Origin of the sequence: Xanthomonas cissicola, assembly GCF_008801575.1 — a bacterium.
In the GTDB taxonomy this organism is placed as follows: domain Bacteria; phylum Pseudomonadota; class Gammaproteobacteria; order Xanthomonadales; family Xanthomonadaceae; genus Xanthomonas; species Xanthomonas cissicola.
On record NZ_VZPL01000010.1, the window covers coordinates 1 to 55404 of the forward strand.

58 protein-coding genes, 1 other RNA gene and 3 pseudogenes (1 of these 62 only partly in view) are annotated in these 55404 nt (G+C 63.1%); 49 read left to right on the plus strand and 13 right to left on the minus strand.

Annotation, left to right across the window (positions count from 1 at the left end):
- The 29 genes from F7R02_RS06205 to F7R02_RS06345 form a co-directional block, all read left to right on the plus strand.
- A partial coding sequence (locus F7R02_RS06205; protein WP_484573170.1) for an EF-Tu C-terminal domain-related protein occupies positions 1-127 on the plus strand: 127 nt, incomplete at its 5' end.
- Between the two features lie 467 nt (positions 128-594).
- Positions 595-906, plus strand: coding sequence for a 30S ribosomal protein S10 (gene rpsJ, locus F7R02_RS06210; protein WP_003486723.1), 312 nt, complete (start codon positions 595-597; stop codon positions 904-906).
- 11 nt (positions 907-917) lie between these two features.
- Positions 918-1568: a 50S ribosomal protein L3 gene (gene rplC / locus F7R02_RS06215; protein ID WP_005917121.1), complete on the plus strand. Its 651-nt coding sequence runs from the start codon at positions 918-920 to the stop codon at positions 1566-1568.
- 12 nt (positions 1569-1580) lie between these two features.
- Positions 1581-2186: a 50S ribosomal protein L4 gene (rplD, locus tag F7R02_RS06220; protein WP_078591297.1), complete on the plus strand. Its 606-nt coding sequence runs from the start codon at positions 1581-1583 to the stop codon at positions 2184-2186.
- Complete coding sequence (rplW, locus tag F7R02_RS06225; RefSeq protein WP_003486717.1) at positions 2183-2482, plus strand: 50S ribosomal protein L23; 300 nt, start codon at positions 2183-2185, stop codon at positions 2480-2482. The genes rplD and rplW overlap by 4 nt, the downstream gene beginning before the upstream one ends.
- Positions 2483-2492: 10 nt before the next feature.
- Complete coding sequence (rplB, locus tag F7R02_RS06230) at positions 2493-3320, plus strand: 50S ribosomal protein L2 (protein WP_003486715.1); 828 nt, start codon at positions 2493-2495, stop codon at positions 3318-3320.
- Between the two features lie 6 nt (positions 3321-3326).
- Positions 3327-3596, plus strand: coding sequence for a 30S ribosomal protein S19 (gene rpsS, locus F7R02_RS06235; RefSeq protein WP_005917128.1), 270 nt, complete (start codon positions 3327-3329; stop codon positions 3594-3596).
- 12 nt (positions 3597-3608) lie between these two features.
- On the plus strand, positions 3609-3944 hold the full coding sequence (gene rplV / locus F7R02_RS06240) for a 50S ribosomal protein L22 (protein ID WP_003486710.1): 336 nt from the start codon (positions 3609-3611) through the stop codon (positions 3942-3944).
- Between the two features lie 17 nt (positions 3945-3961).
- A complete protein-coding gene (gene rpsC / locus F7R02_RS06245) occupies positions 3962-4696 on the plus strand; it encodes a 30S ribosomal protein S3 (protein ID WP_003486708.1) in 735 nt (244 codons plus the stop codon).
- A 5-nt stretch (positions 4697-4701) separates the two neighbouring features.
- Positions 4702-5115, plus strand: coding sequence for a 50S ribosomal protein L16 (rplP, locus tag F7R02_RS06250; RefSeq protein ID WP_003486706.1), 414 nt, complete (start codon positions 4702-4704; stop codon positions 5113-5115).
- Positions 5115-5300, plus strand: coding sequence for a 50S ribosomal protein L29 (gene rpmC / locus F7R02_RS06255; RefSeq protein WP_003486703.1), 186 nt, complete (start codon positions 5115-5117; stop codon positions 5298-5300). Before rplP ends, rpmC begins: the two co-directional genes overlap by 1 nt.
- An 11-nt stretch (positions 5301-5311) precedes the next feature.
- Positions 5312-5581, plus strand: coding sequence for a 30S ribosomal protein S17 (rpsQ, locus tag F7R02_RS06260; protein WP_003486701.1), 270 nt, complete (start codon positions 5312-5314; stop codon positions 5579-5581).
- Positions 5582-5595: 14 nt separating this feature from the next.
- Positions 5596-5964 (plus strand): 50S ribosomal protein L14, encoded by a 369-nt coding sequence (gene rplN, locus F7R02_RS06265; RefSeq protein WP_003486699.1) that lies wholly within the window; start codon positions 5596-5598, stop codon positions 5962-5964.
- A 15-nt stretch (positions 5965-5979) separates the two neighbouring features.
- Positions 5980-6297 carry a 50S ribosomal protein L24 gene (gene rplX, locus F7R02_RS06270; RefSeq protein WP_003486696.1) on the plus strand — a complete coding sequence of 106 codons (318 nt, stop codon included), beginning with the start codon at positions 5980-5982 and terminating at the stop codon, positions 6295-6297.
- Between the two features lie 11 nt (positions 6298-6308).
- Positions 6309-6851: a 50S ribosomal protein L5 gene (gene rplE, locus F7R02_RS06275; RefSeq protein WP_003486694.1), complete on the plus strand. Its 543-nt coding sequence runs from the start codon at positions 6309-6311 to the stop codon at positions 6849-6851.
- An 18-nt stretch (positions 6852-6869) separates the two neighbouring features.
- The gene (gene rpsN / locus F7R02_RS06280; RefSeq protein ID WP_005917137.1) at positions 6870-7175 is read left to right on the plus strand and encodes a 30S ribosomal protein S14; all 306 of its coding nucleotides are present in this window, start codon (positions 6870-6872) and stop codon (positions 7173-7175) included.
- Between the two features lie 205 nt (positions 7176-7380).
- Positions 7381-7779 carry a 30S ribosomal protein S8 gene (rpsH, locus tag F7R02_RS06285; protein WP_003486688.1) on the plus strand — a complete coding sequence of 133 codons (399 nt, stop codon included), beginning with the start codon at positions 7381-7383 and terminating at the stop codon, positions 7777-7779.
- Positions 7780-7794: 15 nt separating this feature from the next.
- Positions 7795-8322: a 50S ribosomal protein L6 gene (rplF, locus tag F7R02_RS06290; RefSeq protein WP_078591263.1), complete on the plus strand. Its 528-nt coding sequence runs from the start codon at positions 7795-7797 to the stop codon at positions 8320-8322.
- An 88-nt stretch (positions 8323-8410) separates the two neighbouring features.
- Positions 8411-8770, plus strand: a complete 360-nt coding sequence (rplR, locus tag F7R02_RS06295; RefSeq protein WP_003486684.1) for a 50S ribosomal protein L18 — start codon at positions 8411-8413, stop codon at positions 8768-8770.
- 158 nt (positions 8771-8928) lie between these two features.
- Positions 8929-9471 carry a 30S ribosomal protein S5 gene (gene rpsE, locus F7R02_RS06300; RefSeq protein ID WP_003486682.1) on the plus strand — a complete coding sequence of 181 codons (543 nt, stop codon included), beginning with the start codon at positions 8929-8931 and terminating at the stop codon, positions 9469-9471.
- On the plus strand, positions 9464-9655 hold the full coding sequence (gene rpmD, locus F7R02_RS06305; RefSeq protein ID WP_003486678.1) for a 50S ribosomal protein L30: 192 nt from the start codon (positions 9464-9466) through the stop codon (positions 9653-9655). Before rpsE ends, rpmD begins: the two co-directional genes overlap by 8 nt.
- A 4-nt stretch (positions 9656-9659) precedes the next feature.
- Entirely contained in the window at positions 9660-10103 is a 444-nt protein-coding gene (rplO, locus tag F7R02_RS06310; protein WP_003486676.1) for a 50S ribosomal protein L15, read from the plus strand.
- A 7-nt stretch (positions 10104-10110) separates the two neighbouring features.
- Positions 10111-11475 (plus strand): preprotein translocase subunit SecY, encoded by a 1365-nt coding sequence (gene secY, locus F7R02_RS06315; RefSeq protein ID WP_003486674.1) that lies wholly within the window; start codon positions 10111-10113, stop codon positions 11473-11475.
- 332 nt (positions 11476-11807) lie between these two features.
- Positions 11808-12164: a 30S ribosomal protein S13 gene (gene rpsM, locus F7R02_RS06320; protein WP_003486672.1), complete on the plus strand. Its 357-nt coding sequence runs from the start codon at positions 11808-11810 to the stop codon at positions 12162-12164.
- A gap of 10 nt (positions 12165-12174) precedes the next feature.
- Positions 12175-12567: a 30S ribosomal protein S11 gene (gene rpsK, locus F7R02_RS06325; RefSeq protein WP_078591264.1), complete on the plus strand. Its 393-nt coding sequence runs from the start codon at positions 12175-12177 to the stop codon at positions 12565-12567.
- A gap of 15 nt (positions 12568-12582) precedes the next feature.
- A complete protein-coding gene (rpsD, locus tag F7R02_RS06330; protein ID WP_002811641.1) occupies positions 12583-13209 on the plus strand; it encodes a 30S ribosomal protein S4 in 627 nt (208 codons plus the stop codon).
- A 53-nt stretch (positions 13210-13262) separates the two neighbouring features.
- On the plus strand, positions 13263-14261 hold the full coding sequence (locus tag F7R02_RS06335; protein ID WP_002811635.1) for a DNA-directed RNA polymerase subunit alpha: 999 nt from the start codon (positions 13263-13265) through the stop codon (positions 14259-14261).
- A 180-nt stretch (positions 14262-14441) separates the two neighbouring features.
- Positions 14442-14825 (plus strand): 50S ribosomal protein L17, encoded by a 384-nt coding sequence (gene rplQ, locus F7R02_RS06340; protein ID WP_003486665.1) that lies wholly within the window; start codon positions 14442-14444, stop codon positions 14823-14825.
- 389 nt (positions 14826-15214) lie between these two features.
- Complete coding sequence (locus F7R02_RS06345; protein ID WP_003486663.1) at positions 15215-15733, plus strand: disulfide bond formation protein B; 519 nt, start codon at positions 15215-15217, stop codon at positions 15731-15733.
- A 136-nt stretch (positions 15734-15869) separates the two neighbouring features.
- Here the strand turns inward: F7R02_RS06345 and F7R02_RS06350 are convergent.
- Both F7R02_RS06350 and F7R02_RS06355 read right to left on the minus strand, forming a co-directional pair.
- A pseudogene (locus tag F7R02_RS06350) lies at positions 15870-16132 on the minus strand (hypothetical protein).
- Positions 16133-16225: 93 nt separating this feature from the next.
- Positions 16226-18349 carry a TonB-dependent receptor gene (locus F7R02_RS06355; protein ID WP_078591265.1) on the minus strand — a complete coding sequence of 708 codons (2124 nt, stop codon included), beginning with the start codon at positions 18347-18349 and terminating at the stop codon, positions 16226-16228.
- Positions 18350-18594: 245 nt separating this feature from the next.
- On the opposite strand from F7R02_RS06355, the gene F7R02_RS06365 reads away from it, so the two are divergent.
- Together F7R02_RS06365 and F7R02_RS06370 are read left to right on the plus strand one after the other, a co-directional pair.
- On the plus strand, positions 18595-19992 hold the full coding sequence (locus F7R02_RS06365; protein WP_003486657.1) for a class II 3-deoxy-7-phosphoheptulonate synthase: 1398 nt from the start codon (positions 18595-18597) through the stop codon (positions 19990-19992).
- A gap of 85 nt (positions 19993-20077) precedes the next feature.
- Positions 20078-21205, plus strand: a complete 1128-nt coding sequence (locus F7R02_RS06370) for a mechanosensitive ion channel family protein (RefSeq protein WP_003486654.1) — start codon at positions 20078-20080, stop codon at positions 21203-21205.
- A 244-nt stretch (positions 21206-21449) separates the two neighbouring features.
- On the opposite strand, the gene F7R02_RS06375 is transcribed toward F7R02_RS06370, so the two are convergent.
- The 3 genes from F7R02_RS06375 to typA form a co-directional block, all read right to left on the minus strand.
- Positions 21450-23099, minus strand: coding sequence for an amidase (locus F7R02_RS06375; protein WP_172397294.1), 1650 nt, complete (start codon positions 23097-23099; stop codon positions 21450-21452).
- Positions 23100-23202: 103 nt separating this feature from the next.
- A complete protein-coding gene (locus F7R02_RS06380) occupies positions 23203-23622 on the minus strand; it encodes a DUF2127 domain-containing protein (protein ID WP_008571656.1) in 420 nt (139 codons plus the stop codon).
- Positions 23623-23689: 67 nt separating this feature from the next.
- Positions 23690-25519, minus strand: coding sequence for a translational GTPase TypA (gene typA, locus F7R02_RS06385; protein ID WP_003486646.1), 1830 nt, complete (start codon positions 25517-25519; stop codon positions 23690-23692).
- A 241-nt stretch (positions 25520-25760) separates the two neighbouring features.
- Between typA and F7R02_RS06390 the strand changes: the two genes are divergently transcribed.
- Entirely contained in the window at positions 25761-26255 is a 495-nt protein-coding gene (locus F7R02_RS06390; protein WP_078591267.1) for a peptidylprolyl isomerase, read from the plus strand.
- Between the two features lie 117 nt (positions 26256-26372).
- Entirely contained in the window at positions 26373-27359 is a 987-nt protein-coding gene (locus F7R02_RS06395) for a malate dehydrogenase (protein ID WP_003486642.1), read from the plus strand.
- Between the two features lie 85 nt (positions 27360-27444).
- Here F7R02_RS06395 and F7R02_RS06400 read toward each other — a convergent pair whose 3' ends face one another.
- From F7R02_RS06400 to F7R02_RS06425, 4 genes are all read right to left on the minus strand, one after another.
- Complete coding sequence (locus F7R02_RS06400; RefSeq protein ID WP_033485187.1) at positions 27445-28059, minus strand: glutathione binding-like protein; 615 nt, start codon at positions 28057-28059, stop codon at positions 27445-27447.
- A gap of 420 nt (positions 28060-28479) precedes the next feature.
- The gene (locus F7R02_RS06405) at positions 28480-28941 is read right to left on the minus strand and encodes a cell wall hydrolase (RefSeq protein WP_005915848.1); all 462 of its coding nucleotides are present in this window, start codon (positions 28939-28941) and stop codon (positions 28480-28482) included.
- Positions 28942-30295: 1354 nt separating this feature from the next.
- Positions 30296-32335, minus strand: a complete 2040-nt coding sequence (locus F7R02_RS06420; RefSeq protein ID WP_033485185.1) for an NADPH-dependent 2,4-dienoyl-CoA reductase — start codon at positions 32333-32335, stop codon at positions 30296-30298.
- Between the two features lie 185 nt (positions 32336-32520).
- Complete coding sequence (locus F7R02_RS06425; RefSeq protein WP_033485184.1) at positions 32521-33543, minus strand: zinc-binding alcohol dehydrogenase family protein; 1023 nt, start codon at positions 33541-33543, stop codon at positions 32521-32523.
- A gap of 415 nt (positions 33544-33958) precedes the next feature.
- Between F7R02_RS06425 and F7R02_RS06435 the strand changes: the two genes are divergently transcribed.
- The 3 genes from F7R02_RS06435 (at position 33959) to F7R02_RS06445 (ending at position 36644) form a co-directional block, all read left to right on the plus strand.
- The gene (locus F7R02_RS06435; RefSeq protein ID WP_005915855.1) at positions 33959-35056 is read left to right on the plus strand and encodes an OmpA family protein; all 1098 of its coding nucleotides are present in this window, start codon (positions 33959-33961) and stop codon (positions 35054-35056) included.
- A gap of 192 nt (positions 35057-35248) precedes the next feature.
- Positions 35249-35764 carry a hypothetical protein gene (locus F7R02_RS06440; RefSeq protein WP_011050648.1) on the plus strand — a complete coding sequence of 172 codons (516 nt, stop codon included), beginning with the start codon at positions 35249-35251 and terminating at the stop codon, positions 35762-35764.
- A gap of 19 nt (positions 35765-35783) precedes the next feature.
- The gene (locus F7R02_RS06445; protein ID WP_078591268.1) at positions 35784-36644 is read left to right on the plus strand and encodes a pseudouridine synthase; all 861 of its coding nucleotides are present in this window, start codon (positions 35784-35786) and stop codon (positions 36642-36644) included.
- On the opposite strand, the gene F7R02_RS06450 is transcribed toward F7R02_RS06445, so the two are convergent.
- Positions 36595-36987 carry an HNH endonuclease gene (locus F7R02_RS06450; RefSeq protein WP_078591269.1) on the minus strand — a complete coding sequence of 131 codons (393 nt, stop codon included), beginning with the start codon at positions 36985-36987 and terminating at the stop codon, positions 36595-36597. The genes F7R02_RS06445 and F7R02_RS06450 overlap by 50 nt on opposite strands.
- A 2-nt stretch (positions 36988-36989) precedes the next feature.
- A complete protein-coding gene (gene kbl, locus F7R02_RS06455) occupies positions 36990-38198 on the minus strand; it encodes a glycine C-acetyltransferase (RefSeq protein ID WP_078591270.1) in 1209 nt (402 codons plus the stop codon).
- Positions 38199-38288: 90 nt separating this feature from the next.
- Between kbl and F7R02_RS06460 the strand changes: the two genes are divergently transcribed.
- The 6 genes and pseudogenes from F7R02_RS06460 to F7R02_RS27485 all read left to right on the plus strand — a co-directional run.
- The gene (locus F7R02_RS06460; protein ID WP_005922271.1) at positions 38289-39386 is read left to right on the plus strand and encodes a sulfate ABC transporter substrate-binding protein; all 1098 of its coding nucleotides are present in this window, start codon (positions 38289-38291) and stop codon (positions 39384-39386) included.
- A 3-nt stretch (positions 39387-39389) separates the two neighbouring features.
- Entirely contained in the window at positions 39390-40250 is an 861-nt protein-coding gene (cysT, locus tag F7R02_RS06465) for a sulfate ABC transporter permease subunit CysT (protein ID WP_011050653.1), read from the plus strand.
- On the plus strand, positions 40247-41200 hold the full coding sequence (gene cysW / locus F7R02_RS06470) for a sulfate ABC transporter permease subunit CysW (protein ID WP_005922269.1): 954 nt from the start codon (positions 40247-40249) through the stop codon (positions 41198-41200). Before cysT ends, cysW begins: the two co-directional genes overlap by 4 nt.
- Positions 41201-41207: 7 nt before the next feature.
- Positions 41208-42239 carry a sulfate/molybdate ABC transporter ATP-binding protein gene (locus tag F7R02_RS06475; protein WP_003490451.1) on the plus strand — a complete coding sequence of 344 codons (1032 nt, stop codon included), beginning with the start codon at positions 41208-41210 and terminating at the stop codon, positions 42237-42239.
- Positions 42240-42521: 282 nt separating this feature from the next.
- Positions 42522-43238, plus strand: coding sequence for a TorF family putative porin (locus F7R02_RS06480; protein ID WP_078591271.1), 717 nt, complete (start codon positions 42522-42524; stop codon positions 43236-43238).
- A 453-nt stretch (positions 43239-43691) separates the two neighbouring features.
- A pseudogene (locus tag F7R02_RS27485) lies at positions 43692-43872 on the plus strand (hypothetical protein); the annotation flags it as partial.
- Positions 43873-43980: 108 nt separating this feature from the next.
- Here F7R02_RS27485 and tdh read toward each other — a convergent pair.
- Entirely contained in the window at positions 43981-45015 is a 1035-nt protein-coding gene (gene tdh, locus F7R02_RS06490) for an L-threonine 3-dehydrogenase (protein ID WP_170912853.1), read from the minus strand.
- Positions 45016-45445: 430 nt separating this feature from the next.
- On the opposite strand from tdh, the gene F7R02_RS06495 reads away from it, so the two are divergent.
- Positions 45446-45521, plus strand: a non-coding RNA gene (locus F7R02_RS06495) — sX9 sRNA.
- A 4-nt stretch (positions 45522-45525) separates the two neighbouring features.
- On the opposite strand, the gene F7R02_RS06500 is transcribed toward F7R02_RS06495, so the two are convergent.
- Complete coding sequence (locus F7R02_RS06500; RefSeq protein ID WP_078591272.1) at positions 45526-47946, minus strand: TonB-dependent receptor; 2421 nt, start codon at positions 47944-47946, stop codon at positions 45526-45528.
- 108 nt (positions 47947-48054) lie between these two features.
- On the opposite strand from F7R02_RS06500, the pseudogene F7R02_RS06505 reads away from it, so the two are divergent.
- The 6 genes and pseudogenes from F7R02_RS06505 to F7R02_RS06530 all read left to right on the plus strand — a co-directional run.
- Positions 48055-50135 (plus strand): annotated as a pseudogene (locus F7R02_RS06505) (phosphocholine-specific phospholipase C).
- Positions 50136-50377: 242 nt separating this feature from the next.
- On the plus strand, positions 50378-52462 hold the full coding sequence (locus F7R02_RS06510) for a S46 family peptidase (RefSeq protein ID WP_172397295.1): 2085 nt from the start codon (positions 50378-50380) through the stop codon (positions 52460-52462).
- 92 nt (positions 52463-52554) lie between these two features.
- Positions 52555-53199 carry a histidine phosphatase family protein gene (locus tag F7R02_RS06515; protein ID WP_011050660.1) on the plus strand — a complete coding sequence of 215 codons (645 nt, stop codon included), beginning with the start codon at positions 52555-52557 and terminating at the stop codon, positions 53197-53199.
- A 19-nt stretch (positions 53200-53218) separates the two neighbouring features.
- Positions 53219-53797: a hypothetical protein gene (locus F7R02_RS06520; protein WP_125825479.1), complete on the plus strand. Its 579-nt coding sequence runs from the start codon at positions 53219-53221 to the stop codon at positions 53795-53797.
- Positions 53798-53928: 131 nt separating this feature from the next.
- Positions 53929-55227 carry a bifunctional tetrahydrofolate synthase/dihydrofolate synthase gene (folC, locus tag F7R02_RS06525; RefSeq protein WP_078591274.1) on the plus strand — a complete coding sequence of 433 codons (1299 nt, stop codon included), beginning with the start codon at positions 53929-53931 and terminating at the stop codon, positions 55225-55227.
- Positions 55228-55294: 67 nt separating this feature from the next.
- On the plus strand, positions 55295-55404 hold the beginning of the coding sequence (locus tag F7R02_RS06530; protein ID WP_078591275.1) for an SPOR domain-containing protein. The gene runs 925 nt beyond the window's last position; the window shows 110 of its 1035 coding nt (coding positions 1-110); it begins with the start codon at positions 55295-55297; its stop codon lies off the right edge, out of view.

Sequence of the window (55404 nt, forward strand, 5' to 3'; positions counted from 1 at the left end):
GGGCGACAACGTGAAGATGGTCGTGACCCTGATCAACCCGGTCGCGATGGACGAAGGTCTGCGCTTCGCCATCCGTGAAGGCGGTCGTACCGTCGGCGCCGGCGTGGTTGCCAAGATCATCAAGTAAAAGAGGGCTGCAGGTTGACGGTCTAGGCCGTTGGTGCAGTGGAAAAGGGGTCGGCGCAAGCCGGCCCTTTTTCGTTGCTGTCAGGCAGTGGTGGTAAGGATGGGCTGCGGGTCTACCCAAGCATGGGCTTGCGCGCCCAAATCATGTTCGCTACAATGCGCGGCTCGGTGTCCCTGGGTAGGGCGCTGAGTTACAGCGAAAAGAACGGCAGGATGCCGCTCGTGTTCGCCAGACCGGGAAGGTCGCGTTGCATGGAACACTCAACAACTCATGCGTTGTTGACCGTGCTCTTGTTGCGCATTATACTTTTCCGTCTGGGCAGGCCGGGTTACCGGGCTGCCTCAGTTTTTGGGCGGAGGAAATGCCCTCGCCAGTAGGACGCGCGGCGATTTCATCAACGTCAGGAATATCGGGGCAGGTATCCCAGAGGCTTGCCCGTCGCTCTTTTAACGAAGGAAGCTTCCGTCATGTCGGAACAAAAGATCCGGATTCGGTTGAAGGCGTTCGATCATCGTTTGATCGACCGTTCGGCCAGCGAGATCGTCGAAACGGCTAAGCGGACCGGCGCGCAAGTGCGTGGCCCGATCCCGTTGCCGACCAAGATTGAACGTTACACCATCCTCGTATCCCCGCACGCTGACAAAGATGCGCGTGACCAATACGAAACCCGCACGCACAAGCGTGTGCTCGATATCGTCGACCCGAACGACAAGACCGTGGACGCGCTGATGAAGCTCGAACTCGCGGCTGGCGTCGACGTCCAGATCAAGCTGACCTGAGGACTACGACCATGACGAAGAAATATTCGTTGGGCTTCGTGGGCCGCAAGGCTGGTATGAGCCGCGTCTTCACTGAAGACGGTCGCTCGGTACCGGTCACGCTGATCGAAGCAACTCCGAACCGCATCGCGCAGATCAAGACCGTCGAGGTTGACGGCTACAGCGCCGTGCAGGTCACCGTTGGCGCCCGTCGTGCCGCGCTGGTCAACAAACCGGCTGCTGGCCACTTCGCGAAGGCGAAGGTGGAAGCGGGTCGTGGCCTGTGGGAATTCCGTGTTGAAGATGCCCAGCTCGGCGATTTCGCCGTCGGTGGCGAAATCAAGGCGGACATTTTCGAGGTCGGCCAGAAGGTTGACGTCCAGGGCGTCACCAAGGGTAAGGGTTTCCAGGGCACCATCAAGCGCTACAACTTCCGTATGGGCGATGCAACCCACGGTAACTCGCTGTCGCATCGCGCGCCGGGTTCGCTGGGTCAGCGCCAGACCCCGGGTCGCGTTTTCCCGGGCAAGAAGATGTCGGGCCACATGGGCGCCGTGCAGCAAAGCACGCAGAACCTGGAAGTGGTCAAGGTCGATGTCGAGCGTGGTCTGATTGCTATCCGCGGCGCCGTGCCTGGCGCAGCTGGTGGCGACGTGATCGTCCGTCCGGCGAGCAAGGCATAAGGAGAGATGACGATGGAACTCGTTATCACGGGTAGCAACAACAAGGTCTCGGTCTCCGATGCCGTGTTCGGTCGCGAATTCAGCGAAGATCTGGTTCACCAGGTCGTCGTCGCGTATCGCAACGCCGGTCGCGCCGGTACCAAGGCACAGAAGACGCGTTCGGAAGTTGCGGGCACGACCAAGAAGTCGAAGAAGCAGAAGGGCGGCGGTGCGCGTCATGGCGCGCTGACGGCTCCGATCTTCGTCGGTGGCGGCGTGACCTTCGCGGCCAAGCCGCGCAGCTTCGAGCAGAAGGTCAACCGCAAGATGTACCGTGCGGCCATTTGCGCAATCTTCTCCGAGCTGAACCGTCAGGGTCGTCTGATGATCGTCGACGCGTTCGACCTCGAAGCGACCAAGACCAAGGGCTTGATCGAAAAGCTCAAGGGGCTGGGAGTGGGCAAGCGCCCGCTGATCGTCACCGAAGAGGCTTCCGAGCACCTGTATCTGTCCGCTCGCAACCTGCCGTATGTGCAGGTGCGTGACGTGCAGGGCCTGGATCCGGTCGCTCTGGTCGGGGCCGATACGGTCGTGATCACCGCTGACGCGGTCAAGAAGGTCGAGGAGTGGCTGGCATGAGCAGCAACGAAAAAATCTTCAGCGTGCTGCGCGCTCCGCGAGTCTCCGAAAAGACCGCGCGCCTGCAGGAAATCTCCAACCAGTATGTCTTCGAAGTTTCGAACGAAGCCACCAAGGCCGATGTAAAAGCCGCGGTTGAGCAGCTGTTCGACGTCAAGGTCAAGGCAGTCAACGTGGTCAACGTCAAGGGCAAGAGCAAGTCCTTCCGTAACCGTGCTGGCAACCGTGGCAATTGGCGCAAGGCGTACGTCCGCCTGGTCGATGGTCAGTCCATCGACGTAACGGCCAAGGCCTGAGGTCTATCCCATGCCATTGATGAAGTTCAAACCCACCTCTCCCGGCCGTCGTTCCGCCGTGCGCGTGGTTACTCCCGATCTGCACAAGGGTGCACCGCACGCGGCGCTGCTCGATTCGCAGAGCAAGTCCGGTGGTCGTAACCACCACGGCCGCATCACCGTGCGTCACGTCGGTGGTGGTCACAAGCAGCACTACCGCATCATCGACTTCAAGCGCAACAAGGAAGGCATTCCGGCGCGTGTGGAGCGGATCGAATACGATCCGAACCGTACCGCTCATATCGCCCTGCTGTGCTATGTCGACGGCGAGCGCCGCTACATCATCGCCCCCAAGGGCCTGAAGGCTGGCGACCAGGTCATTGCCGGTGCCAACGCACCGATCAAGACCGGCAACACGTTGCCGCTGCGCAACATCCCGGTCGGTACGACGGTTCACGGTATCGAGCTGAAGCCGGGTAAGGGCGCTCAGATCGCACGTGCTGCCGGTGCAGCCGTCCAGCTGGTCGCTCGCGAAGGCATCTATGCCACGCTGCGTCTGCGCTCGGGCGAAATGCGCAAGGTGCCGGTCGAGTGCCGCGCCACCATCGGCGAAGTCGGCAACGATGAGCATAACCTCGAGAAGTTGGGCAAGGCCGGCGCCAAGCGTTGGCGCGGTGTTCGCCCGACCGTTCGCGGTGCGGCCATGAACCCGGTCGATCACCCGCACGGTGGTGGTGAAGCGAAGGCTGGTCAGGGTAATCCGCATCCGGTCACCCCGTGGGGTGTTCCGACCAAGGGTTACAAGACGCGCAAGAACAAGCGCACCCAGCAGTTCATCGTCCGCGATCGTAGGGGCTAATCGACCATGGCACGTTCACTTAAGAAGGGCCCGTTCGTCGATCATCACCTTGCAAAGAAGGTGGAGTCCGCTGCGGGTAGCAAGAAGCCGATCAAGACCTGGTCGCGCCGTTCGATGATTCTGCCTGAAATGGTAGGCATCACCATCGCCGTGCATAACGGCAAGAACCACATTCCGGTGCTCGTCAACGAGAATATGGTCGGCCACAAGCTCGGCGAATTTGCCGTCACCCGGACCTTCAAGGGTCACGGTGGCGACAAGAAGTCGGGCAGGTAAGGAGAGATGACGATGGAAGCGAAAGCAATCCTGCGCACCGCGCGCATCTCCCCGCAGAAGGCCCGCCTGGTCGCTGACCAGGTGCGTGGTTTGTCCGCCGAGCGTGCGGTCAATCTGCTGAAGTTCTCGGACAAGAAGGCTGCACACCTGATCAAAAAGGTGGTGGAGTCGGCGATCGCCAATGCCGAGAACAATCAGGGCGCGGATGTCGACGAGCTGAAGGTCAAGACCATCATGGTTGATGAAGGTCCCTCCCTGAAGCGTTTCATGGCGCGGGCGAAAGGCCGCGGTACCCGCATCCTCAAGCGCACCAGCCACATCACTGTGGTTGTGGGCGCCGCCAAGTAAGCGGAAAGGAAAAGACCATGGGTCATAAAGTTCATCCGACTGGAATCCGCCTCGGCATCGCCAAGGACTGGAATTCCAAGTGGTACGCAAACAAGGCCGAGTTCGCCTCCTATTTGGCAGCCGACCTGAAAGTGCGTGAAATGCTGCGCAAGAAGCTCGCGCAGGCAGGTGTCAGCAAGATCTTGATCGAGCGCCCTGCCAAAACCGCCCGCGTGACCATTCACACCGCCCGTCCGGGTGTGGTGATCGGCAAGCGTGGTGAGGACATCGAAAAGCTGCGCAAGGAAGTGAGCGAGCTGATGGGCGTTCCGGCGCACATCAACGTCACCGAAGTGCGCAAGCCGGAGCTGGACGCGCAGCTGGTCGCCGAGTCGATCGCGCAGCAGCTTGAGCGTCGCATCATGTTCCGCCGTGCAATGAAGCGCTCGGTCGGTAACGCGATGCGCCTGGGTGCCCTGGGCATCAAGGTCAATGTGGCTGGCCGCCTCAACGGTGCAGAAATCGCCCGTTCGGAGTGGTACCGCGAAGGCCGCGTGCCGCTGCACACGCTACGTGCCGACATTGATTACGGTTTTGCCGAGGCGTCCACGACGTACGGCATCATCGGTATCAAGGTCTGGATCTATAAGGGCGAAGTCTTCGACTTCTCTCAGGTTGGCCAGGAAAAGCAGGACGACAGCCCGCGCAACGATCGTAACGATCGCGGCGACCGTGGTGACCGCCCGTCGCGCCCGGCTCGTGAAGCGAGGTAACGGCAATGTTGCAACCCAAGCGAACCAAATATCGCAAGATGCACAAGGGCCGTAACGACGGCCTGGCATGGAGCGGAAACGCCGTCAGCTTCGGCGAGTACGGTCTCAAGGCCACGGCGCACGGTCAGCTGACCGCACGCCAGATTGAAGCAGCACGCCGCACGATCAGCCGCCACGTCAAGAAGGGCGGCAAGATGTGGATCCGTGTGTTCCCCGACAAGCCGATCACCAAGAAGCCGATCGAAGTCCGCATGGGCTCCGGTAAGGGCAACGTGGAGTACTGGGTCGCGCAGATTCAGCCGGGCCGCATGATCTATGAAATCGAGGGAATCCCCGAAGAGACCGCACGTGAGGCGTTCCGCCTTGCCGCTGCCAAGCTCTCGGTGACCACCACTTTCGTGACCCGGACGGTGCGCTGATGGATATCAAACAACTCCGCGAGAAGTCGGCTGACGAATTGAAGGCCCATCTGACCGATCTGCGTAAGGAGCAGTTCTCGCTCCGTATGCAGCAGGTCACCGGCCAGCTGCCGAAGACCCACGAAACCCGCCGGGTGCGCCGCGAGATTGCTCGCGTCAAGCACCTGCTCGGCAGCACCAAGTAAGGACGGCCGCGATGAGCGACAATAACGAAAAGCAAACGCTGCGCACGGTCGAAGGCCGTGTCGTCAGCAACAAGATGGACAAGACGGTCACCGTGTTGGTGGAGCGCCAGGTCAAGCATGCTCTGTACGGCAAGTACATCAAGCGCTCGACCAAGCTGCACGCACACGACGCCGACAATGCCTGCAACGAAGGCGACGTCGTTCGTGTGACCGAGATTGCTCCGATGTCCAAGACCAAGAACTGGCGGGTGGTGGAAATCGTCACCCGTTCGGCCGAATAAGGGAGATCTGAATCATGATCCAGATGCAGAGCTACCTCGATGTCGCCGACAATTCGGGTGCCAAGGAAGTGATGTGCATCAAGGTGCTGGGCGGCTCCAAGCGCCGTTACGCACATATTGGCGACATCATCAAGGTGACCGTCAAGGACGCCATTCCGCGTGGCAAGGTCAAGAAAGGCGAAGTCTACGACGCCGTCGTGGTGCGTACTCGCAAGGGTGTGCGCCGTCCCGACGGTTCGCTGATCCGCTTCGATGGCAACGCCGCTGTGCTGTTGAACAATAAGCAGGAGCCGATCGGGACCCGCATCTTCGGGCCGGTGACGCGCGAGCTGCGTTCCGAGAAGTTCATGAAGATCGTCTCGCTCGCTCCCGAAGTGCTGTGAGCGGAGGACATACACATGGCTAACCGTATCAAGAAGGGCGACCAGGTCGTCATCAACACCGGCAAGGACAAGGGTAAGCAGGGTGAAGTGGTGCGTGTGGACGGCGATCGCGTGATCGTCTCCAACGCCAACGTCATCAAGCGCCACACCAAGCCGAACCCGCAGGCAGGCGTTGCCGGCGGCGTGGTCGAGCGTGAAGCGTCGATCCATATCTCCAACGTCAATATCGTCAACCCGGCAACGGGCAAGGGCGAGCGCGTTGGCTTCAAGGTGCTGGAGGATGGACGCAAACTGCGTGTGTTCCGCTCCAGCGGTGAGGCGCTCGACGCCTGAGGAATGAGATCATGAACACTCGTCTCGAAAAGTTTTACAAGGACAACGTGGTGCCGGCCCTGATGAAGGAGTTCGGCTACACCAATCCGATGGAAGTGCCGAAGCTGGTCAAGGTCACGCTCAATATGGGCGTAGGCGAAGCCGCTACCAACAAGAAGATCCTGGAAAATGCGGTTGCCGACATGGCGAAGATCTCCGGTCAAAAGCCGGTGGTCACCAAGTCGCGCGTTTCGGTCGCATCCTTCAAGATCCGTGACGGCTGGCCGATCGGCTGCAAGACCACCTTGCGTCGCGCCAAGATGTACGAGTTCCTGGATCGTCTGATCAACATCTCGTTGCCGCGCGTGCGTGACTTCCGTGGTGTGTCCGGTCGCTCCTTCGACGGTCGTGGCAACTTCAACATGGGTGTGAAGGAACAGATCATCTTCCCGGAAATCGACTTCGACGCCGTCGACGCGATCCGCGGTATGGATATCGCCATTACCACCACCGCCAAGACGGATGCGGAAGCGAAGGCGCTGCTGGCAGCGTTCAAGTTCCCGTTCCGTAACTGACCGTCGAGGACATCCGAAATGGCAAAGACCTCCATGATCCACCGCGACATCAAGCGTGCAAAGCTGGCGAAGAAATTCGCCGGCAAGCGTGATGCGTTGAAGAAGATCCTCTCCAGTCAGGATGCGTCCTACGAAGAGAAGATCGATGCGTCGACCAAGTTGCAGAAGCTGCCGCGCGATTCGTCGCCGAGCCGCCACCGCAACCGTTGCGAGCTGTCCGGTCGCCCGCGCGGTGTCTACCGCAAGTTCGGCCTGGGTCGCAATATGCTGCGCAAGGCCACGATGAACGGCGACGTTCCGGGCCTGCGCAAGGCAAGCTGGTAACTGCATTCCGGCCGTTCGCGGCCGGATTTGAACAGGATCGTTCTGTTCAACAAGGGAGTCCGACGCAAGTCGGGCTCTTTTGTCGTATACTTCCGCTTCTGTCTTGCCCGTGCGGGCCTGGCATGGCGTCAAGGGTCCTGGCCCGTCCCCAGGAAAACACAAGATTTTCGCGAAAGCGGATATCGGTGCACTCAAAGGTACTCACATGAGCATGACTGATCCCATCGCCGACCTGCTGGTTCGCATCAAGAATGCGGCCGCGGTTGGTAAGCAGACGGTGAAATTGCCGTCGTCCAAGATTAAGGTTGCGATCGCCCAAGTCCTGAAGGACGAGGGTTACATCACCGACCTGCGCGTGACCCAGACCGAAAACAACAAGGCGGAACTGGAAATCGTGCTGAAGTATTTCGAAGGCCGCCCGGTCATCGAGACCCTGAAGCGTTTTTCGCGCTCGGGTCTGCGCCAGTACCGCGGCAAGACCGAGCTGCCCAAGGTCCTGGGTGGCCTGGGTATCGCCATCATCTCCACGTCGAAGGGCATCATGACCGATGCGCAGGCTCGCGAAGCCGGCGTTGGTGGTGAAGTTCTGTGCTTCGTGGCCTAAGGGAAGGAATCGAACATGTCCCGTGTAGCCAAGAAGCCTGTCTCCCTCCCGAAGGGTGTTGAACTCAACGTCCAGCCTGAGCTGGTCAGCGTCAAGGGCCCGAAGGGCACGTTGATCCTGCCGAAGCCGGCTGGTGTCGAAATCGCCATCGATGGCGGCGTTGCCACGCTGTCGGCCAACGATCCGTCGCAGATCGCCCTCACCGGCACCGTCCGCGCCATCCTGGCCAACATGGTCAAGGGTGTCTCCGAAGGCTTCGAGCGCAAGCTCGAACTGGTCGGCGTCGGTTACCGCGCTGCCATGCAGGGCAAGGACCTGAGCCTGGCGCTCGGTTTCTCGCACCCGCTGGTGTTCGTGGCGCCGGAAGGCATCACGCTGTCGACTCCCACTCAGACCGAAATCGTGGTCCAGGGCGCCGACAAGCAGCGCGTCGGCGAAGTTGCCGCCAAGATTCGCGGTTTCCGTCCGCCGGAGCCCTACAAGGGCAAGGGTGTGAAGTACGCCGGTGAAGTCATCATTCGCAAGGAAGCCAAGAAGGCTTAATGGCGAGTCCCTCGCAGGAGCCCGCACATCCCTGTGCGGACTTTTGATAGGAGCACGCTTTCCCTTCAGCTTTCGTAGGATAAATATCATGAGCATCAACAAGAACATCGCCCGTCTGCGCCGCGCCAAGTCCACCCGTGCGCACATCCGTGAGCTGGGCGTTGCCCGTCTGTCGGTGCTGCGCACCGGTCAGCACCTGTACGCGCAGGTCTTCACTGCCGATGGCTCCAAGGTGATCGCTGCTGCGAACACCCTGCAGGCCGACGTCAAGGATGGCCTGAAGAATGGCAAGAACAGCGATGCGGCTGCCAAGGTCGGCAAGCTGATCGCCGAACGCGCCAAGGCTGCTGGCATCGAGAAGGTTGCATTCGACCGCTCGGGCTACCGCTACCATGGCCGCATCAAGGCGCTCGCCGACGCAGCGCGCGAAGGCGGCCTGCAGTTCTAAGCACTGCTGCGGAGGCGGTCATCGACCGCCTCCGCAATACCGCCGGCAGGGAAATGCCGGACCGCCCCGTTCTTTTGCAACGGTGCCGGGAACACCGCTTCACTTCACAACCATAAGCGGCTTCGAGCCGTACATACTCAATCAATCAAGGAATCAAGATGGCAGAAGAACGTGCACCGCGGGGTCGTGATCGCGACCGTAACCGCGAAGAGAAAGTCGACGATGGCATGATCGAAAAGCTGGTCGCGGTCAATCGCGTCAGCAAGACGGTCAAGGGCGGTCGCCAGTTCACCTTCACCGCGCTGACCGTGGTCGGCGATGGTCTGGGCAAGGTCGGTTTTGGTTATGGCAAGGCGCGCGAAGTGCCGGTCGCCATCCAAAAGTCGATGGAACAGGCACGCAAGAACCTGGCTACTGTCGATCTGAACAACGGCACCTTGTGGCATGCCGTCAAGTCTGGCCATGGCGCAGCACGCGTCTACATGCAGCCGGCGTCGGAAGGTACGGGCGTCATCGCAGGCGGCGCCATGCGCGCTGTGCTGGAAGCGGTTGGCGTCAAGAACGTGTTGGCCAAGGCCGTCGGTTCGCGTAACCCGATCAACCTGGTCCGTGCGACTCTCAAGGGTCTGTCGGAAGTGCAGTCGCCGGCACGCGTTGCGGCCAAGCGCGGCAAGAAGGTGGAGGAGCTCAACCATGGCTAAGGACACCAACAAGACCGTCAAGGTGCGCCTGGTGCGTGGCCTGCGTGGAACCCAGTCGCGTCACCGCCTGTCGGTGCGTGCGTTGGGCCTGAATAAGCTCAACGATGTGCGTGAACTGAAGGACAGCCCGCAGGTGCGTGGTCTGATCAATACGGTTCACTACCTCGTCAAGGTTGAGGAGTAATCCCATGACTCTGCGTCTTAATGACCTCAAGCCGGCCGACGGCGCCCGTACCGAGCGCACCCGCGTCGGTCGTGGTATCGGTTCGGGCCTCGGCAAGACCGCTGGTCGCGGTCACAAGGGTTCGTTCGCTCGTAAGGGTGGCGGCAAGATCAAGGCCGGCTTCGAAGGCGGCCAGACCCCGATGCAGCGTCGTCTGCCGAAGATCGGTTTCCGCTCCAAGATGGCGCGCGATACCGCAGAAGTGTTGTCCTACCAGTTGGACAAGCTGGATGCTGGCGATGTCGACTTTGCAGCGCTGCGTGCGGCCAATCTGGTCCCGAGCCGCGCCAAGAAGGCGAAGATCGTGCTGAAGGGCGAGCTGAGCAAGAAGTTCGTGCTGAAGGGCGTTGCGGCAACCGCAGGCGCCAAGGCGGCAATCGAAGCTGCCGGCGGCAGCGTAGAGGAGTAATCGGCAGATGGCGCAGGCTGGCATTGGTAACCTCGGCGGCGGGCTCGGCAAGTTCACAGAACTTCGCCAGCGGTTGCTGTTCGTCCTCGGGGCATTGATCGTTTATCGCATCGGCTGCTATGTGCCGGTGCCTGGCGTGAATCCCGATGCCATGCTTTCGTTGATGCAGGCGCAGGGCGGCGGCATCGTGGACATGTTCAACATGTTCTCGGGCGGCGCCCTGCACCGTTTCAGTATTTTTGCATTGAATGTGATGCCGTACATTTCGGCATCGATCGTGATCCAGTTGGCCACGCACATCTTTCCCGCCCTCAAGGCGATGCAGAAAGAAGGCGAATCGGGCCGACGCAAGATCACCCAATATTCGCGCATCGGTGCGGTGTTGCTGGCGGTGGTGCAGGGCGGCAGTATCGCGCTGGCACTGCAGAACCAGACCGCCCCTGGTGGCGCTCCGGTGGTGTATGCGCCGGGCATGGGCTTCGTGCTCACCGCGGTGATCGCTTTGACCGCTGGTACCATCTTCCTGATGTGGGTAGGCGAGCAGGTTACCGAGCGCGGCATCGGTAACGGCGTATCGCTGATCATCTTTGCCGGCATCGTGGCTGGCCTGCCGTCGGCGGCCATCCAGACGGTCGAAGCCTTCCGCGAAGGCAATCTGAGCTTCATCTCGCTGTTGTTGATCGTCATCACCATCCTGGCGTTCACGCTGTTCGTCGTGTTTGTCGAGCGTGGGCAGCGGCGGATCACGGTCAACTACGCGCGCCGCCAGGGCGGTCGCAATGCGTATATGAACCAGACCTCGTTCTTGCCGCTCAAGCTGAACATGGCCGGTGTGATTCCGCCGATCTTCGCGTCCAGCATCCTGGCATTCCCGGCAACGTTGTCGATGTGGTCGGGTCAGGCTGCATCGGGTGGTATCGGCTCGTGGCTGCAGAAGATTGCCAACGCGCTTGGCCCCGGTGAGCCGGTGCACATGCTGGTCTTCGCTGCGCTGATCATCGGTTTTGCGTTCTTCTACACCGCGCTGGTGTTCAACTCGCAGGAAACCGCCGACAACCTCAAGAAGTCGGGCGCGCTGATTCCGGGCATCCGTCCAGGCAAGGCCACCGCAGATTACGTCGATGGCGTGCTGACGCGCCTGACAGCTGCCGGTTCGTTGTACCTGGTAATCGTCTGCCTGCTGCCGGAAATCATGCGCACGCAGCTCGGCACTTCGTTCCACTTCGGCGGCACCTCGCTGTTGATTGCAGTGGTGGTGGTGATGGACTTCATTGCGCAGATCCAGGCGCACCTGATGTCGCACCAGTATGAGAGCTTGCTGAAGAAGGCCAACCTCAAGGGCGGCTCGCGCGGCGGTCTTGCGCGCGGTTAAGTGGTACACTAGATCTTCATTACGTGAAGACGGCCTGGTTCCCGGGCCACGATCTTCCGATCAGAAGGGCGGCTCGCGCGACGTCTCGCGCGCGGGTGTGACGGGGTGGTTCTGTGCGGGAGTAGCACAGGCGATTCGGAGTGGTTTTCTGGATCAGCACCGTCCGGCGCCGGAGCGAGGGCACACTCCCCACGCCGGGTCCATGGAACCTCTGGTTCCACGGGCTTCAAAGCAATCCGAGGCCTTGCTATAATTCCGAGTTAACTTTTGATCCATCCTGCCGGATGGCGCCTGGGCGCTGTCGGGCCATCACTCAGTTGGAGAATCGCGTCATGGCGCGTATTGCAGGCGTCAACCTGCCAGCCCAGAAGCACGTCTGGGTCGGGTTGCAAAGCATCTACGGCATCGGCCGTACCCGTTCGAAGAAGCTCTGCGAATCCGCAGGCGTTACCTCGACCACGAAGATTCGTGATCTGTCCGAACCCGAAATCGAGCGCCTGCGCGCCGAAGTCGGCAAGTATGTCGTCGAAGGCGACCTGCGCCGCGAAATCGGTATCGCGATCAAGCGACTGATGGACCTGGGCTGCTATCGCGGTCTGCGTCATCGCCGTGGTCTTCCGCTGCGTGGTCAGCGCACCCGTACCAACGCCCGCACCCGCAAGGGTCCGCGCAAGGCGATCAGGAAGTAAGGGATAGATCATGGCCAAGCCAGCAGAAAAGAAAACGAAGAAGAAGATCAAGCGCGTCATCACCGACGGCGTCGCTCACGTCCACGCTTCGTTCAACAACACCATCGTCACCATCACCGATCGCCAGGGCAACGCGCTGTCGTGGGCCACGTCCGGCGGCGCCGGTTTCCGTGGTTCGCGCAAGTCGACCCCGTTCGCTGCCCAGGTTGCCACCGAGAAGGCTGGCCGCGCTGCGCTCGATTACGGCGTGAAGTCGCTGGAAGTGCGTATCAAGGGTCCGGGTCCGGGCCGTGAGTCGGCCGTGCGTTCGTTGAACAACGTGGGCTACAAGATCACCAACATCATCGACGTGACGCCAATCCCGCACAACGGGTGCCGTCCGCCGAAGAAGCGTCGCGTCTAAAGGGAGCGATAAGAAATGGCTCGTTATATCGGTCCTACCTGTAAGCTCGCGCGTCGCGAAGGCGCCGACCTTTCCCTCAAGAGCCCGGCGCGTGCGCTGGACTCCAAGTGCAAGCTTGAGCAGAAGCCCGGCCAGCACGGCGCGGCTCGCAAGGGCAAGCTTTCCGACTACGCCACCCAGCTGCGCGAAAAGCAGAAGGTCAAGCGTATCTACGGTCTGCTGGAACGTCAGTTCCGCAACTACTACAAGAAGGCCTCGACCAAGAAGGGCAACACGGGCGAGAACCTGCTGCAGTTGTTGGAAACCCGTCTGGACAACGTCTGCTATCGCATGGGTTTTGCCGTCACCCGTCCGGCCGCGCGCCAGCTGGTGTCGCACCGTGGCGTGCTGGTCAACGGCAAGTCGGTGAATCTGGCCTCGTACCAGATCAAGGCTGGCGATGCGATCACGCTGTCGGAAAAGGCGCAGAAGCAGCTCCGCGTGCAGGAAGCCCTGACCGTGGCTGAGCAGCACGACATGACGCCGTCGTGGGTTGAAGTCGATTCGAAGAAGTTCAGCGGCGTGTTCAAGGCCGTTCCGGATCGCGCTGACCTGCCTTCGGATATCAACGAAGCGCTGATCGTCGAGTTGTATTCGAAGTAATTCACATTGGAGAACCTCCGGTACTGCCGGAGGTTCGCAGGAGACCCCGCAACATGACGGTTACCGCCAACCAGGTTCTGCGCCCCCGTGGTCCGCAGATCGAACGTCTTACCGACAACCGTGCCAAGGTCGTGATCGAACCCTTGGAGCGCGGTTACGGGCACACGTTGGGCAATGCCCTGCGTCGTGTGTTGTTGTCGTCGATCCCCGGTTTTGCGATCACCGAGGTCGAGATCGACGGTGTGCTCCACGAGTACACCACGGTCGAAGGTCTGCAGGAAGACGTGCTCGACGTCCTGCTGAACCTGAAAGACGTGGCGATTCGTATGCACAGTGGCGATAGCGCCACGCTGTCGTTGTCCAAGCAGGGTCCGGGTACGGTCACTGCGGCAGACATCAGGACCGATCACAACGTCGAGATCATCAACGGCGACCACGTGATCTGCCATCTGACCAAGGATACGGCGCTGAACATGCGCCTGAAGATCGAGCGCGGTTTCGGCTATCAGCCGGCTGCTGCGCGTCGTCGTCCGGACGAAGAGACCCGCACCATCGGTCGTCTGATGCTGGATGCGTCGTTCTCGCCCGTGCGTCGCGTTGCCTACGCCGTGGAAGCTGCGCGTGTTGAACAGCGCACCGACCTCGACAAGCTGGTGATCGATATCGAAACCAACGGCACGATCGATGCAGAGGAAGCCGTGCGCACCGCCGCCGACATCCTTAGCGATCAGCTGTCGGTGTTCGGCGATTTCACCCACCGCGATCGCGGTGCGGCCAAGCCGGCTGCCAGCGGCGTGGATCCGGTGCTGCTGCGTCCGATCGACGACCTCGAGCTGACCGTGCGTTCGGCCAACTGCCTGAAGGCCGAGAGCATCTACTACATCGGCGATCTGATCCAGAAAACCGAAGTGGAGCTGCTCAAGACCCCGAATCTGGGCAAGAAGTCGCTGACCGAAATCAAGGAAGTGCTGGCGCAGCGCGGCCTTGCTCTGGGCATGAAGCTGGAGAACTGGCCGCCGGCCGGTGTCGCCCAGCACGGCATGCTTGGTTAATGGGTCACCGCATGGGCGTCTTCGGGCGCCCATGCTGTTTTTCTACATCGACGGGCCGAAGCCCGCGATGACATCCGGTCAAAGGACGGCCGGCTCGGACCAACCGCAGTCCATTCAACAGCGCCAGGATGGCGACAACGTCACTGAAGCAGTCTCAATATTCCTTAGGAAAACATACTCATGCGTCACCAGAAATCCGGCCGTAAGTTCAACCGTACCAGCGCACACCGCGAAGCCATGTTCCGCAATATGGCCGCCTCGCTGTTCAAGCACGAGCTGATCAAGACCACCTTGCCGAAGGCCAAGGAACTGCGTCGCGTCGCCGAGCCGCTGATTACCATCGGCAAGGTCGATGGCGTTGCCAATCGTCGTCTGGCATTTGCTCGCCTGCGCGACAAGGAAGCCGTGGGCAAGCTGTTCGTCGAACTGGGCCCGCGTTACGCGACCCGTCCCGGCGGCTACCTGCGCATCCTGAAGGCTGGCTTCCGTGCCGGCGACAATGCGCCGATGGCGTATGTCGAGCTGGTCGACCGTCCGGTCGTTGCCGAAGAAGTGGCCGAGTAATCGGATCGCCTCTATAAAGATTCTTGAAAAGCCCGGCACACGCCGGGCTTTTTTATTGCTGGTCGAAGGGGGGGGCGCTGAACGCTGTCGGCTCTATCGGTCCGCCGACGCGTGCTGCACAAGATGAGGCGATGCCGCTAAGCAGGCCTCAAGTGGAAGCGCCTGCGGCTTGTCGATGCGGGCCGGTGCCGGAGGGCACCGCGCGTCGCTGAGATTGGGTATTTGGTCCGGTGTCCTTGATCCTGGGGGTAATGCGTGCAGGTCTTCGTCGCGGCCATGCGGAAGATCCCACCAGTGCCTGGCCCGATGGCCCGCCCGTTCGGACATGCGTGGTCACGGCCGTGGCGATGGCTGATAATCGACAGCTTGACCCAAGGCAAGCAGTGACGATGAATCCATTTCGTTGGAGTTTCCGGGCGCAGTTTCTGCTGGGCTTTCTTGCATGCGCAGGATTGCTGGCTTACGCGATCTATGTGCAGTTGCATCTGGGTCTGGAGCCTTGCCCGCTGTGCATCTTCCAACGGATCGCCTTCGCAGCGCTGGCAGTGTTTTTCCTGCTTGGCGCGCTGCATGGGCCGCGTGCCGCCGCCGGGCGCAAGGTCTATGGGGTCTTGAGTTTCATCGCCGCAGGCGTGGGTATGGGCATCGCTGCGCGGCATGTGTGGGTGCAGATCCGGCCCAAGGACATGATGTCTTCGTGCGGGCCGCCGTTGAGCTTTCTGAGCGAGACGATGGGGCCCTTCGAGGTGTTCCGCACCGTGCTGACCGGCACCGGCGACTGCGGCAATATCGATTGGCGCTTCCTCGGGTTGAGCATGCCGATGTGGAGCATGGTGTGGTTCGTAGGGTTGGCGCTGTGGGCCCTATACGCGGGCTTCAAGGTACGGCGTAGTTCGGTTCATCACTAACAGGTCCGGCGCTTTGCAATGCCCTGCGGCAGCCTCGTAGGCGTGCTGGGGCATCGCGACGGGAACGGCCGCTGTGCGTTACCTAGACGACGCTGATGCGTAATTGACGGGTAAAAGGTACGCCTTCCGCTGCAGGTCAGGCGCCTTGATTCGTCGCAAGGTGGCCTGCGCCGCGCTTGCTCGACGCGTCTGCTTCCTGGCCTTCATACTCGAAGCCATTGCTGCCGCTTGCATGCGTCTGCGGCGTGTCGACCGTGAGCGAGAATAGCGACATCGGAGGCGTGACTGAGTACTGGCTCTTTCCGCTGGCTAGCGCTGGTGGATCGCAGTTGGATCGTGGCACCGCTCGAATCAATAAGCCGATATGTACACGTCCGCCAAACGATGCGCACCCGCCATGCAGGCGGTACGCAGCGTGGCCAGCCGTGCTGCAGCCTTTCGGCACCGAATGGGCTGGTCGTGTTCCGGTCCATTCGCTGCCTCGCACGGCAATCAGAAGTCCTGCTGCAGGCTCACATAGACGCCGCGGCGCGGCGCCCATTGCGGCGCGAACACGCCGATGCCGCCACCATCGCGCAACTGGTAGCTGCGGTTGAGGACATTGACCGCGGCCAGTTGCACATGCAGCGGATGCGTGTTGACGTCGAAGTCGTGACCGACGCTGGCATTCAACTGGAAGTACGACGGAAGCGAAGCGCCGTTGGGTACGGTGTCGGTATCGGTGCGCAAACCGCTGCCGAACAGATAGTTGACGCCGACCTTGCTGCCTTCGCTGAAGGCGTAGTTGACGCCGCCGGACGAGGTCAGCTTCTGGTCGTGATCCAGGTGGATCCAGTTGTCGTAGGTATAGGCCAGCGCATCCGGATCGAAGTTGTACAGGCTGGTCATGACCCGCTTGCCCATGGCCTTGCTGTAGGCGAGGTTGAAATATGCCGTCACGGGCCCGTTGGTGTAGTCGGCGCTGAATTCGGCGCCGCGGATGCGGCCATAGCGGTAATTGAAGGTGGAATAGACATAGGCGGCACCGAACTGGCCTTCGTCCTGGAGCCGGTCGGCCTCGCGGTAATAGGTGTCCAGGCCAAGCGTCAGATGATCGGTGACCACCTGCGAGATACCCAGGTCGTAGTAGTCGCTACGCTCGCTCAGTGGCGTGGTCGGGCCGTCACCGGCCGACTGCTGATTGGTGGTGCCGTCGTAGAGCGCGATGTCGCTGGTGGAGATCAGCTCGCTGGCCGGCGGGGTGAAGTAACGCGCGTATCCGGCATGCAGGGTGGTGCTGTCGCTGGCGCGCCAGATGACGCCCAGGCGCGGGCTGAGCTGACCTTCGGTCGTGCCGAAGGCCTTGTACTTGTCGCCGCGCAGGCCGTAATTGACGGTCCAGTCCTCGCCGATCTTCCACTCGTCCTGCAGGTAGAGCGCGTAGGTGCTGGCATGGAAGCGGCTGCCGTCGAGAATGAACAGCGGCACGTTGCTGCTCTGGCTGCCGTCGTCGTTGGCAGGGAAGACATACGAATTGTTGCTGGCGATGGCGTGTTCGAAATTGCCGTACACGCCGTAGCGCAGCGTATGCGATCCGCCCCAGGGCGTTGCGAAGTCCGCCTGCACGGTATTGGCGCGGTTGCTGCGGTCCACTTGCGAGGCGATGCCGTTGAAGATCAGGTCGCCGGCAACGTCGGGGGAGAAGGCGACGCTGCTGTAACGCTGGCCGGCGGAGAGCTGATAGTTGGTGTCGCCGAGCGTGCCTTGCAGGGCCAGGGTGCCGAAACGGGTGTTTTCGCGCTGGTTCTCGTCCAGGCGCGAGGAGTCGAAATCGGTGGTGCCCAGGTAATCGAAGGCCGGCGTCTGCCCCGGATTGTTGGGGATCTGGAAGCGGTTGTTCGCGTAGCCGACCAGCAGGCTGAGACGGGTGTCCTCGTTGACCAGGTAGGTCAGATCGGCGAAGCCCTTGCCCTGATGGGTTTTGTCATGGAGGGGGTTGAGGCTGTCGACCGGGTTTTCCAGGCCATTCTTGTTCTGGTCGTAATCGCCGCTGACGAACCAGCTCAAACGCCCGCTGCTGCCCCACAGCGAGGCGTTGGGGTTGATGGTGCCGTAGGAGCCGGCGGTGATGCCGACGCTGCCGCCATTGCCGAGCTCGGCCCCATTCTTGGTGGTGATGTCGACCACCGCAGCGGTGCGGTCGCCGAACTGTGCCGGCAATGCGCCATCGAGCAGCTTGAGGTTCTTGATGATGCGTGGCTCCAGGCTCTGGCCGAAGCCAGAGATGGATTCGGGAATGATCACGCCGTTGATGCGGTACTGCAGGTTGGCGTGGTCGCCGCGCACGTGGATGCCGCCGTAGGAATCCTGTACCACGCCCGGCGCCTGCAGCAGGACCTGATTGAGTGGCGTCGCCGCGCCGAGCGGCAGGCGATCGATATCGTCAGCGGTGATGGCAAATTGGCTGCTGCCGATATCCGGCGACAGGGCATTGCGTGCCGCCTCGAGCTTGGCGATCACATTGACCGTATCCAGGTCGGTCGTGCGCTCGGAGTCGGCATCGGCGGCAGACGCCGCACCGATGGGGGCGGCCAGCAAGGCGACGGTGATGGCGGCAGACAGAAGGCGAGGAGTCATGGCGGTTTCGCGCGGTGGGTGAGGGAAGGTGTTGTTATTTTGTAACGTTGGGCGCTTTGGCGAGCGCTAGCGTAGGTCGAAAGTCATGGCTCGACGGGCGATGTTGTTTGCTGTTCAGGTCGAAGGGGCCGGCGCGCGAACGCCACGTCGGACCGACGCGGCGGAAATTCGGAGCCACTGGCCTCCCGGCGCTTTGCGTAGCGTTCCGGCTCTGCCAACATCGCAGGCTGCCTAGGAGTCCTCTCATGAATCTTTCCGCTGCCACTTCCGTTACCGATTCCGCCGCCGCAGCGTGGGCACCGGACAGCTGGCGCGGCAAACCTGCATTGCAACTGCCGGTGTACCCGGATGAAAACGCGCTGCAGGCGGCCATGCACGAGTTGGGGCGGCTGCCGCCGCTGGTGACCTCGTGGGAAATCTTTGCGCTCAAGCGCCAGCTGGCGGAAGCGCAGGAAGGCAAGCGCTTCCTGCTGCAGGGTGGCGATTGCGCTGAGAATTTCAGCGATTGCGAATCGGGCACCATCTCCAACCGGTTGAAGGTGCTGCTGCAAATGAGCCTAGTGCTGGTGCACGGCCTGCATTTGCCGGTGGTGCGGGTGGGTCGCTTTGCCGGGCAATACGCCAAGCCGCGCTCGGCCGATACCGAAACGCGCGATGGCGTGACCTTGCCGAGCTATCGCGGCGATGTGATCAATGCGCCGGCCTTCACCGAGGCCGCGCGCGTGCCCGATCCGCGACGCATGATCACCGCGCATTCGCGCTCGGCAATGACGATGAACTTCGTGCGCGCGTTGATCGACGGTGGCTTCGCCGACCTGCATCACCCCGAATACTGGAATCTGGACTGGGTGGGCTATTCGCCGCTGGCGGCGGACTACCAAAAGATGGTTGCCTCGATCGGCGACGCCGTGCGCTTCATGGAAACGCTGTCCGGGGCGGAGGTTTACAACCTCAATCGCATCGATTTCTACACCTCGCATGAGGCCTTGTTGCTGCCGTACGAGGAAGGCCTGACCCGTCAGGTGCCGCGGCAGTGGGGCTGGTTCAATCTCAGCACGCACTACCCATGGATCGGGATGCGGACGGCCGCGCTGGATGGCGCGCACGTGGAATACCTGCGTGGCGTGCGCAACCCGATCGCGATCAAGGTGGGGCCGTCGGTGCAGCCGGACCAGCTGCTGCGCCTGATCGATGTGCTCAATCCTGAGGACGAACCCGGGCGTTTGAGCTTCATCCATCGCATGGGTGCGGCGCAGATCGCCGACAAGCTGCCGCCGTTGCTGGATGCGGTCAAGCGCGACGGGCGGCGGGTGCTGTGGGTCTGCGATGCGATGCATGGCAATACCGAAAGCACCGGAAATGGCTATAAAACCCGGCGTTTCGACAATATCCGCAACGAAGTGGAGACCTCGTTCGATCTGCACGCGGCCGCCGGCACGCGGCTGGGTGGCGTGCATCTGGAACTCACCGGCGAAGATGTCACCGAATGCACCGGCGGTGCGCGCGAGCTCACCGAGCGGGATCTGGAGCGGGCGTATCGCTCCAGCGTGGATCCGCGTCTGAACTACGAACAGTCGCTGGAAATTGCGATGGCGATCGTGCGCAAGCAACAACAGGCGGCCTCGCAGCCGCTGGGCGCATGAGCGGCGTGTGCGCATGACGTGATGCTCATGCCGCGTGCGGCATGCTCTGGCAGCCATCCCTCTTTCCCCCCACAGGAGGAACGGTTTGACTGCCGATTGGAACGTCATCCGCGAATACGCAATTCCGCTCGGTGCCTCGCTGCTGGCGGGCATCGTCACCTGGTCGTTGATGCTGTGGCTGTTTCGCCGCATGCAGGGCCGCGACTACCGCCGTGCGCGCATCATTCGCGTGATCACGCTGCCGGCGGCGTTTATCCTGCCGCTGTTGTTTCTGGGGATCGCCACCGAAGCGACCCCGTTGGCCGGCAAGGCGCTGGCAGCGGTGCAGCATCTGCTGCATCTGGGAATCGTCGGCTGCGTCACCTGGTTGCTGGTACGCGCGGTGGCCGCCGGCGAGGCGGCGATCTTGCGCAGCAACCCGATCGAGGTGTCGGACAACCTCACCGCACGGCGTATCCAGACCCAGACGCGGGTGCTGAGCCGCGTGCTGATGGGCACGGTGATCCTGCTCGGCATTTCGGTGGTGCTGCTGACCTTCCCGCAGGTGCGCCAGATCGGCAAGACATTGCTGGCGTCGGCCGGCATCATCGGGCTGGTGGCCGGTATCGCGGCCAAGCCGGTGTTCGGCAACCTGATCGCCGGCTTGCAGATCGCACTGACCCAGCCGATTCGCCTGGACGATGTGGTGATCGTGGAAGGCGAGTGGGGCCGCATCGAAGAGATCGGCAGCTCGTACGTGGTGGTGCGGATTTGGGACGAGCGCCGCATGGTGGTGCCGCTGACCTGGTGGATCGAAAACCCGTTTCAGAACTGGACGCGCAGCAGTGCCGACCTGCTCGGCACCGCGTTCCTGTGGCTGGATTACCGTACGCCGATTGCAGCGGTACGTGCGGAACTGGAGCGTATCTGCCACAGCGAACCGCTATGGGATGGCCGCGTGTGCGTGACCCAGATTACCGACACCAGCGACAACACCATCCAGGTGCGACTGCTGGTAAGCGCGCGCAATTCCGGCGATGCCTTCGATCTGCGCTGCCTGGTGCGCGAACGCATGATCGATTTCCTGACGCGCGAGCATACGTATGCATTGCCGAGGCTGCGCGCCGAAATCGCGACGCAGGAAAGGCCGCCATCACGCCCTGCCGAGCCGATTGCGCAGGAGAGCGTGCGCTCGCCGGGCGCAGAAGACGGCGAGCCTGCGGCCAGCATCTAGCGCGGCCAAGAAAACAACTGCATGGCCGCCAAGCGGGTGCGGCCGTGCTCGGAATTGGCATTGACTACTCGTACATGCGGTTCCGTGCACGCCGGCCACGCCACCTGACGACGCTCGCTACGATATGTAGCTGCTTTTGTCGGGTGGTATTGCGCCAACTGCCGGCATCACATGTATTCGGCAGGTATTTGCACAAGTCCCCACCGGGCCGGTTCGTCCTCTGGGACGCAAGGCGTCACAGCGGTCAATCATGCTGGCGCGACCCCTGCGCCGGCGCGACGGGTGTCGTGCCTGACGTTGCCGGACCTGGCGCAGCCGGCGCACTGGGCGCATAGCCAGGCGTAAAGCGCGCATGGCTGCGTTGTTCGTACGCATACGCCAGCTCGATCAGGCGCGGCTCGCTCCAGGCCGTGCCCATGAACAACAGGCCAAGTGGCAAGCCCTGGGTCTGTCCCATCGGCACGCTCAGGCTTGGATAGCCGGCCACTGCAGCGGCACCATAGCCGGCGCCGGGGAAGGTATCGCCCTTGCCGAGCGTGGTGACCCACGCCGCGCCGGTGGTGGGCACGATCAAGGCATCCAGGCGATCTGCCTTCAAGGCTGCGTCGATGCCTTCCGGCCCGGCCAACCGCTTGGCGTTGGCGCGCGCGCTCAGATACCCCGCATCATCGAGACCGGGCGCTGCCTGCGCCTGTTCGAACAGCTCCTGCCCGAAGTACGGCATCTCGCGCTGCGCATGGTTGCGATTGAACGCAATCAACTGCTGCAGGGTCGCCACGGGCGTGTGGTGGTTTTGCAGATACGCATTCAAGCCGGCCTTGAATTCGACCAATAAGACCATCTGCTCGGCTGCGTCCCACTTGCCATCGGTGACCAGGGCGGTCTCGACCACAGTAGCGCCTGCTGCACGCAGCGTCTGCACGGCGCGGTCGAGCGCCGTGGCGATCGCCGGGTCCTCGCGGAGCGGGTTGCGCAACAGGCCCAGGCGCGCGCCACGCAGGCTGTCGGGTTTCAGGTGGGCGAGATAATCGACGCTGGTCGCCGGTGCCCTGGCGGTGGCCGGGTCCTGCGGGTCGGGTGCGGCGATGGCTTGCAGCACTGCAGCCGCATCGGCGACGTTGCGGGTCATCGGGCCGGCGGTGTCCTGGCTGGTGGAAATCGGGATGATGCCGTCGCGACTGACCAGGCCAACGGTCGGCTTGAGCCCGACCAGGCCGTTGACCGATGCCGGACAGGTAATGCTGCCATCGGTTTCGGTACCGATGCCGACGGTAGCCAGGCTTGCCGCGATGGCCGCACCGGTGCCGGCACTGGAGCCGCAGGGATTACGATCCAGCGCATACGGATTGCGCGTGAGCCCTCCGCGTCCGCTCCAGCCGGAACTGGATTGGGTGGAGCGGAAATTGGCCCATTCGCTGAGGTTGGTCTTGCCCAGGATCACCGCACCGGCAGCGCGCAGGCGCTGCACCACAAACGCGTCGCGGTCGGGACGGAACTCGGCCAGCGCCAGCGAGCCGGCGCTGTTGACCATCGGCAGCGCGTCGATATTGTCCTTGAGCAGCACCGGGATCCCGTGCAGCGGCCCACGCACGTGGCCGGCTTTGCGTTCGGCGTCCAGGGCGCGGGCGTCGGCTTCGGCCTGCGGATTGAGTTCGATCACCGCGTTGAGCCTGGGGCCGTCGCGATCGATGCTGGCAATACGCTGCAGATACGCGCGCGTCAGTTGCAGGCTGCTGCTCTGGCCGCTGGCCATGCGCGCCTGCAGGCCGGCCACGTCGGCCTCGCTCAGATCGATAGGATGGGCGGTGGACGCGTCGGCAGTGCCGGTCGCAGAACGCGATGGATCATCGGCATGCGCACAGCCGCACAGCGCGGCAAGCAGCGCGAAGGACAAAAGAGTGAATCGCATGGATGGTCATCCCCGGGGAGAAGTCGCAGGCTAACGGCGCTGCGTCGGGGTGACAACGGAGGGCGTGCCCGCAAACGGGCAGGCAGGCTCAGCGACGGCGGCGTCGCACCAGGTCGCGTGCGAGCACGCCGACCACCAGCAGGTTGATCGCCAACACGCCCCAGGCGGTCCAGCCGGGATGACGCACGATGGCGTAGATATCGAAAGGCAGATAGATGGCCGCCGACAGGCAGCCCAGCACCGAGGCCCACGCCTTGGCACGCCACAGACCCCAGGCTTCCACCACATGCAGCAGGCCATAGGCCAGCATGGCGGCAGCGGCCAGATGCACTGCATCGGGGCTGATGGTCTTGAGCAACGACGGCAGTGCGCCGTGGTCGGGGTCCAGATTGAAGCGGCGGATCAGGGTGATGACCGCGTTTTGCAGCGGGAGCGGGCCCAGAATTTCCAGGCCCGTCGCCGCCAACAGCGCAAGCGTCCCCTTGACCGCCTCAAGCAAGGCGATCACATGCAGTCCCGGATGCGCGCGCGGATCCGGGCTATAGGGTTTGTCACTCACGCGTCAGCTCAACAACTCAGCCCGAACGGCCAGCACGCTTGCGGTCGCTTTCGGTGAGGAACTTCTTGCGCAGGCGGATTTCCTTCGGCGTGACTTCCACCAGCTCGTCGTCCTCGATGAAGTCCAGCGCCTGTTCCAGCGTGTACTTGATCGCCGGGGTCAGCTTGATCGCATCGTCCTTGCCCGAGGCGCGCATGTTGGTCAGCGGCTTGGTCTTGATCGCGTTGACGGTCAGGTCGTTGTCCTTGGAGTGGATACCGACCAGCTGGCCTTCGTACACGTTGTCGCCTTCGGCGGCGAACAGGCGGCCGCGCTCTTCCAGCGGTCCCAGCGCATAAGCCGGCGTCGCGCCCGGTGCATTGGCGATCATCACGCCGTTCTGGCGCTTGGCGATCGCGCCCTGTTCCTTCGGACCGTAGTGGTCGAACACGTGGAACAGCAGACCCGAGCCCTGGGTCAGGGTGCGGAATTCGTTCTGGAAGCCGATCAGGCCACGCGCCGGGATCATGTAATCCAGACGCACGCGGCCCTTGCCGTCGGGTTCCATGTTTTTCAGCTGGCCCTTGCGGGTGCCCAGCTTTTCCATCACGCCGCCCTGGTGCTGTTCTTCGATGTCCACCACCAGCTGTTCGATCGGCTCCATCAGCTTGCCGTCGATTTCCTTGATGATCACTTCCGGACGCGACACGGCCAGCTCGTAGCCTTCACGACGCATGTTTTCGATCAGCACCGACAGGTGCAGCTCGCCACGGCCGGAGACCAGGAACTTGTCGGCGTCCGAGCCTTCCTCGACCTTCAGCGCCACGTTGTGCACCTTCTCGCGGTCCAGACGGTCGCGCAGCTGGCGGCTGGTCAGGAACTTGCCGCCGGACAGGTCCTTGTTACCGGCGAACGGCGAGTTGTTGACCTGGAAGGTCATCGAGATGGTGGGCTCGTCCACGGTCAGCGCCGGCAGCGCTTCGGGATGATCGAGCGCGCACACGGTGTCGGAGATGGTCAGTTCCTGGATGCCTGAGATGGCCACGATGTCGCCGGCCTCGGCGGTGTCCTGCTCGATACGCTCCAGGCCCAGGAAGCCCAGCACCTGCAGCACCTTGCCCTGGCGCTTCTTGCCTTCGCGGTCGATCACGCTGACCGGCATGTTCTTCTTCAGGGTGCCGCGCTGGATGCGGCCGATGCCGATCACGCCCACGAAGTTGTTGTAGTCCAGCTGGCTGATGCGCATCTGGAACGGGCCGTCCGGGTCCACGTCCGGGGCCGACACGTGCTGCATGATCGCTTCGTACAGCGGGGTCATGTCGCCTTCGCGCACGTCCGAATCCAGGCTTGCGTAGCCGTTCAGTGCGGAGGTGTAGACGATCGGGAAATCCAGCTGCTCGTCGGTGGCGCCGAGCTTGTCGAACAGGTCGAACACCTGGTCGATCACCCAGTCAGGGCGTGCGCCGGGACGGTCGATCTTGTTGACCACCACGATCGGCTTGAAACCCATCGCAAAGGCCTTCTGGGTCACGAAGCGGGTCTGCGGCATCGGGCCATCCATCGCGTCGACCAGGATCAGCACCGAGTCCACCATCGACAGCACGCGCTCGACTTCGCCACCGAAGTCGGCGTGTCCGGGGGTGTCGACGATATTGATGCGGTTGCCCTGCCAAGTGATGGCGGTGTTCTTGGCCAGGATCGTGATGCCACGTTCCTTTTCCTGGTCGTTGCTGTCCATCACGCGCTCAGCCAACACGGTGCGTTCGGACAGGGTGCCGGACTGCTTCAGCAGGCAGTCGACGAGGGTGGTCTTGCCATGGTCGACGTGCGCGACGATGGCGATATTGCGGAGTTTTTCGATAGACATGCGGAAAGGGCCCCTGTCTGGCGCCAGTCTTGAGATGAGGTAAGCCCGACATTATAGCGGTTTCGTTGCGCTGCCGTTGCCGATTGCCCTGAGCCGATTCAGATCGCCCATTCAGCTGGCGTGACGGGCCGGGTACGTGGCAGGCGGGAGCGTTGGACGATGGTCGTACCCATGCGGCCGGCCACGCACCCGGGTGTATCCTAACGGGCTATTGATCACTCCAGAACCTGCAAGGATTTCTATGTCCCTGATCGCCACTCTCGACACCTCCCGCGGCCCCATCGTCGTCGAGCTGTACCCGGACAAGGCCCCGCTGACGGTTGCCAACTTCGTCAACCTGGCCAAGCGCGGCTTCTACAACGGCCTGAGCTTCCACCGCGTCATCGCCGACTTCATGATCCAGGGCGGTTGCCCGGAAGGTTCCGGTCGCGGCGGCCCGGGCTACCGTTTCGAAGACGAGACCAACAATGGCGTCGGCCACGAGCGCGGCGTGCTGTCCATGGCCAATGCCGGCCCGAACACCAACGGCAGCCAGTTCTTCATCACCCACACCGCCACCCCGTGGCTGGACGGCAAGCACACCGTGTTCGGCAAGGTCACCCAGGGCCTGGACGTGGTCGATAGCGTTGCCCAGGGCGACACCATCAATACCCTCACCATCGAAGGCGACACCGACGCCGTGCTGGCCGCCAAGGCCGACCGCGTTGCGGAGTGGAACAAGATCCTCGCCGCCTGATCGCATCCCGTCGAACGGCCGCCATGTGCGGCCGTTCGCTTGTCAATGCGCGCCGCCAGGCCTTGTGCCCCGCCAGCGTGCGACCCCACCAACGTTTTTTAGCAGAGGAAACACCCCATGAAAGCACCTGTTCGTGTTGCTGTGACCGGCGCTGCCGGCCAGATCGGCTATGCCCTGCTGTTCCGCATCGCTTCCGGCGAAATGCTGGGCAAGGACCAACCGGTCATTCTGCAGTTGCTTGAACTGCCGATTGAGAAGGCCCAGGCCGCCCTCAAGGGCGTGATGATGGAACTGGAAGACTGCGCGTTCCCGTTGCTGGCCGGCATGGTCGGTACCGACGACGCCGAAGTGGCCTTCAAGGACGTCGATGTCGCCCTGCTGGTCGGTTCGCGTCCGCGCGGCCCGGGCATGGAGCGCAAGGACCTGCTGCTGGCCAATGCGGAGATCTTCACCGCACAGGGCGCGGCCCTGAACAAGGTCGCCAAGCGCGACGTGAAGGTGCTGGTGGTCGGCAATCCGGCCAACACCAACGCCTACATCGCCATGAAGTCGGCGCCGGACCTGGACCCGAAGAATTTCACCGCCATGCTGCGCCTGGACCACAACCGTGCGCTGAGCCAGCTCTCGGCCAAGCTCGGCAAGCCGGTGGCCGGCATCGAGAAGCTGGCGGTGTGGGGTAACCACAGCCCGACCATGTACCCGGATTATCGTTTCGCCACCGCCGATGGCGCCTCCATCGGCGATGCGATCAACGACCAGGAGTGGAACGCTTCCACGTTTATCCCGACCGTGGGCAAGCGCGGCGCGGCGATCATCGAAGCGCGTGGCCTGTCCTCGGCTGCCTCCGCGGCCAATGCCGCCATCGACCACATCCGTGACTGGGTGCTGGGCACCAGCGGTAAGTGGGTGACGATGGGCGTGCCGTCGGACGGCTCCTACGGCATTCCGGAAGGCGTGATGTTCGGCTTCCCGGTCACCACCGAAAATGGCAAGTACACCATCGTCAAGGATCTGCCGATCGACGACTTCAGCCAGAAGTACATCGACAAGACCCTGGCCGAGCTGGAAGAAGAGCGCAGCGGCGTGGCGCACCTGCTGGGCTGAGTTGGTCGATCACGGCAGTCATGAAAACGCCGGGCATTGCCCGGCGTTTTTGTTATTACGCGTCGTGTGGCAAACGGCTGCGCTGTCAGGCCAGACCCTCGGCCTTGAGTGCAGCCTGCACATCGGCATCGGCCAGCATGCGTTGCACGAACGCTTGCAGCGCGTTCAAGCCATCCAGATTCACAGCGGCTTTCTGCGCCCACAGCAAGGTGACGAACAAATACGCATCGGCACCGGTGTGGCTGTCGCTGGCAAGCCAGGTACGACCTTGCAGATGCGCATCGACGCGCGCGTACAGCGTGCGCAATTTGACGCGCGCATCGTCCTGGCTGCGCGCAATCAGCGCCGGGTCTTGCAGATACGCGGTGCTGCCGAAGATCGGCTTGAAGATGGGGTGCACGTCGGCATTGACGAAGGCGATCCAACGATTGATTTCGGCACGGCTGCGCGCGGTGCCATCGCCGGATAGGCCGGTGAGCGGCGCGATGTCGGCGATGTAATTGAGGATGGCTGCATTCTGGGTCAGTGCCCAATCGTCGACCAGCAGCAATGGCACGGCGCCTGCTGGATTCAGACGCAGATACTCGGGAGATTTCATCGTCGCCGCATCGACCACACTCAGGTCGAACGGCAGCCCCGACCAACGCAACACGATGTGATCTGCCAGCGAACAAGCGCCGGGCTTGGTATACAGCTTCATGGACGATCCACGCGGAAATGAAGACCCAAGCTTAGCGGGCAGACGATGCCGTGTGGAGCGCGCAGCGGGTATTGGAGGCTTGAGCAGGGTGTCGCCCATTGGCCCGTTGGTCGCTGAAGTTGGTGTTATGCCGATACGAAGGGCACCATCATGCTAGCCAGCGCGGCAAATGGCGACAGCGGCTACAGCTTGGTCAGGGTCTTCTTTGCAACCTATCCGGGTGCGGGAGGCGGGTCGGTGCCTGATACCGCTTTCTGCCACGCCGGTCGATCGCCACGCGTGCGGTGTGTCCGTTGTACTGCGACGTATGGGTGTCTCGAGATGGGCGCATCAAGACGCGTCAGACGCATCGGCACTGCATCTCGATAATCAACGACCTCAGCGACGTATGACGCTCAGAGATACCGCGACAGTCCGCGCTCAGGACGCGTTGCGCGGGCGCAGCGATTGCACGCGATAGAACGTGTGGTCGCCGATGGTGGCCACCTGATAGGCATTACGCCAGCTAGGGCTCGCGATTGCGCTGGCGGCAAAGTGGCTGGCGCCCGGCACGATCTCCTTGCGTTGGCCAACCGGCAATGCCCAGTTGCGCTGCGCCGCCAGTGCCACGCCCAAAGCCTTGTTCCAGGCATCGTCGTTCTTCAGCTGCGTGCCTGGCGCCACGATCGTCGGCGCGAATTGCTTGCGTGCAGTGACCACCTGGCACATCGAGTCGCCCCACAAACCGCTATCCAGGCGACGCAATGCAACTTCTGCAACGGCCTGCTGGCCACGCAAGGTCTGGTCGCGCGCTTCCAGATAGACGGTCGTACTCAAACACAGCGAATCTGCAGCTGGCTGCGGCAACACATGCGACAGCCAGAGTATCCAAACAAGTTTCATAGAACTCCTTGCTCCGTATGGGCCGGTCCGCAGAGCATCCAATGTGGATGCACCAGTGCAGAGGGCTTGGCGTCATGGGGAGGCGACCTGCCACCGGTCGCCAAATGCTTCGGCGAAAGACCATCTGCCGAAGGCGCCCACCAAATGCGATGGGTCAAAAAGTTGGCGCAAGGTAGGCGTCGATCACACAATCGCGGCTGAATGAGAGGGGTTGACGATTCCGACTGCCCGCGATGCATCGCGCTGTGAAACAGCCTAGCGTGCATCGCAACATCGAATCTGCGTCGCATTGTTAAAGCGACTGTTGTGTTTGCATGAATTGTTTGCCACATCGCGCGCTGCGGCATTGCGTATCGGTTCGGATGATCGCCTGGTGGCAAAAAACCGCCTTCCTGATAAGCGCAAATTTCATACACGCACTCGTCACGCGTGGTTATGCTGTCGAGTGCAGTTGTGCACTTCGGTTTCGTACATCGATCAAGGGTGCGCGAGAAAGACGGGCGTCGCGGAGACGCCCTGGATGGCGACAGTGCTAGCGTCTGAGATGCAGCGGTGTGTGTGCTGCATCACTGGCGCGTTATGCGTCATCTCCTCTGCGTATGGATACGCAGTCTTGACGCATCTCGCTGATCACGCCATCAGAAGCAGTACAGATGCTAGCTGTTGCAGCGAAAGCTATCTGCCATCACGACGTGATGGCCGTTGTCGCGTGATGTTCGGAGGGCACGTAGCGATGTTTCGAAAGCTCGTCGAGCATTCGATGCGCCAGTGGTGTGTCTTATTGCGTTGCGATCTGTTTGCGAGGTCGCATGTTCAAGAGCGCAAGAGCGCGAAGATGCTCAAGTGCAGAAGTGTCAGATACGAAAGTTTTAAGACCAATGGGTGCCAAAACGAAGTAGGCGCTGATACGCCAGGTACTGCAATCAGTGCAGCATGCACTGTCGTCAGAAACGTGCATGCACGTTGCGAAAATCTCTGTCGAAGCGATAAGACACGCGGTGTCATCGCATCCCACAAGCGCACGCTGATGCTGTAGCGGCGATTGCGAATCGACAATGCAGGCAGCAAGCGGTACCTGAGCGCGTTTTAGATGCGCGAAGTGCCCGCGCGTCTACCACACAGGCCCGTGTCGAGATGCGCTGCCGCGTAGGCGCGCAATGCGACAGGCGGTAATGCGTGCGGTAACGATGCATGCCGCACTTATCGCCGATCCGCACGGCAAGAAAAAGAATCGGCGTGGCAGGCCACTACATCCGCATGCATGTCGACGTCGGTAACGCTGCATGCACGGCAGTCGTGCGGCAAGCCCCGAACGCAACGACGGCGTCGTCGTGACGCCGTCCTCGAAAATCCGTTACAGGGTCGCGGCCAGCCGACTTGCCTGGTTGATCGCGCGCTTGGCATCCAGTTCGGCCGCCACGTCCGCGCCGCCGATCAGATGCGGCTGCTGGCCATTGGCCTGCAGCGCGGCCAGCAACTCGCGACGCGGCTCCTGCCCGGCGCACACCACCACCGTACCGACATCCAGCAGCTGTTCGCTGCCTTCCACGCGAATGCGCAGGCCGGCGTCGTCCACGCCCAGATATTCCACGCCGCCGAGCATTTTGACGCCCTTGGCCTTGAGCGTCGCGCGGTGGATCCAGCCAGTGGTTTTGCCCAGGCGTCCACCGGGCTTGCCGGGGCTGCGCTGCAACAGCCAGACCTGACGGGCGGCACGCTCGGGTTGCGGTTTGTTCAACGCACCGCGCGCTTCGAAGCTCGGATCTACGCCCCATTCGGCCATCCAGCGCTGCGGATCCAGCGATGGCGATTGGCCCGTGTGCACCAGAAACTCGCCGACATCAAAGCCAATTCCGCCGGCACCGATGATGGCCACCTTGTCGGCGGCGACGTGGCGGCCCAGCACCACGTCGAGGTAGCTCACCACCATCGGATGATCGGCACCGGGGAAATCCACCTTGCGCGGCTCGATGCCGGTGGCCAGCACGACTTCGTCGAAGTCTTTCAGATCGGCAGCCTGCACCGGGGTGTTCAAACGCAGCTGCACGCCGGTCGCTTCGATGCGATGGCCGAAGTAACGCAAGGTCTCGTTGAACTCTTCCTTGCCCGGAATGCGCTTGGCGACATTGAATTGCCCGCCGACCGCATCGCTTGCATCGAACAAGGTCACCCGATGCCCGCGTTCTGCCGCCACCGTCGCGCAGGCCAGACCGGCCGGGCCGGCACCGACCACGGCAATGCGCTTGGGCGTGGCAGTCGGGGTGTAGTTGAGTTCGGTCTCGTGTGCGGCACGCGGGTTGACCAGGCAGCTGGCCAGCTTGTTGTCGAACACGTGATCCAGGCAGGCCTGGTTACAGGCAATGCACGTATTGATGGTGTGCGACTGCCCGGCGCGCGCCTTGTTGGTCCACTGCGGGTCGGCCAGCAGCGGCCGCGCCAGCGACACCATGTCTGCGGCACCGTCGGCCAGGATGCGCTCGGCCACCTCCGGCATGTTGATGCGGTTGGTTGCCACCACCGGAATGCGCAGATGCGGCTTGAGTTTGGCAGTGACCCCGGCAAACGCGGCGCGCGGCACCGAGGTGGCGATGGTGGGAATGCGCGCTTCGTGCCAGCCGATACCGGAATTGATGATGGTCGCGCCGGCCGCTTCGATCGCCTGCGCCTGGGCCAGGATTTCCTGCCACTGGTTGCCGTCTTCGACCAGATCCACCAGCGACAGCCGGTAGATGATGATGAAGTCCGGCCCGCAGGCCTCGCGGATGCGCCGCACGATCTCTACCGCAAAGCGCATGCGCTTGCTCGCATCGCCGCCCCAGGCGTCGCTGCGCCGATTGGTGCGCGCGGCGGTGAATTCGTTGATCAGATAGCCTTCCGAGCCCATGACCTCGACGCCGTCGTAGCCCGCCTCGCGCGCTAGCCGCGCGGCGCGCGCATAGGCTGCGATCTGCCGGTCCACTGCGCCGGCCGACAACGCGCGCGGAGTGAACGGGTTGATCGGTGCCTTGAGCCTGGATGGCGCAACCGACAGCGGGTGGTACGCGTAGCGCCCGGCGTGCAGCAGCTGCAGGCAGATCTTGGCGCCGTGTTCGTGGACTGCGCGGGTGACCTGGCGATGCGGGCGTACTTCCCACGGCCACGACAACTTGCCGCCGAATGGCGTGAGCCAGCCCACCACATTCGGCGAAAACCCACCGGTCACGATCAGGCCCACGCCACCGGCGGCGCGCTCTGCGAAATACGCCGCCAGCTTGGGGAAGTCGCGCGCACGGTCTTCCAGGCCCGTGTGCATCGAGCCCATCAGGACGCGATTACGCAGTTGCGTGAAGCCCAGATCGAGCGGGGTGAACAGGTGCGGGAACGACAAGGCGGAAGGGCCGGTGGCGGGCGACATGATGTGGATACGCTGGCGTACGGATTGCGCACGATGCCGGCAAACCGGCCTGGCGGCAAGTCCTGACGCATGCAGCGGCCCTACCGATGCCCCGGAGACGTCTGGTGGGCAACACGCCTTCGCTGCCGCCCGCACGGGCGCGCGCATCCATGCATCGCCGCAGCGACGTGAGCCAGACCGCCGCCTTACCAGCCGGCCAGCACCAGCTTGCCGATCGTGCTGCCGCTTTCCAGCCGACGATGCGCCTCGCGCAGCTGCTGCGCATTGATCGGCGACAGCGTCTCGGTATGCGTGGTGCGCAGCTCGCCGGCATCGATCAGGCTGGCCGCCCGGTTGAGGATGCGGTGCTGCTCGACCATGTCCTCGGTCGCGTAGCGCGCGCGCGTGAACATCAGCTCCCAATGGATGCCGATGCACTTGGATTTGTATGGGTCGCCGATCGACAACGGCCCGCGCGGCTCCACGATCAGGCCCACATGGCCCTGCGGCGCCAGCACTTCGCCCAGTGGCTGCCAGTAGCGGTCGGTGTCGGCCAGATTGAGCGCCGCGTCCACCGTTTCCAATCCCAGCGCCTGCAGTTGCGGCTGCAGCGGTTGGTGATGATCGATCACGTGGTGCGCGCCCATTTGGCGAACCCATTCGATGCTCTCCGGGCGCGAGGCGGTGGCAATCACCGTGAATCCGGCATGCCGCGCCAGCTGGATCGCGATGGAGCCCACGCCGCCAGCCCCGCCGATGATGAGCAGATGCCTGCCGCGATTGCGTGCACCGTCGAATGAAAAGGGCATGCGCTGGAACAGCAGCTCCCATGCCGTCAGGGTGGTCAGCGGTAGCGCGGCCGCCTGCGCGAAGCTGAGCGAGGTCGGTTTGCATCCGGCAATCCGCGCGTCCACCAACTGATACTGCGCATTGCTGCCCGGCCGCCCGATATCGCCGGCATAGTAGACCTCGTCGCCGACCGCGAAGGCGGTGACCTCCGGGCCGACCGCCTCGATCACTCCGGCTGCGTCGTAACCCAGGACCTTCGGCGCCTGCAGGGGCTGCGGCTTGGGCGCGCGCACCTTTGTATCGACCGGGTTCACCGAGATCGCCTCCACCCGCACCAATAAGTCATACCCCGACGGCGCCGCAGGTGCCGGAAGTTCCACGTCAAGTAGCGATTCGGGATCGTCGATCGGAAGATGGCGGGTGAGGGCGACAGCTTTCATTGGAGCGCTCCTGAGCGGGAGGTTCAGGGTGCGTTGTGGGACAAGTCGTCCGCAACCATCCACCCCACAATTCAGCTCGGACGGGGCTTGGCGTTCACCAATGTAGTTTTCCAGGCAACCTGGAACGCTGAAAACCAGTCGGCACGGAACCGTATTCAAGTGACTTAATTGGGCTGCCGTTCATGCAGGCGCGTTGTGCGAAATGGGTGCCCGGTCCTTTCCTTCATGAAGCTGTATACGTAGGATTGCTTGGCGTTGCGGGACCAGGTGATTGCTTTCACATGTTATATGACCGTTAACGCGATCTTCACCGAGGCCGGCTTAATCTGCGCCCCGATGGCTCTGGATGTGACGAGCATCTTTACCAAGCACAACGCCTCTATCGGTTTTATCTCCCAAAGAAGGAGCTGTATAAATGAACAAGAAAATTCTCACTGCCGCGTTGCTCGGCGGTCTGGCAGTTGCCCAGGCTGCTTCCGCGCAGGAGTTCGACGACCGTTGGTACCTGACCGGTAGCGCTGGCTTCAACTTCCAGGACAGCGATCGCCTGACCAATGATGCCCCGTTCGTCACCCTGGGTCTGGGCAAGTTCGTCAGCCCGAACTGGTCGATCGACGGTGAGCTGAACTATCAGAACCCGAACTTCGATGCCAACCAGGATCTGAACTGGAGCCAGTACGGCATCTCGTTCGACCTGCGTCGCCACTTCATCCAGGAAGGCCGCGGCTGGAACCCCTACCTGCTGTTCGGTCTGGGCTACCAGCGTTCGGAAGAAGAATTCGACGCGACCCCGAACCCGGTTTCGCCGGGCCAGCAGAAGGACGGCAACTTTGCCGCCAAGGCCGGTGTCGGTCTGCAGACCACCTTCGACAAGCGCGTCGCCGTGCGTGCCGAGTTGGCCTACCGCGCTGACTTCAACGACCAGAGCGTTGCTGCTCCGCAGGAAGACTGGTTCGGCGACGTGCTGGCTTCGGTCGGCGTCGTGATCCCGTTGGGACCGGCTCCGTCGACCGCTCCGCCGCCGGCTCCGGCTCCGGTTGCTCCGAGCTGCGCCGATCTGGATGACGACGGTGACGGCGTCAACAACTGCGACGACAAGTGCCCGAACTCGCAGCCTGGCCAGACCATCGGTCCGGACGGTTGCCCGGTTCCTGTCTCGATCGACCTGAAGGGCGTGAACTTCGACTTCAACAAGTCGACCCTGCGTCCGGATGCCGTTTCGATCCTGAGCGAAGCGACCGAGATCCTGAAGCGCTACCCCGACCTGAAGGTCGAGGTTGCCGGTCACACCGACTCGAAGGGTACCGACGCGTACAACCAGAAGCTGTCCGAGCGTCGTGCGACCACCGTGTACGACTACCTGACCAAGAACGGCGTCGATGCATCGCGCCTGGTCGGCCCGATCGGCTACGGCGAGAGCCGTCCGATTGCTCCGAACACCAACCCGGATGGTTCCGACAATCCTGAAGGTCGTGCGAAGAACCGTCGTACCGAGCTGAACGTCCAGAACTAATCGGACCGCTAGCTTTATTGCAGACAAAACCCGGCCTTGTGCCGGGTTTTGTCTATGCAGATTCGGGAAAAGCGCGCTCAAGCGCTGCCGATCCTGTCTGTGTTGCCATCCAGGCACGGTTCCTGTTGAAACAGCGTTCATCGCTGCCTACACTCGCCGCGTCAACACCACACTCATACTTGGAAGAACCCGATGCTGCGTACCGCTACGGCAGGACTGCTCTGTCTCGCTCTGATCCCCGCTGCCTACGCCGCTCCAAACTGCGCCGGCAGCATGGTGTCCCAGCCACTGCCGTTGCCCGCCACCGTCGTTGCACCCGCGGCTGCCGAGTTCTATACCCGTAGCGTGCAGCTGGGCATGCCCACCGGCGTGCTGGCACAGCCCTATAGCAGCGACCAGTCGGTGGATCGTGTGCTGCTGCGCCTGCGCGTGGAAGGTTGCCAGGATCTGGCCAAGGTCATTCCGCCCGGCGGCACCGTCAACCCGAACGACCCGGCGGCCTACAAGGCCACTACCGCGTTCGACAACACCCCGTGGCGCTTTGACATGAGCCAGAACGGCAAGCGCATGACGGCAGAAGAATTCGATGCCTGGATGAAGGCCCGCGGTGTGCGCGTGGTCAAGGCTCGCCCGGCCGCTGGTGCGGCACCTGCAGCGGCAGCGCCCGCAACACCTGCGGCCGACGCCAAGTCGGTCGAAAACAAGTAAGCCCTGCGGTCGGGACGGCATGCCCCGGCGACCTGCGCCGGCAACGTCCCGGCAGCGTCAGCGTGGTCCGGGGGCGGGCGGCGCGGTGCGCCCACCCGCTGCCGCATCCGCCAATGCCGCGCCACGCCATGGGCTGGCGCGCGTGCTGTCCAAGCTTGGCGTGTGTTCGCGCACCGAAGCGGCGCGCTGGATTGCCGCTGGCCGCGTCAGCGTGTCGGCACGTGTGGTGCGCGACCCCGAGTTTCCGATCCGCGGCGATCAGCAATCGTCCATCGCTGTCGATGGGCAACCGCTTGCGGGACTGGCACGCTGCTACCTGATGCTCAACAAACCGCGCGGCGCGGTCACCACCGTGCGCGACGAGCAGGGCAGGGACACGGTCTACCGTTGCTTCGATGACGCCGGCCTACCGTGGATCGCGCCGGTGGGGCGCCTGGACAAGGCCAGCGAAGGCCTGTTGCTTTTCAGCAACGACCCACAGTGGGCGGCGACGGTGACCGACCCGGCGACCGGGCCGGACAAGACCTACCACGTGCAGATCGATTGCCGTCCCAGTGCCGCGCAACTGGTGCAGCTGCATGCCGGTGTGGTCGATCCCGATCCGCAGGGCCAGGGCCTACTGTTGCGCGCCAAGCAGGTCAGCGTACTGCGCGAAGGCGAGCGCAATGCCTGGCTGGAGATCGTGCTGGACGAAGGGCGCAATCGGCAGATCCGCCGGCTGTTGGCCGCAGTCGACATCGGCGTACTGCGGCTGGTGCGCGTGGCGATCGGCCCGCTGGCGATGGGGGAGCTGGGCAAAGGCGCGTGGCGGATGCTGAGCGCCGAGGAAGTCAGTGCGTTGGTGCCGGCGGCGCACGCCAGCGCGCCAGACGCGCGCTGAGCAGGGCGCTGACCACGTCGTAAGCGCGGGCGTCGCCGGCGCCGTTGGCATCGTGGCGGCGACCCTTGGCGTGATTGCAGCCGGCACAGGCCAGCGCCAGATTGCGCGCATTGTTGGCATCGTCGCCCACCAATACGCACAGCGACGCGGCCGCGCGCCGACCGAACCAGGCCTGCGGCACCACGTGTTCGAGCGTGGTGTGGCCGAGCGGTTCGCCGTCGGCGCGCATCTGCAGATGCCGACGGCAGTGCAGGCAGCGCGTCTCCCAATGGCCGTCGAGCAGCTGCGCCTGCGCATCGGTCTGCGCCGCCAGCAGCAGCCGTTGGCGCAGCACCGTGCGCATGCTCAGGCCTCGATGACCTTGAGTTCGCGCCCGATCTTGATGAACGCTTCGATCGCTTGATCCAGGTGCTCGCGCGTATGCGCTGCGCTGATCTGGGTGCGAATGCGCGCCTGGCCTTTCGGAACCACCGGGAAGAAAAAGCCGATGGCGTAGATGCCTTCCTCTAGCAAGCGCTCGGCGAATTTTTGCGCCAGCGGTGCGTCGTACAGCATCACCGGGCTGATCGGATGCACGCCCGGTTTGATGTCGAAACCGGCGGCGGTCATGCGTGCGCGGAAATACGTGGTGTTTTCGACCAGCTGCGTGCGCAGCTCGCCGGCGGCATCCAGCATTTCGAAGGCTTTGATGCCTGCAGCCACCACGTGCGGCGGCAATGAATTGGAGAACAAGTAGGGACGCGAACGCTGGCGCAGCAGCTCGATCACTTCGCGCTTTGCGGTGGTGAAGCCGCCCAATGCGCCGCCCATGGCCTTGCCCAGCGTGCCGGTGAAGATGTCGATCTGGTCGAGTACGCCCTTGACCTCGGCCGAGCCGCGGCCGGTGGCGCCGAGGAAGCCGGTGGCATGGCATTCGTCGATATGTACCAGCGCGTTGTATTTGCGGGCCAGGGCAGTGATTTCGTCGAGCGGGGCGATGAAGCCGTCCATCGAGAACACGCCGTCGCTGGTGATCAGCTTGGTCTTGCAGCCGGCGGCGTCGGCGGCCTGCAGCTGCGCTTCCAGGTCGGCCATGTCGCAGTTGGCGTAGCGGAAGCGCTTGGCCTTGCACAGGCGCACGCCGTCGATGATGGAGGCATGGTTGAGCGCATCGGAAATGATGGCGTCGTGCTCGCCGAGCAGCGGTTCGAACAGGCCGCCATTGGCATCGAAGCAGGCTGCGTAGAGGATGGTGTCTTCGGTGCCGAAGAACGTGGCGATGGTGCGTTCCAGTTGCTTATGCAGATCCTGGGTGCCGCAGATGAAGCGTACCGAGGCCATGCCGAAGCCGTGGCTGTCCAGCGCGTCCTTGGCGGCCTGGATGATGTCCGGGTGATCGGCCAGGCCCAGATAGTTGTTGGCGCAGAAATTCAGCACGCGGCGACCATCGGCCAGCGTGATCTCCGCTGACTGCGGGCCGGTGATGATGCGCTCGGACTTGAACAGGCCCTGGGCCTGGATGGCGTCCAGTTCGGCGGCGTAATGGGCGGTCAGCGCGGCGGGAGCGGTGGTCATGGCGGTCGCAATGGCAGAAAGAAGCGCGATTTTAACGATCACGGTGGCATACCACTACGTCATGCAAAATCGGCATAAGCGGCGGCGCTGATGTCATTTCACCGCCTGCGTGCCGCTGCGCAGCATGGCATGCTTGCTGTTCAGCTGTGCTCAACCGGCCAGGAGATCGTTGTGACATATTCCCGTTTCCGTTTTACCTCCTTTCTTTTCGCCTTGCTGGTCCTGGCCGGCCCAGCTGGCGCACGCGAGATCGGGCTGCTCAACGTGAGCTACGACCCGACCCGCGAGTTCTATCGCGACTACAACGCCGCCTTTGCAGCGCAGTGGAAACAGCAGCACCCGCAGGACACGGTGACCGTGGAAACCTCGCACGGCGGCTCGGGCAAGCAGGCGCGCGCGGTGATCGATGGCATCGAGGCCGACGTGGTGACCTTGGCGCTGGCGTACGACGTGGATGCCATCGCGCAGAAGGCCAAGCTGATCGAGACCGACTGGGAAAAGCGCCTGCCCGACAACAGTGCGCCGTATACCTCGACCATCGTGTTTCTGGTACGCAAGGGCAACCCGAAGAACATCCACGACTGGCCGGACCTGCTGCGGTCTGGCGTGGCGGTGGTGACGCCGAACCCGAAGACCTCCGGAGGCGCGCGCTGGAACTATCTGGCCGCCTGGGCGTACGCCGACCACATCTTCAAGGGCGACCGCGAGCGCATCCTGCGCTATATGCAGGCGTTGTTCCGCAACGTGCCGGTGCTGGATACCGGCGCACGCGGCGCCACCACGACGTTCGTGCAGCGCGGTATCGGCGATGTGCTGCTGGCCTGGGAAAACGAGGCGCTGCTGGCGCGCGAGGAACTGGGCAAGGACAAGTTCGAGATCGTGGTGCCGAAGTTGTCGATCCTGGCCGAGCCGTCGGTGGCGCTGGTGGACAAGAACGTCGACAAGCATGGCACCCGCGAGGTGGCCGAAGCCTACCTGCGCTATCTGTATGCGCCTGAAGGTCAGAAGCTGGCAGCCAAGCATTTCTATCGTCCGCGGCATCCGGAATTTGCCGACCCGGCCGACATCGCGCGGTTTCCGGAGATCAAGCTGGTGACCATCCAGCAGGCGTTCGGCTCCTGGGAGAAGGCGCAGCAAGAGCATTTCGCCGACGGTGGCGTGTTCGACCAGATCCAGGCCAACAAGTAAGCGATGTCGATGTCGGTTGCACCCCACCCAGCGCCGTCATCGCGCCGACGCGTGATGCCGGGGCTGGGCCTGAGTCTGGGAATCACCTTGACCTGGCTTGGCCTGATCGTGCTGATCCCGCTGCTGGGTATCTTCATCAAGACCAGTGGCCTGGGCTGGGAGGGCCTGTGGCGGGTATGGAGCGAGCCACGTGTGCTGTCGGCGCTGCGGGTGAGTTTCGGCACCGCGTTTGCGGCCGGTGCCTTCAACGCGGTGATGGGCACCTGGGTGGCATGGGTCTTCGTGCGCTACAGGTTTCCGGGCAAGCGCTTTTTCGATGCGGTGATCGATTTGCCGTTCGCGTTGCCTACCGCGGTGGCCGGCATTGCGCTGACCGCGCTGTATGGCGGCAACGGGTGGGTGGGACGCTGGCTGGAGGCGATCGGGATCAAGGTGGCCTACACGCAACTGGGTATCGTGCTGGCATTGGTCTTTGTGGGCCTGCCCTTCGTGGTGCGGGTGGTGCAGCCGGTGCTGGCCGAGAGCGATCGTGAAATGGAGGCTGCCGCCGCCACATTGGGCGCCTCGCGCTGGCAGACGGTCTGGCGGGTGGTGCTGCCGGGGGTGTGGCCGGCGGTCCTGACCGGGTTTGCGCTGGCGTTTGCACGCGGCGTGGGGGAATACGGCTCGGTGATCTTCATCGCCGGCAACCTGCCCAATTCCACCGAGATCGCGCCGCTGCTGATCACCATCCGACTGGAAGAGTTCGACTACGCCGGGGCGACTGCCATTGCCGCGGCCATGCTGTTGCTGTCGTTCGTGATCTTGTTGGTGGTCAATACGCTGCAGGCACGGCTGCTGCGCTATCAACGCAGGCCCGTATGAACGATGCTGTTTCATCGCTGCCTTCCATGTTGCCGACCCATGCCATGACCAAGCAGGCGCGTCGCATCAGCGATTCGGCCACCAATGAGCCGCGTTGGGTGCAATGGCTGATGATCCTGGGCGCCGTGCTCTTCCTACTGGCGTTCTTGCTGCTGCCGCTGGTACTGGTGTTCGCCGAGGCGTTGCGTGGCGGTTGGGAAACTTTCCTGCACGCGGTAGTCGACCCGGACGCGTTGTCGGCGATCAAGCTGACCTTGCTGGTGACGGCGATCGTGCTGCCGTTGAATCTGGTCTTCGGCGTGGCCGCGGCGTGGGCCATCAGCAAGCATCAGTTCCGGGGCAAACGCCTGCTGGTCAGCCTGATCGACCTGCCATTCTCGGTGTCGCCGGTGGTGGCGGGCTTGATCTTCGTGCTGATCTTCGGCCGCAATGGCTGGGCCTGGCCACTGATCGACGAAGGCTGGCATGTGCAGCTGCCGGCGCTGGGCGACCTTGTGATCCAGTTGCCGCGGATCGTGTTCGCGTTGCCGGGCATCGTATTGGCGACCACGTTCGTAACCTTCCCCTTCATCGCGCGCGAATTGATGCCGTTGATGGAGCAGCAGGGCAGCGACGAAGAACTGGCGGCACTGAGCTTGGGCGCGAACGGCTGGCAGATGTTCTGGCGGGTGACGCTGCCCAATATCCGTTGGGGCCTGTTGTACGGCGTGCTGTTGTGCGCGGCGCGTGCGATGGGCGAATTCGGGGCGGTGTCGGTGGTGTCCGGGCATATCCGTGGACGCACCAATACGCTGCCGCTGCATGTGGAAATTCTCTACAACGAATACGCCTACAGCGCCGCATTTGCCTGCGCGTCGCTTCTGGCATTGACCGCGCTGCTGACGTTGGCGCTGAAGACGTATCTGGAATGGCGACACGGCGATTCGCTGGCCGCCAACCACCGCCATTGAGGTGACCATGGGCATCCGCATTCACCGCCTGCGCAAGCAGTTCGAGACTTTTACCGCGCTGGACAACATCGACCTGGAAGTGCGCCAGGGCGAGTTGCTGGCCTTGCTTGGGCCCTCCGGCTCGGGCAAGACCACGCTGCTGCGGATCATGGCCGGGCTGGAGCATGCCGATGGCGGGCAGGTGCTGTTCGGCGACGAGGATGCCACCCGCATGAGCGTGCAATCGCGCCGGGTCGGCTTCGTGTTCCAGCACTATGCGTTGTTCAAGCATATGGACGTGTTCGAGAACATCGCATTCGGCTTGCGCGTGCGCCGCGGCAACGCGCGTTGGGCCGAAGCGCGCATCCGTGCGCGCGTGGAGGAACTGCTGGCGCTGGTGCAGCTGCAGGGCCTGGAACAGCGTTATCCCACCCAGCTCTCCGGCGGCCAGCGCCAGCGCGTGGCGCTGGCGCGCGCGCTGGCGATCGAACCGCGCGTGCTGTTGCTGGACGAGCCATTCGGTGCCCTGGATGCGCAGGTGCGCCGCGACCTGCGCCGTTGGCTGCGCGAGTTGCACGAACGTACCGGCCTGACCACGGTATTCGTCACCCATGACCAGGAAGAAGCACTGGAACTGGCCGACCGCGTGGCCATCCTCAATCGCGGCCGCATCGAACAACTCGACACGCCGGCCATGATCTACGACAAGCCGGCCTCGCCATTCGTGTATTCGTTCGTGGGTGCGGTGAACCGGATTCCCGGGGTGTTGGCGCAGGGCCAGATCCAGGTGGCTGGGCACGCACTGCCGTTGGCCAATGCGGCATTGGCGGCCGGGCCGGTCGAGGTGTATGTGCGGCCGGAAGATCTGGTGCCCGACCAGGCCGGCTGGCCGGCCACGGTGGCGTGGTCGCAGCGCAGTGGCTCACGCCTGCGGCTGCGCGCAACGCTGGAACCGTCAGGCAACGAAGTGGAGGTGGAACTGCCGGCCTCTGCCGGCAGCTTTCAGCCAGGGCAGCAAGTGCGCTTGGCAGCACGGCAGTACGGGATATTTCCCGCGTAAGCGGGCGCCGGCTGGGGTCGGGGCTCGCCGGAATGGGTATGCGAGGCGTGGGTTTCGCCTTGGCTGTGGCGAATCTCCAATTCCCAATCCCAGCTTCCGAACATCAAGATTCGGCGCAAGCGGTCGATGACATCAACACCTGATTCGCGCATGGGCTCTTGAGTATGTGCGCTGGATCAAGCGAACGCGACTTTCATGTTGCGCTGCAATGACAGTTGGACTAATAAGTCTTTGCAGCCTCGCTTCGCGCCATCCCACCGTTCATCGCTCCAGGAGATGCCCATGAAGTCGTCCCCGCTCGCTTGTTGTCTGTCGTTACTGCTGCTCGGCGTTGCGCCGCTTGCGCAGGCGCAGGACGAAGATGCGTCTACATCGCCGTTCAGTGGCACCTTTGCGGTGACCAGCGATTACCTGTTCCGCGGTATTTCGCAGACAAATGAAGAGCCTGCGTTTCAGGCCGGTTTGACCTACAAGACGCCATTCGGGTTGTACCTGGGGACCTGGACGTCCAACGTCGATTTTGGCGCCGGCGATCCGGATTGGGAAGTGGATGGTTTCGTCGGCTACAACACCGACCTTGGCAGCCACTGGAACTTCGACGTCATGATCAACCGCTACCAGTATCTGGGAGCGGGCGCATCCAACTACGCCGAGCTGATCACCAAGACCACGTTCCTGAAGACCTATAGCGTGACGTTCGCCTACACCGACGATCTCTACGGCAGCAAGACCGATGGCTATTACTACGCCTTCGATGCCAACTGGACGTTGCCGTACGACTTTACCTTCGGCGCGCACGCAGGGCATAGCGTCTACACCTCGTCGCTGAGTCAGGTGGACCACGACTACAACGATTTCGGCGTCAACGTCGGCAAGACGTTCGGCCCGTTGGGTTTGAGCGTGGGGTATTACGACACCAGCAAAGCCGCCGAATTCGGCTTCGGTCGTCAGAATTCGCAGAACCATCTGGTGGCGACGGCGACGGTTGCTTGGCCGTGATGGCGATTGAATAAAAGCGACAAGAAAATATAGGTGCGCACTAGTTTTGCTCGCTGCTCCGAAGCTGTTTTGAAGACTTGGCTGTGTCGTTGTGAGGCAGGAAGAGTTGATGCTCGAACATCTCATTGTCACGCCTGAACAACGGCAGGACGCAAAATCCCGGTTGTGTTGTGTATTGACGCGATTGGCCGTGCGGATCGATCACTCGTAGAGCGCCTGATCTGTGGGGTGGCTGCGCGGCCCTTGCCCGCCACTGTCGCGGGACACGCTGCAATGTAAGCTCTTACGCGGCATCCATGCCGCATAAGGTTCCGCGACGGTGGGCGGACAAGGACCGGTTGAGATGCTCGGTGCGTAGAGTTCCAGCAAGGCGTTTCGTCGAATCACCTAGCGCAGTGTTTTCGTTGTTCACTGAAGTGACCAGACAAACTGTCTGGTGCGTGTTTCTGTTCTTTAGGTCAACAGCAAACTGTCAGGTGCGGTGTCCTTGCCGATTGCGTGACCGTTGGCGGCATGGATGCCGCCATCGAGCCTACATGGACGTACTTGCGGCGTGTCCCGCGAGTGGCGAGGGCATCGCGCCCTCGACCCACTAGGCTTTTATCCAGACCCTAGCCGACCCCGCGTCGCATGAGACGCTTCGCCAGCTTCAGAAAATCGCTCGCGCACTCGTAAGCGCGCGTAGCTTAAAAACGCGAAAGGCGCCTCGCGGCGCCTTTCGCACATCTGCAGTGTCAGCCGATCAATTCCAGCTCAGCACGACCTTGCCGGCCTTGCCTTCTTCCATCAGGTCGAAGCCCTTCTGGAAATCGTCGATCGGCAGTTGATGGGTCAGCACCTTGTGCAACGGAAAACCCGACAGCACCAGCTGCGTCATCTTGTACCAGGTCTCGTACATCTTGCGGCCGTAGATGCCCTGCACGGTGAGGCCCTTGAAGATGATCTTGTCCCAGTCGCAACCGGCGCCACGCGGCATGATGCCGAGCATGGCGATCTTGCCGCCGTGGTACATGCAATCGAGCATGTCGTTGAACGCGCGCGGGTTGCCGCTCATTTCCAGGCCCACGTCGAAGCCTTCCATGTGCAGGTCGGCCATGACGTCCTTGAGCGAGGTCTTGGAGACGTTGACTACGCGCGTGGCTCCCATGTCGGCAGCCAGCTTGAGACGGAAATCGTTGACGTCGGTGACCACCACATTGCGCGCACCGATGTGCTTGCAGATGCCGGCGGCAATGATGCCGATCGGGCCTGCGCCGGTGATCAGCACATCCTCGCCGATGACGTCGAATTCCAGCGCGCAATGCGCGGCATTGCCGTAGGGGTCGAAGAACGCGGCAAGCTCGGACGGGATCTGGTCCGGGATCGGCCACAGGTTGCTGGCCGGCATCACCATGTATTCGGCGAAGGCGCCGTTGACGTTGACACCGATCCCGACCGTGTTGGGGCACAGGTGCGGACGGCCGCCACGGCAGTTGCGGCAATGGCCGCACACGATGTGGCCTTCGGCCGACACCCGTTGGCCGATCTGGTAGCCGGTCACTGCCGAACCGAGCTCAGCCACCCGGCCGACGAATTCATGACCGATGGTCAGCCCCGGCTTGATCGTGCGCTGGCTCCATTCGTCCCACAGGTAGATGTGCAGGTCGGTGCCGCAAATGGCGGTTTTTTCCAGCTTGATCAGCACCTCGTTGGGGCCGGGCGTCGGCACTGGCACCTGTTCCAGCCAGATGCCCTTGTTCGCTTCGCGCTTGACCAGCGCCTTCATCGTCTGCGCCATCTGGCGGAACCTGCTGAGTGAAAGTAAGCCGGCGATTATAGGCGTCGCGGCCTGTATGCCATGCGGCGGTGCGGGAATGGACGTGATGCCGCCCTGGATCCACGGTGGGCCAGGGCCGATCCGGCCCATGCCCGTTTGACGAAGTTGGCACCTCAGCGCAGGATGAGAGCCGCCGTCCAGGCCTGTCGTTGCCTGCGAGGGCTAGCGCGCTGGCCAAACATCGCAGGCGTGCGTCATCTGCGCCAGCATCGCTCCAATGCCCTTGCTCCGCGCTACGGCCCCATCTGCGATGCGGCGACGCTGGCTTTCACGCATGGCGCCAGCCTGGTCTTTTGGGCCCTGCAGGCGGAAGGAGCAGGCAGCGGGGCCAGAGCAGTCAAAAAAACACTGCACAGCCGCCATGCGGGCGCGCCCACCACTCCGAATCGGCGTGTGCCACGCGTACATTCCGGTTGTGAGCGCGCCGTCCATGGCCCTCTGCCCGCGGCTCGCCACGTTTGTCAGCCGCGCTTAGAACTTCACATCCAGGCTCATGAAGTACTGCCGCGGTGCGCCGACAACCATGGTCTGGTTGTAGCCATCCGGATCGGAGGCGACGTAGCCGTTGGTGCCGGTGCTGGCGAAGTAGCGCTTGTCGGTGAGATTGCTTATGTTGAGCGCCAGCGCCACATCCGCTACCCCGCCGACACGGCCGAAGTCGTAACGCGCGCCGGCATTGAACAGCCAGTACGACGGCACCTGCGAATCGTTGAGGAAGGTGATGTAGCGCTTGTCCACGTACTTGCCGTCCAGATCCAGGCGCAGGTTGCCGATCTGGTAGCTGGCGCTGGAAGAGAACATCAACGCCGGGATGCCGACCACGTCCTTGCCGGAGGTGGCGACCACGCCGTTGTTGAGGTAATCGTCCTGGTAACGCGAGCGATTCCACGACAACGAGTTCAACCAGCTCAGGCCTTCGGTTGGGCGCCACATCAGCGCCAGATCCGCGCCGGCGCTGTGCACCGCGCCGACGTTGCTCAGGATCGAGGCGCAGGTCTGCACCGCGGTGCACGGCGAGGTGGTCAGCAGGCGGTTGGAGAACTTGGTGAAGTAGGCGTCGGCCGAGAGCTGGAACTGCGCATCCTGCACGCGATAGCCCACCTGCACGGTCTGCGATTGTTCCGGCTCCAGCGTGGAGCGGCTGCGGTCGAAGGCGGCCTGCGAGGTGGCGAACGGGGTGAAGCCAAACGCCGCGATGTTCTTGCTGTACGACGCGTACAGGTCCTGGCGTTCGTCGAGCTTGTAGTTGATGCCCAGCTGCGGCAGGAAATTATCTTCGGCGCGGATGCGGCCCTGCGCCAGCGCGGTGGTCGGCACCAGCGATTGCGCGCGCGTGGTGGTGCTGAGCGCCTTTGCGCCGTAATTCAGGGTCAGGCGGTCGTCGAGCAGGCGCACGGTGTCCTGCACATACAACATCCGGGTTTGCGTGGTGTAGCGCTGCAGGAAGTCGCGACGGAACGGGGTCTGTGCTTCGTAGACGTTGTAGAGCGAGGTGTAACCTTCGTTGCCGAGCGCGAAGTAATTGCGGCCCTGCGTGGTGCGCGCGTTTTCTGCCCATGCGCCCACTTCCAGATCGTGATTGCCCCACGACCATTTCAATGCGCTCGTGCCGCCGAAGCGGTCCAGGCCGTAGTCGGTGGTGCGCATCGACACTGGAATCTGCGCGGAGGTGCGCACGTACGGTGTCACCCATTGGCCTTCGCCACGATTGCCGTGGTAATAGCCACTGGCATCGAGCGTGGCGCCGCCGAACACGAAGGTGCCCGACAGGCCTGCCAGGTTGTCGCGACGCAAGCCGCCGCCGGCGTAATAACTGGCATCGAGCCAGCTGTAGTCGCTGGGCAGACCGGCAAGCGATTGTGGGTAGCCGTTGGCCACGCCGCTGGTGGCCCCGGTGTTCTGGTAGGCGCGTGCCATCTGCACGGCGGTGGCCCAATCCGGTTGCAGGTAATCGTAGTCCCAGCCGAGCGCGCGCTGGCTGGTCAACGATAGATCCATGTAGTCGTATTCCTTGCGCCGCGAGGTATCCACGAACAGGCTCAGACGGTTGCCGTCGCCCCACTGGTACACCGTCTTGAGATTGGCCTGTTCGGATGTCTGATCGCCATAGCCCTTCCACTTGTCGGTGCTGGTGTTGGCGTACGACAGATACGCCGACAACCCATCGCGATCGCCGGTGTCGGCACGCACGAAGGTGCGGCGCGTTGCATCGCTGCCCACCGTCTGCACCAGGCGCGCGCCGGGCGTGGTCTGCGGGTCGGCCGAGTAGAACTGCATGGTGCCGCCAAGATTGGTGTTGGAAGCGGTGCCGAGCGCGCCTGCCCCTTGCGCAATTTCCACCGAACCGAGGTTTTCAGAAATGATGGCGCGCGTGATGTGCAGGCCATTGGTCACGCCATAGCTCATGTTGCCCAGTGGAATGCCATCGAGCGTGTAACCCAGGCGGCTTTGGTCAAAGCCGTGCAGGGTCACCTGCGTGGACCATTCGTAGGTGCCGAATGGATCGGCGGACTGGAACTGCACGCCCGGCAGTTTTTCCACGGCCTTGAATGCGCTGCTACCGGGCGTCAGCTGCTCGATGTCCTGCTGGCTGATGCGTTGCACCTGGCGCGTGCTGCCTTGTGACACCACGTTGATCGCATCCAGTTGCGTGGCATTGGCAGCGGCATCGGCGGTCACCGCTGCCTCTGCCGGAGCGACGGCAGTCGGGTCGGCCGGTGTCGCAGCCTGCGAAATGACGGGAAGCAGCGTTGCCAGGGCAAGCGCCAGCGGGGTGACATGAAAGCGACGAGCGGAAGTCATGGGGGAGTCCTGTTCGGCCACGGCTGAGGGCGGACGCACGGTGCAAAGCCGGCGTTTCGCGACGCAGGGTGTCAACGGCTCATGAAACATTGATGACGGTCGCTGTCGCAAAACTGTCGTGCTCGACCGCTATACGTGTCGTGTCCAGCCGCGCTGCGCGGTGACAAAGGCATCACTTTCTTTGCAGGTTCTGCCGCCATGACGTCTTCCTCCTCGCGTCGCGATTTCCTCAAGCGCGTTGCTGCGCTCACTGCTGCCGGCGCCTTGCCGTCTTCGATCGGTCGCGCACTCGCGCTGCCGGCCAACGCGCGGACCGGCACGTTGCGCGATCTCGAACATGTGGTGATCCTGATGCAGGAAAACCGCTCGTTCGATCATTATTTCGGTGCGCTACGCGGCGTGCGCGGCTTTGGCGATCCGCGCGCGCTGCAACTGCGCGACGGCCATGCGGTATGGAGTCAGCCCACGCCCGACGGACGACGCGTGCTGCCATTCGCGTTCGATTCGCAAAATACCTGCGCGCCCTTGATCAAGAGTCTGGATCATTCCTGGAAGGCTAGTCACGGGCAGGACCCGGCACGCTGGGCCGAATACGATGCGTGGGTGCCGTACAAGGGGGAATTGACGATGGGATATTTCCAGCGTCACGACATCCCGTACTACCACGCGCTTGCCGACGCGTTCACCATCTGCGACGGCTATTACTGCTCGCTGCACGGGCCGACCAATCCCAACCGCATGTATCTGTTCACCGGTACCAGCGGCCCAAGCGTGGGCAACGTCGGCGCGCAGGCGGTCACCAATGCCGACGATGGCAACTGGACCGCCGACATGGCGCGCGACAAGCCCGGCTACGCAGCGCTGCAGTGGACCACGTACGCGCAGCGTTTGCAGGCTGCCGGCGTGGACTGGCGCGTGTATCAGGAATACGACAACTTCGGCTGCAACTCGCTGGCGTATTTCTCGCACTATCGCGATCTACGCACCGACGACGAACGTTACCTGCGTGCACGTGCATGCGTGCCCGGTTCCACCGCGGGCAATGCCGCCACCACCCAGGCCGAGCACCTGGTCGCCGCGATCGCTGCCGATGTGCGGGCCAATCGCCTGCCGCAGGTGTCGTGGGTCATTCCGCCCACTGCGTATTGCGAACACCCCGAAGCGCCGCCTGCCTATGGCGAGTCCCTGGTGGCGCGCCTGATCGATGCGCTCACCGCCAATCCCGAGGTGTGGGCCAAGACGGCGCTGATCATCAATTACGACGAGAACGACGGCTTCTTCGATCACGTGCCCGCGCCGTTGCCGGCATTGGACGCACGCATGGGGCGCAGCAATGTCGACACGCGTGGCGAGGTCTACGACGGCGTGCCGATCGGCCTGGGCATTCGCGTGCCGATGCTGGTGATCTCGCCGTGGACGCGTGGTGGCTGGGTCAACTCGCAGGTGTTCGATCACACCTCGGTGCTGCGTTTGCTGGAACGCCGCTTCGGCGTGGCCGAGCCCAACATCAGCCCTTGGCGGCGTGCGGTCAGTGGCGATCTCACCAGCGTGTTCGACTTCCGCAAGCCGGACGATTCGGCGTTGAGCGCATTGCCGTCGGTCGACGACTATCGGGCACGTACCGCTGCCGTGCGCGATAAACCGCTACCGTCTGCGCCTGCTGCCGCAACGATGCCGCGGCAGGAACCGGGGCAACGGCCGGCGCGCGCATTGCCATATGCCTTGCAGGTGCATGCACGCGTGCAAGAGGGTGCCGCCGTGCAGTTGCAGTTCCTCAACAGCGGCGCGGCGGCTGCGGCGTTCAACGTCTACAGCAGCGCGGCCGGCGGCGGCCCCTGGTATTACACGGTGCTGCCCGGCACGCAACTGGACGATGCGCCGATTGGGGCCATGCACGAGGGTGCATACGCCTTGCGCGTGCACGGGCCCAATGGCTTCTTGCGCGAGTTCGCCGGGCAGGTGCCGCGCGCCTCTGCGCCATCGGCCGCGCCATGGGTGGAGGCGCGACAGGAGGGCGACGCCTTGGTGCTGGAAATCGGCAATGCCGGGCAGCGCGCCTGCACGTGCAGCTGCGTGCGCTGGACTACGCAGACCCAAGTGCGCGCACTTTGTCGTTGGCCGCAGGTCAGCGCGAGACCATTCGCCTGGCGCTTGCCGCCAGCGATCACTGGTACGACCTGGTGGTGGAACAACCGGGCAGCGCCTTCCGCCGCCGTCTGGCCGGGCATCTGGAAACCGGCAGGCCTAGCCGCAGCGATCCCGCATTCGGCCGCGTCTAGGCCAGCGCTCGGCCGCGGTACGCAGCAGGCGAATCCGCCGACGCCTGCTGCGCGGCAAACGTGCGCGAGTGCGTGTGGAGCGGACGCGTGCCGACCCTGCCATCGGTCATGGGTTTGCCAGTAGGTGTTGGCGTTACACTGTAACGAAATAACCCGTGGGGCTGTCGATGCGTCCGAACCTGTTCGCTGTTTCCGTGCTGGCCACGCTGGCCGTCGCTTCATCTGCACAGGCCGGCGAGGGGATGTGGGTTCCACAACAACTGCCCGAGATCGCCGGGCCGCTCCAGCAGGCAGGCTTGCGGCTTTCGCCTCGGCAACTGGCCGACCTGACTGGCGATCCGATGGGCGCCGTTGTCGCCTTGGGTGGTTGCACCGCCAGCTTCGTCTCGCCGCAGGGTCTGGTCGTCACCAACCACCACTGTGCTTATGGCGCGATCCAGCTCAACTCCACCGCGCAAAAGAACCTGATCAAGGACGGGTTCAACGCCGTACGCCCTGCCGACGAGCTCAGCGCAGGTCCCAGTGCGCGCATCTACGTGCTCGATGCGATTACCGACGTCACGGCGCCGGCAAAGGCCGCGATGGCCACTGCAGGCGACGATGCGCTCAAGCGCACGCTGGCCTTGGAGGATTTCAGCAAGCAACAGATCGCGTCCTGCGAAGCGCAGCCGGGTTACCGCTGCCAGTTTTTCAGTTTTGCCGGGGGCAACGCCTACCGGTTGTTCAAGAGCTTGGAGATCAAGGATGTGCGTCTGGTCTATGCGCCGCCCGGCAGCGTGGGCAAGTTCGGCGGCGACATCGACAACTGGATGTGGCCGCGCCACACCGGCGATTTCTCGTTCTATCGCGCCTACGTCGGCAAGGACGGCAAGCCCGCCGCCTACGCCAAGGACAACGTGCCTTACCGGCCCAAGCACTTCCCGACGTTCGCCGACCAGCCACTGGGCGCCGGCGACTTCGTGATGGTGGCCGGCTATCCGGGCCGCACCAATCGCTACGCGCTGGCTGCCGAATTCGACAACACCGCCAACTGGACCTACCCGGTGGTCGGCCAGCAGTTGAAGGACGTGATCGGCCTGATCGAACAGGCAGGCAAGCAGGATCCCGACATCCAGGTGAAATACGCCAGCACCGTCGCCAGCCTCAATAACTCCGCCAAGAACTTCGACGGCCAACTGGAAGGTTTCAAGCGCATCGGTGCGCAGGCCACCAAGCAGGCCGACGAAGCGGCAGTGCTGGCCTGGCTCAAGGGCCGGGGTCCGAGCGGGCGCAACGCGCTTGCGGCGCACGACAGCTTGGTCAAGCTGCTCAAGCAGGCCCAGGCCACGCAACAGCGCGACTTCGTGCTGCGCCAGTTCGACTCCACCGGCACGGTGGGTGCCGCGGTGACGTTGTACCGGCTGGCGCTGGAGCGTGCCAAGCCCAATGCGCAACGCGAATCCGGGTACCAGGACCGCGACCTGCCGGCCATCGAAGCGACGATGAAGCAGATGGAGCGCCGTTACGTGCCGGCCATGGATCGTCAGCTGCAACAGTACTGGCTCGGCCAGTACCTGAAGCTGCCGGCCAACCAGCGCATCGCTGCGCTGGACCAGTGGTTGGGCGGTCGCGATGCGGCGGCCGTGCAGGCGGCCGTGGGCAAGCTCGATGGCACGACGTTGGGGAGCACGCAAGCGCGGCTGGAGTGGTTTGCCGCCGACCGGGCCGCCTTCGAAGCCAGCACCGACCCGGCCATCCAGTACGCCGTGGCGGTAACTCCGGCCCTGTTGCAGATCGAGCGCGAGGACAAACTGCGTACCGGCGAGCAGCTCAAGGCGCGGCCGGTGTATCTGCAAGCCCTGGCCGACTACAGGAAGAGCCGGGGCGAATCGGTCTATCCGGATGCCAACCTGTCGCTGCGCATCACCTTCGGCAACGTCAAGGGCTACGCCCCGAAAGATGGCGTGGCCTACACACCGTTCACTACCTTGGAAGGGGTGGCCGCCAAGGAGACCGGCGTCGATCCGTTCGATTCGCCCAAGGTGCTGCTGGATGCGGTCAAGGCCAAGCGCTACGCTGGCCTGCAGGACAAGCGTCTGGGCTCGGTGCCGGTCAATTTCCTGTCGGATCTGGACATCACCGGCGGCAACTCCGGTTCGCCGGTGATGGACGCGCAGGGCAAGCTGGTCGGCCTGGCGTTCGACGGAAATTGGGAGTCGGTGAGCAGCAACTGGATCTTCGACCCGGCAATGACTCGCATGATCGCCGTGGACGGCCGCTATCTGCGTTGGATCATGACCGAGGTCGCTCCGGCGCCACAGCTGTTGAAGGAACTCGGCGTGCGCTGACGCGGGGCGGCCGGCGCGCAGGCGCCAGGGGTTATCATGCGGTCCCGTTTCGCGGTGGCGAGCGGGCCCCTCCCCCAAGGAACCCCCAGCGCATGCGCATCCTGCTTGCTCGTCACGGCGAGACGCCGTGGAACGCCGAAGGCCGTTACCAGGGCCAGATCGATATTCCGCTCTCGCCGGTCGGCGAAGGCCAGGCGCGCGCATTGGGCGAACGGCTGCACTCGCTGCAGATCGACCGCGCGGTGGCATCGCCGTTGTCGCGCGCGCAGGCTACTGCCAAGGCCGCGTTGGGCGCTTCGCGTCAAGCGCTGCTGCAGACCGATGCCGACCTGCAGGAAATTGCCCACGGCGAATGGGAGGGCCTGCTGGCCAGCGAGATCAACGACAAGGATCCCGCACGTCTGCGCGCCTGGCGCGAAGAGCCCGATACCGTGTTGATGCCGGGTGGCGAATCGCTGCGTCAGGTGCTCGATCGCAGCTGGCGCGGCCTGATGCGCGCCGCCGATGGGCTGGGCGCCCACGACACCTTGCTGGTGGTTGCGCACGATGCGGTCAATCGCGTGATCCTGTGCAAGATCCTGGGCCTGCCGTTGTCCAGGCTATGGAGCTTCCGCCAGGCCCCGACCACGCTGAACCTGCTCGAAGGCGATGACGTCGAGCATCTCGAAGTGGTGCGCCTCAACGACTGTGCGCACCACACACCGTTCTTTGGTGAGGCAAAGCATCGGGCGTTGTAAAAACGGCGGAGTAGCGTGCATGGGTGAAAGTAAATATGGCTATTACGATAGATGGCTCAGAATTTGCGTTTTTCGAATAGGCTCTTTGTTCGTCATTCCTTTGTTTTTTTCGTATTTAAATTATCTGAAGTTTATTCCGCCAGCTGATGCATCGGTCGATATAGTATTCTCAATTGTGTGCATCACCGTGGTGGTTGTATTTTTAATGCTGTTGCGGGCCAGTATGAGTGGAAAGCTTCAGGAGCAGTTTGAACAGCGAGGGCTGGGAGGTTGTCTGTACCGATGGTCAATGCGGGCAGTGCTGATTGGTTTTGTCGGATGGGCGCTGGCTGCGCGTTTGGTTCCATGGTCATACACCGAGATCTTTGGCTATGGTTATTCGGAGTCTGTTCTGATGCGGCCTTTAGCGCGCCCAGATAGTCTAGTATGTTCTCATGCGCTTATGGTTGATCCCATGCCGCGTGGAGCGCCTGCGCGTCTCTGCGTTCTGGGGGGCGAGTTTTCTGATTTTCCAAATGGAACAGTAACTGCCGTAATTCAAGGTAAACGCTCATTTTTTGGCTCCACAGTGGATTCATACCATTGGGATAATCTGTAGGCCAAAGAGCCTTGGTGGCAGGATTGAGCTGTCCGTTCGCAGAGTGGGAATTGACAGGAATTGCTATCGGCTGAATGAATTTTTTGCTAAACAGCGATAATGAACAGTATTCGTAAAACTGGGACCGCGACGTGACCGCTCCAGCCACACTTTTCGACTGGCTAGCCTACATTGAGAGCCAGCATCCGCAGCAGATCGCCATGGGCCTGGAGCGCGTGCGCGAGGTTGCGGTGCGGTTGCAGATCGCCGCGCCGGCCAAGCACGTCATCGTCGTAGGCGGGACCAATGGAAAGGGCTCGACGGTGGCCTTCATCGAGGCGATCGGGCGTGCCGCCGGCTGGAAGGTGGGGGCCTACACCTCACCGCACCTGCTGCGCTACAACGAACGCGTGCGCATCGATGGCCAAGAGGCCAGCGACGCGCAGCTGGTCGACGCGTTTGCGGCGGTCGAAGCAGCACGCGGCGACACCGCGTTGACCTATTTCGAGTTCGGTACGCTGGCGGCGCTGTGGTTGTTTCAGCAGTCGGCGCTGGAGTTGGCGGTGCTGGAAATCGGCCTGGGTGGGCGCCTGGATGCGGTCAACATCGTCGATTCGGATGTGGCGGTGATCACCACTGTCGATCTCGACCACACCGACTGGCTGGGCGACGACCGCGAGGCCATCGGCACGGAAAAGGCCGGCATCATCCGCGCCTGGAAGCCGGTGGTGCTGGGCGAGATCGACCCGCCGTCCAGCGTGCTGCGTCGCGCCTACCAGCTGGGTGCCAATGCCATCCGTGCCGGCAGCGATTATTTCTTCGAGCCGATCGACACACAGCACGCCGAGAGCCCGCAATCCGATGCGCCGCGCTGGCGCTGGCGCGATGTGGCGGTGACGCTGGAATTGCCGATGCCGGCACTGCACGCGCCGGTGCAGCTGGCCAACGCCGCTGCCGCGATCGCCGCATTGCAGGCATTGCCGGTGGAAGTGCCCGACGCGGCCTGGGCGCAAGGCATCGGTAACGCGCAAGTGGCCGGACGACTGCAGCGGCTTGAGGTCGATGGCGTGCAGGTATTGCTGGATGTCGGCCATAACCCGCAGGCCGCGCGGGCGCTGGCTGCCGCGCTCGATGCGCAGGCGCATGCCGACAGCACCTATGCGATCTACGCTGCATTGGCCGACAAGGATGTGTTGGGCGTGGTGGAGGCAGTCGCTGCGCAGATCGACCGCTGGGCGCTGGCGGGGCTGGAAGGCGCTCGCGGCCAATCGGCGCAGGCGTTGCAGGCCCGCCTGCAAGGCAGTGCCGCCGCGCAGGCGCCGTGTCATCGCGATGTTGCCAGTGCGGTGCGTGCGGTCCTGGACGCGGCCAGCCCCGGCGACCGCGTGCTGGTCTTCGGCTCGTTTCACACCGTGGCCGACGCGCTTGGCGCACTTCGTTCAGCCCGCTGAGGTCGTCGGGGTGGCGCCGGCCTTATAATCGCCGCGGCACCCCGCCACGCCGCCTCTCGTCTCTTCCGTGGATACTGCTCTGAAACAGCGACTGATTGGCGCCATCGTTCTGGTGGCGCTTGCCGTGATCTTCCTGCCGATGCTGGTCAAGGGCCCCGCGCCGTCGAGCGGTGTGGC

What these genes read in the sequence shown, in the direction of transcription:
- rplN (WP_003486699.1), top strand. Translation starts at nt 5,596, where the DNA reads ATGATCCAGATGCAGAGCTACCTCGATGTCGCCGACAATTCGGGTGCC.
- rpsS (WP_005917128.1), top strand. Translation starts at nt 3,327, where the DNA reads ATGGCACGTTCACTTAAGAAGGGCCCGTTCGTCGATCATCACCTTGCA.
- rplE (WP_003486694.1), top strand. Translation starts at nt 6,309, where the DNA reads ATGAACACTCGTCTCGAAAAGTTTTACAAGGACAACGTGGTGCCGGCC.
- rplW (WP_003486717.1), top strand. Translation starts at nt 2,183, where the DNA reads ATGAGCAGCAACGAAAAAATCTTCAGCGTGCTGCGCGCTCCGCGAGTC.
- rplP (WP_003486706.1), top strand. Translation starts at nt 4,702, where the DNA reads ATGTTGCAACCCAAGCGAACCAAATATCGCAAGATGCACAAGGGCCGT.
- F7R02_RS06400 (WP_033485187.1), bottom strand. Translation starts at nt 28,059, where the DNA reads ATGAAGCTGTATACCAAGCCCGGCGCTTGTTCGCTGGCAGATCACATC.
- rplC (WP_005917121.1), top strand. Translation starts at nt 918, where the DNA reads ATGACGAAGAAATATTCGTTGGGCTTCGTGGGCCGCAAGGCTGGTATG.
- F7R02_RS06355 (WP_078591265.1), bottom strand. Translation starts at nt 18,349, where the DNA reads ATGACTCCTCGCCTTCTGTCTGCCGCCATCACCGTCGCCTTGCTGGCC.
- F7R02_RS06435 (WP_005915855.1), top strand. Translation starts at nt 33,959, where the DNA reads ATGAACAAGAAAATTCTCACTGCCGCGTTGCTCGGCGGTCTGGCAGTT.
- rplB (WP_003486715.1), top strand. Translation starts at nt 2,493, where the DNA reads ATGCCATTGATGAAGTTCAAACCCACCTCTCCCGGCCGTCGTTCCGCC.
- F7R02_RS06445 (WP_078591268.1), top strand. Translation starts at nt 35,784, where the DNA reads ATGCCCCGGCGACCTGCGCCGGCAACGTCCCGGCAGCGTCAGCGTGGT.
- rplV (WP_003486710.1), top strand. Translation starts at nt 3,609, where the DNA reads ATGGAAGCGAAAGCAATCCTGCGCACCGCGCGCATCTCCCCGCAGAAG.
- F7R02_RS06420 (WP_033485185.1), bottom strand. Translation starts at nt 32,335, where the DNA reads ATGTCGCCCGCCACCGGCCCTTCCGCCTTGTCGTTCCCGCACCTGTTC.
- rpsH (WP_003486688.1), top strand. Translation starts at nt 7,381, where the DNA reads ATGAGCATGACTGATCCCATCGCCGACCTGCTGGTTCGCATCAAGAAT.
- cysT (WP_011050653.1), top strand. Translation starts at nt 39,390, where the DNA reads ATGTCGATGTCGGTTGCACCCCACCCAGCGCCGTCATCGCGCCGACGC.
- rplF (WP_078591263.1), top strand. Translation starts at nt 7,795, where the DNA reads ATGTCCCGTGTAGCCAAGAAGCCTGTCTCCCTCCCGAAGGGTGTTGAA.
- cysW (WP_005922269.1), top strand. Translation starts at nt 40,247, where the DNA reads ATGAACGATGCTGTTTCATCGCTGCCTTCCATGTTGCCGACCCATGCC.
- F7R02_RS06405 (WP_005915848.1), bottom strand. Translation starts at nt 28,941, where the DNA reads ATGAAACTTGTTTGGATACTCTGGCTGTCGCATGTGTTGCCGCAGCCA.
- F7R02_RS06500 (WP_078591272.1), bottom strand. Translation starts at nt 47,946, where the DNA reads ATGTTTCATGAGCCGTTGACACCCTGCGTCGCGAAACGCCGGCTTTGC.
- rpsK (WP_078591264.1), top strand. Translation starts at nt 12,175, where the DNA reads ATGGCCAAGCCAGCAGAAAAGAAAACGAAGAAGAAGATCAAGCGCGTC.
- rpsD (WP_002811641.1), top strand. Translation starts at nt 12,583, where the DNA reads ATGGCTCGTTATATCGGTCCTACCTGTAAGCTCGCGCGTCGCGAAGGC.
- rplQ (WP_003486665.1), top strand. Translation starts at nt 14,442, where the DNA reads ATGCGTCACCAGAAATCCGGCCGTAAGTTCAACCGTACCAGCGCACAC.
- F7R02_RS06480 (WP_078591271.1), top strand. Translation starts at nt 42,522, where the DNA reads ATGAAGTCGTCCCCGCTCGCTTGTTGTCTGTCGTTACTGCTGCTCGGC.
- F7R02_RS06335 (WP_002811635.1), top strand. Translation starts at nt 13,263, where the DNA reads ATGACGGTTACCGCCAACCAGGTTCTGCGCCCCCGTGGTCCGCAGATC.
- F7R02_RS06520 (WP_125825479.1), top strand. Translation starts at nt 53,219, where the DNA reads ATGGGTGAAAGTAAATATGGCTATTACGATAGATGGCTCAGAATTTGC.
- F7R02_RS06450 (WP_078591269.1), bottom strand. Translation starts at nt 36,987, where the DNA reads ATGCGCACGGTGCTGCGCCAACGGCTGCTGCTGGCGGCGCAGACCGAT.
- kbl (WP_078591270.1), bottom strand. Translation starts at nt 38,198, where the DNA reads ATGACCACCGCTCCCGCCGCGCTGACCGCCCATTACGCCGCCGAACTG.
- rpsC (WP_003486708.1), top strand. Translation starts at nt 3,962, where the DNA reads ATGGGTCATAAAGTTCATCCGACTGGAATCCGCCTCGGCATCGCCAAG.
- typA (WP_003486646.1), bottom strand. Translation starts at nt 25,519, where the DNA reads ATGTCTATCGAAAAACTCCGCAATATCGCCATCGTCGCGCACGTCGAC.
- F7R02_RS06345 (WP_003486663.1), top strand. Translation starts at nt 15,215, where the DNA reads ATGAATCCATTTCGTTGGAGTTTCCGGGCGCAGTTTCTGCTGGGCTTT.
- rpmC (WP_003486703.1), top strand. Translation starts at nt 5,115, where the DNA reads ATGGATATCAAACAACTCCGCGAGAAGTCGGCTGACGAATTGAAGGCC.
- rplX (WP_003486696.1), top strand. Translation starts at nt 5,980, where the DNA reads ATGGCTAACCGTATCAAGAAGGGCGACCAGGTCGTCATCAACACCGGC.
- F7R02_RS06425 (WP_033485184.1), bottom strand. Translation starts at nt 33,543, where the DNA reads ATGAAAGCTGTCGCCCTCACCCGCCATCTTCCGATCGACGATCCCGAA.
- rplO (WP_003486676.1), top strand. Translation starts at nt 9,660, where the DNA reads ATGACTCTGCGTCTTAATGACCTCAAGCCGGCCGACGGCGCCCGTACC.
- F7R02_RS06460 (WP_005922271.1), top strand. Translation starts at nt 38,289, where the DNA reads ATGTCATTTCACCGCCTGCGTGCCGCTGCGCAGCATGGCATGCTTGCT.
- rpmD (WP_003486678.1), top strand. Translation starts at nt 9,464, where the DNA reads ATGGCTAAGGACACCAACAAGACCGTCAAGGTGCGCCTGGTGCGTGGC.
- rplR (WP_003486684.1), top strand. Translation starts at nt 8,411, where the DNA reads ATGAGCATCAACAAGAACATCGCCCGTCTGCGCCGCGCCAAGTCCACC.
- secY (WP_003486674.1), top strand. Translation starts at nt 10,111, where the DNA reads ATGGCGCAGGCTGGCATTGGTAACCTCGGCGGCGGGCTCGGCAAGTTC.
- rpsQ (WP_003486701.1), top strand. Translation starts at nt 5,312, where the DNA reads ATGAGCGACAATAACGAAAAGCAAACGCTGCGCACGGTCGAAGGCCGT.
- rpsE (WP_003486682.1), top strand. Translation starts at nt 8,929, where the DNA reads ATGGCAGAAGAACGTGCACCGCGGGGTCGTGATCGCGACCGTAACCGC.
- F7R02_RS06440 (WP_011050648.1), top strand. Translation starts at nt 35,249, where the DNA reads ATGCTGCGTACCGCTACGGCAGGACTGCTCTGTCTCGCTCTGATCCCC.
- rpsN (WP_005917137.1), top strand. Translation starts at nt 6,870, where the DNA reads ATGGCAAAGACCTCCATGATCCACCGCGACATCAAGCGTGCAAAGCTG.
- rpsM (WP_003486672.1), top strand. Translation starts at nt 11,808, where the DNA reads ATGGCGCGTATTGCAGGCGTCAACCTGCCAGCCCAGAAGCACGTCTGG.
- F7R02_RS06390 (WP_078591267.1), top strand. Translation starts at nt 25,761, where the DNA reads ATGTCCCTGATCGCCACTCTCGACACCTCCCGCGGCCCCATCGTCGTC.
- rpsJ (WP_003486723.1), top strand. Translation starts at nt 595, where the DNA reads ATGTCGGAACAAAAGATCCGGATTCGGTTGAAGGCGTTCGATCATCGT.
- rplD (WP_078591297.1), top strand. Translation starts at nt 1,581, where the DNA reads ATGGAACTCGTTATCACGGGTAGCAACAACAAGGTCTCGGTCTCCGAT.
- F7R02_RS06510 (WP_172397295.1), top strand. Translation starts at nt 50,378, where the DNA reads ATGTGGGTTCCACAACAACTGCCCGAGATCGCCGGGCCGCTCCAGCAG.
- F7R02_RS06475 (WP_003490451.1), top strand. Translation starts at nt 41,208, where the DNA reads ATGGGCATCCGCATTCACCGCCTGCGCAAGCAGTTCGAGACTTTTACC.
- tdh (WP_170912853.1), bottom strand. Translation starts at nt 45,015, where the DNA reads ATGGCGCAGACGATGAAGGCGCTGGTCAAGCGCGAAGCGAACAAGGGC.
- F7R02_RS06395 (WP_003486642.1), top strand. Translation starts at nt 26,373, where the DNA reads ATGAAAGCACCTGTTCGTGTTGCTGTGACCGGCGCTGCCGGCCAGATC.
- F7R02_RS06515 (WP_011050660.1), top strand. Translation starts at nt 52,555, where the DNA reads ATGCGCATCCTGCTTGCTCGTCACGGCGAGACGCCGTGGAACGCCGAA.
- F7R02_RS06365 (WP_003486657.1), top strand. Translation starts at nt 18,595, where the DNA reads ATGAATCTTTCCGCTGCCACTTCCGTTACCGATTCCGCCGCCGCAGCG.